Raw genomic sequence first — 55093 nt, 5'->3', positions numbered from 1 at the left:
GAGCGTGGCGGACGTGCTTTTCGTCGACGGTTTCGGTGCGGTCGCGTTCGGCGAGTTCGCCGGCCGTCCGAAGGAGGTCGAGCGCCCGGCGGGCGTCGCCGTGTTCCTGGGCGGCGAAGGCGGCACAGAGGGGGATGACGTCCTCCGAGAGCGTGTCGGATTTGAAGGCGATTTCCGAGCGGTGCTGGAGGATATCGCGGAGTTGGGTGGCGTCGTAGGGCGGGAAGACGATTTCCTCCTCGCCGAGGCTGGATTTGACGCGGGGGTCGAGGAAGTCGGTGAACTTCAGGTCGTTGGAGATGCCCATGATGGAGACCCGGGAGTTGTCGAGTTCCGAGTTCATCCGCGAGAGGTTATAGAGGGTGTCGTCGCCCGATTTCTCGACGAGTTTGTCAATCTCGTCGAGCATGATGACGACCACGCGCTCGTGGTAGTCGACGGCGTCGAAGAAGGTCTGGTAGACGCGGTCGGTCGGCCACCCCGTCATGGGGACGGGTTCGAACTCCTCGAGGTCGTCTTCGAGGTCGCCGATTTCGGCCTCGACCTCGGCGACGTTGTCGAACTCGCTGTCTGCGAGGACCTCGGGGTCCTCGGCGGCCTCGTCTCGAAGGGTGCTGAGGTCGTCGAGGCGCTCTTCGATGTACTCCTTGTTCTTGTCGATGAACTTGTTCGCGAGTTGCGCGAGCACGCGATACTGGGTGTCGGTCACCTCGCAGTTGATGTACTCGACCTCACAGGGGACCTCGTACTTCTGGGAGGTCGTCTCCAGTTCCTCGGAGACGAACTTCGCGCTCGCCGTTTTTCCGGTCCCGGTCTTGCCGTAGATGAGGATGTTCGAGGGGGTATCGCCCCGGAGCGCCGTCACGAGGATGGTCGCCATGTTGTTGATCTGCTCCTCGCGGTGGGGGAGTTTGTGCGGCGTGTAGGACGGGCGAAGAACCTCCTTGTTCTCGAATATCGGCTCGCCTTCGAGGAGGTCGTCGAAGAGGCCCCGAGAGGCCTCATCCGTCTCGCCCTCGGATTCGGTATCGAGGTCGAGGTCCTCGAGGTCGACGTCGCCGGAGAAGCCATCGACGTTGGTACCGGCAGGCGTATCGCTTTCCACGAGCGCGTCGGCGGTTTCGTCCACTTCCGGCGTCTCGGCGGTCGCTATCTCGCGGTCCGACGTCCCCGCTGCCGACGAAGACCCCTCCGTTTCGACTGGAGAATCAGCAGACTGCGAGCCAATATCAGTACTCGTATCACCGGACTGTTCGCCGCCGGAACTCCCCTCGGTGTCCTCGGCTTCGGCCGGGTCTATCGGGGCCGTCGATTCGTCAGTCGACGGCGGGCCATCCGCCTCGTCGCGCTCCGACTCGTCCAGGTCCGAACCGCCGTCCTCGGAGGCGGCGTCGTAGCTGTCGCCGGTGGCGTCCGTACTGGCGTTCGATTCGTCGTTCATATCCGCGGGTGAATTACCGTCCGTCATTCGTTCATATACCCCTCCGTTTCACGTGGAGACCCACCGCGCGACGACCGAACGGGTCGAAGACAGTCGGTAGGGACCCGTTACCTCGAATCCGTTTGAAACCGGTCGTCCAGTTGATGCAGAGGAACCGATGGTGCATTATCGTAATAAGCGTTGCGGTGATAGACAGGAAATCGAAGGATAGCAGCCGGATTACCCGGGTTACTGAGTGTTGAACCGTCCCATGACGGCTGTTCGCTAATGGGTCAGCCACCGCTCGACGAGAGGGTACTGAGCAGTAGATCGAGGGGTCCACTGGCTCGGTCGCGAGGAGCTGCCAGCGATAACCCGAACCAGTCGGCATCACGGGTCCCGAAACTCGTGGGAAGTCGGGTTCCAGTTGATGCACGGGAAGCGGAGGGGAGTACCCCCACACCCCTTCGTTTCGGGTGGAGTGGCGAAAAGGCGGGTGGGGGTGTCGGAGGTGAAAGTGACCGTCTAGTATAGTAACGCTTATACAGTTGGTAGTAAAACCAAAGCCGCACTAGAAGGAAATAGATTTTATTGATTGGTTTTGTTTCTAGTATAACTAGATGTTTCGGCAGTTACCGAACGCTAGTCTAGATATTCCTATATTTCGTGGAGCAATCCCGACGAAACGACCGCCTTCCGCGAACCCCACCACACCCCTCCGACGCGTTCCACTCGAAACGAAGGGGTGGGGGGCATTCCCCCTTCGGTTCGCCTCCCAATTCACCGTCGATTGAGCAGGTCCCATCGAGTCACCCTAACTCAGCGGGTTCAATCCGACGGCTCCTAATTCGTGCCCCGATTCGCACTTTCGCCCAGTTCGTCGATTTGACTGGGTTTGTCGGAACACCAGTCGGGGAACCGAACTCCCGATACGACACCCGACGGTGGAGGGGTACTTCGGAGTTTTGCACCACTATCGTTTCCCGTGGACTCGGTCGTTCGATTCCTAACTGAATCCCCTCCATTCGAGTTCTTCTCCGCTTCTTCATCTAACCGACCACGATGACAGACCTACACGCGCAGGCGCGAGAGTTTACTAATACGTCACCCGCCCAGTTCGGCTGGAACCCGGCGGCACGTGTTCACTCCGTGATGTTTGTCTGACACACAGTTAAGTAAATGCGGTATGGTAGTACGTGCAGAGCGACTCCGATTTCGACTCGAAATCGGGGCCGCGGGAGGATGAGATGGGACTGCTAACCGAACTCAAATCGAGTATCTCGCGCGCGTCGTCGGCCCTCTTCTCGGGGAGCGAGCCGAAGCGAATCGGCATCTACGGCCCCCCGAACGCGGGCAAGACGACGCTCGCCAATCGTATCGCTCGCGACTGGACCGGCGACGCCGTCGGCCCGGAGAGCCACGTGCCACACGAAACGCGGCGGGCACGTCGGAAGGAAAACGTCGAAATAAAGCGCAACGGCAAGTCCGTCACTATCGACGTGGTCGACACGCCGGGGGTTACCACGAAGGTCGACTACAAGGAGTTCCTCGACCACGACATCGAGAAGGAAGACGCCGTCCGGCGCTCCCGTGAGGCGACGGAGGGCGTCGCCGAGGCGATGCACTGGCTCCGCGAGGACGTCGACGGCGTCATCTACGTTCTCGATGCGACCGAGGACCCGTTCACGCAGGTCAACACGATGCTCATCGGCATCATCGAGAGCCAGAACCTGCCGGTCCTCATCTTCGCGAACAAGATCGACCTCGAGGACGCCAACGTTCAGCGCATCAGCAACGCGTTCCCCCAGCACGAAACCGTTCCGCTGTCGGCGCTCGAAGGAGACAACATGGACGAAGTCTACGACAAAATCGCGGAGTACTTCGGGTGATACCATGCCTGAAGTGACCACAAACGGCGACGACGGCGACGACGGACTCGCCGACGGCATCCAGATCGACATGATCAGCGCCGACCGGATGGAGGGGATGCGGACGATGGAGAAGATCCGTCTCATCCTCGATGGCGTCCACGACGGCAACATCGTCATCCTCGAATCGGGTCTCGACCCCGAAGAGGAGTCCAAACTCATCGAGGTGACGATGTCCGAAATCAACCCCGACGGGTTCACGGGCATCGAAATCGAGACCTACCCCGGTGAGGAGACCAGCGATAACGGCTTCCTCGGCCGCATCATGGGCAAGGACGACAGCGACTCGAACAAGCTGACGGTCATCGGTCCGGCCAACCGCATCGAGACGCTCCACAAGGACGAGACGCTCATCAGCACGCTCATCAAGCGCAGATAATCCCGGGCGTACGCCCGTTCACAACCACCATGCCACATCAGTGTACTGGCTGCGGCCACACGTTCGCGGACGGCTCGAAGGAGATGCTCTCGGGCTGTCCCGAGTGTGGCGGCAACAAGTTCCAGTTCCGCCCCTCGGAGGAAGACCTGCCCGACGAGCCTGCGGAATCGGCGGAGTCGGACGCACCGTCGCCGCCGGACCCCGACACCTCGTCGGTCGCCGAGACAGTCGGACGGGCGACGACGAAGATGCGCGACCTCGTCGGCTCCGGCCCCGACACGCCCCCGGAGGAGTCCTCGACGTCGACCGACTCATCCACGGCGACGCCTGCCGACCAGCGCTCGCCCACCGACCCCGAGTCGGCTCCCGACCCGGAGGCCGCCGTTTCGAGTGTGGAAGCCCCCAGCGGTGATACGTCGGCTGCTTCCGACGACGCCGACGCGACAGCCGATACCGGTCCGAACCCGAACGCCGCGTGGCCGAGCGAGTCGGGTGACGATGCCGACCCCGACGGACCCGAAACGGGGGGCCTCGACGACGGCGAGATTATCGACGCCGATGCCCGGCGGTCGTCGATGGAGGAGTCCGACGAGGATCTCGCGCAGGCGAGCGCGCGTAGTGACGTGGTTCCCGAGGAGGAACTCCCCGAAGCCGACGAGACGGCCACCGAGACGGTAGCCGGCTCCTCCGGACTGGAATCGGCCGAAGCCAAAGCGGGCAGTCCCGAACCCGACGTCGACGGCCGCGTCGTCAGCGAACCTGACGACGAGCAGCCGGACATCGCGGAACTGCGCGAGCAGCTCAACGACCAGTTCGAATCCATCAAGATCGTCGAACCCGGCCAGTACGAACTCAACCTGATGGAACTGTACGACCGCGAGGAGTACATCATCGCCCTGCAGGAGAACGGCCGATACGTGATTCAGGTGCCCGAGCAGTGGATGGGCGAGGACCCAAGCGAGCGATAGTCCGAATCCCTCTCTTTCGTCTCCTCCCTCTCTCCACACCCCCTCTCCGTCCCGTTTCTTTCCCGTCTCTCCTTCCCCCACGTTTTCGCGTCGAGCTATCCGTCAAGCCGGTCCAGCACCGCGTCGGAATCGTACGAAAGTGACAGGGTTCGAGACCGACCACGCCCCTCGACGCTGCTGTATTCGGCGTCGATGAGGCCCAACTGTTCGAGTTTGTTGATAATCTCGGAATAGCGGGTGTAGCCGAGGTCTGTCTCCTCGCTGAAGACGTCGAAGACGTCGCCGGCGCGCTTGCCGTCGTGGTCGGCCAAGACGCGGACGAGTGCGGCCTCCGACTCCGACAGGCCACGGAGGTGCCGAGAGAGGTGGACGTACTTGGCCTTCTCGTAGGCTTCGTCGACGTCGTCGGTGTTCACCTCCGTCGCTCCGCGCATCTCGGCGTTGAGGCCGGCCCGCCGGAGCAGGTCGATGCCGACCCGGAGGTCGCCACCGCTGTCGGCGGTGTGTTCGGCCACCCGGTCCAGGACGTGCGGGCCGACGGCCTCCTCGCGGAAACCGCGCTTGACGCGTTCCTGGAGGATGTCGACGATTTCCCGCTCGCCGTAGGCGTCGAAGTAGACCTCCTCGGGTCGGAACACGGACTGGACGCGGCTGTCGAGTTCCTCGATGACGTTCAAATCGAGGTCCGAGGAGACGACGATGACGCCGATTTTCGCCCCCGAATGGGCCTCGTGGGCCCGAAGCAGCGAATAGAGGGTATCCGAGGCTTCGTCCTCGTAGAAGAGGTAGTTCACGTCGTCCAGCGCGACGATGAGGACCTCGTCCTCCTCGACGAGGCGGTCGGTAATCTGGCCGAAGAGCTTCTTGAACGAGATGCCGGAGGTCGGCGGTTCGTATTCGAACAGCCCCTCGAAGAGCCGCGAGAAGACGGCATACCGGGTCGAATCAACCTGACAGTTCACCCGGACCACGTCGACGTCGCTGACGCTGGCCAACTCGTCGAAGAGCTTCTGGACCGCCGTGGTCTTCCCGGTTCCCGGCGGTCCCCGTGCCATCACGTTCAGCGGGCGGGAGCCGCGGACTGCCGGCCGGAGGGCGTATTTGAGCGTCTCCATCTGCTCGTCACGATGGAGGAACGCCTCCGGCAGGTAATCGAGTTCGAGGACGTGCTCGTCGCGGAACACGGATTCGTCCCACGAGAGCATGTCGTCGTCCGCCATTTCACTTTCACCACGCTGGCGCGGGTGTTAAGCCTTCGGGCGAACACGCCGCGGAAGGCCTCGGTATGGCGGCCGCCTAATAAATCAGTCGTCGACGGGCGTGCCGGCGCTCGTGGCCGGGCTATTCGCGGCCGCGTCGGTCGTCGCGGCCTGCCATGCGAGAATGAGCATCGCGACGATGAGACAGGCGCCCCAGAGGAACGCGGTCGGTAGAACGACCATTATCTCTGCGCCCTGTCCGATCCAGACCGTCAGGGGAAGGCCCCACTGTCCGGCGACGAAAAGCGCCGTCACCGACTGTCGAAGCCGGCCGACCACGCTCAGTGCGGGCACGGCGAAGCCGACGACGATGGCCAGTATCGACAGGACGCCGAGGTGGGCGTGACCGCCGACCATCCAGGGTTCGACGGTTCCCCCGGCAACGTGCAAGTAATTCTGATACAGTCCAACTGACATCATGACGGCGAGGCCGATAAAGCCCGACGTCTTGAGGATTCGTGTCATGTCCCCCCGGGTTGCATGCCGTCGGAGTGACACTTAATTCTTCCCCGGTCGGCAACGATTACTCGGCCTGCTGGGTCGCCTCGAACTTCTCCAGTAACTCGTCGTAGAGCGCGTCGCCGTCCTCTTCGGCGAGTTTCTCGACGATGAGTTCCGGCGTCGACCGCGCGAGGTGGTTCTTGACCGGCGACCGGTTGACGCGCAACTCACCGTCCTCCAAGCCGACGGCTTCGATGCCGTCGACGGTCACGTCGGCGTCGGCGGCCTCCCGAATCTCGCCCGCCAGATGGGAGACGAACACCGCCGTCGAGGCGCTTTCCTCCAGTGCCTCCAGAATCCCGGCGATGATTACGGCGCTCGCGCCGGGTTCGGTAATCGATTCCAACTCGTCGACCAACACGAGCCGCGTCCGGTCGCCCTCGACGAGCGACCCGAACTCCCGAAGCGTCGACTCGAAGGCGCCGGCATCCAGCGTCCCCTGTGTCTTCGCCTGATAGTGCAGGGCCTCGAAACGCTCCAGTCGCGCCTCGTCGGCTGGAACGGGCAGTCCCATCTGTCCCAACACGACGACCAGCCCCACCAAATCGAGCGTCGAGGTCTTCCCGCCGCTGTTGACACCGGACAGCAGCGCCACACCCTCGACGCCGTAGTCGACGGGTTCGACGGCCGCGAAATCCACGTCCAAAAGCGGCGACCGCCCACCCCGAATCTCGAAGCCGCGGCCCTCGAAGGTCGGGAACGTGCAGTCGAAATCGCGGGCGAAGCGGGCGATAGCAAGTTCTACGTCCAACTCGAGGGCGGCATCCACCAGTTCGTCCGCGGGGTCGCGCATCTCCCGGAGGTCGTCGGCCAACTCGCGTTTCAGCGCGGCGGCCCGGCGGTCCCGTTCGGCGTTCAACTCCTCGCGCAACTGGCTGACGACGCGCTCGTCGTGTTCGACCGGAAACGTGGGGTCGTCGCCGAAGGCCTGCCGGGCCATCGACTCGTAGTCGTCCAACCCGAGCGCGTCGGCGAGGTGATTCCGTGCGGCGTCGATGGCGTCGGCGTACTCGTCGGCCAGTTCCCGGTCCAGCAGCGAATCGACGCCCGCCCCACGCTCGACCAGCGACAGCAAATCGGCGCCTTCGATGGTCACGTCGCGTTCCTCGATGGCCTCCCGAAGCCGGTCGTTCGCCGTGTTCTCGGCCATCGAGACGGCGGCATCGAGGTCGTCGAGGGCGTCCTCCAGTTTGTCTAGCGTCTCGTCGCCGGCGACGGTGCCGTCCTCGTTGAGTCGCGACAGCGCCTCATCCAGCGCCTCGACGTCACAGGGCGCATCGAGGTCCGCGGCCCGATGGACCGCCGCGGCCGCCCGCAGCCGGTCCCGGTTCCGCGCGAAGAAGGCCAGCGTCCGCTCGGGAACCAGCCGTTCGGGCTCCTCCAGCGCCGCCGGCTCGACCCGGACCTCCCCCTCGACGTCGATGCCCGAGAACTCCTCGTCGAGGACGACGACCGTCGAATACCCTCTCGCGAGGTCCGCAATCCCGCGTGCGTCGTCGACCAACTCGACGCTCATCTCGGGGACGGCCTCGCGAGCGGCCGAATACGCCTCCGCGTCGTTCGTCGCCAGACAGCGGTCCCGAACCCGCACGTCTCGCGGCGGTTCAAGGGGTTCGACGCCCCCGAGGGCCTCCACCACCTCGTCGCTGGGCTCCCGCTCGACCGCCTGCCGGGCGAACGCCCGTACCTCCTCGATGCGGGATTCGGTGGCGCTCGGATAGAAGGTCTCCAGCCGCTTTTCGGCGTATTCGGTCACCGCCCGCTCCTGCAAGAGTCCGAGCGCCGACTCGTAGAGTTCTCGCGCTCGCGGCGTCGACAGGAAATCGCCCGAATCGTCGTGGTCGTGGCGAATCGCCGCCCGAGCGATGCGGGCGGCCCGCCCCTCGCTGATGCCCGGCGCTTTCGCCAAGCCGGCCACGTCGCCGGCCGACAGCAGGGTCTCGGTGTCGTCGAGTTCGGCCAACCGGTCGGCGGTCTTCGCGCCGACGCCCGGGATGGCCTGCAACTCCTCGCGTTCCATCTACCCCCTACTCGGCCGCCATCACTCAAAACTTCTCTGCCCCGAACTTTTTGCACGGGGCGCCGCAGGCGCCCCGGCAAAAACTTCGATGAAAAAGACACGTCGGCCTTCCCTCCGGTCAGGCCTCGGTCCCGCGCTCCCTCCGGTCGGCGCGGCGGAACCGCTCGCGCCTTTCGGGCGCTCGCGGACATCAGCTTATATTTGCTGAGGTAGCCAGCGCAAGAACGCTACTGGAGCGGGGCGACATGGAAACCAGGGTCAGCATCCGCCGAGCGGGGCGTTTGAAAAACGCCCCCGAGGCGGTTCGCCGGACGCGAGCGAAGCGAGCGTCCGGTAGCGCGCACGGACTGGAGCGCGGCGAAGCCGCGCGAAAGGAGTACGCGCGCATATTTTCACCATGTTTTTGCCGAGAACCGGGGTCGCGCCCCGAAGCGGGCGCGACCCGTGTTCTCGTGCAAAAAGTGGTCTCACATGAAATCAGCAATCCCGCTCTGCTTGTTCGTATCGTCCTCGAAGATGGATTCGACGGCGCGGTCCAGTATCTTGAGGCGCTGTTTCGTGTACTCGCGGCAGTCGTACTCCTCGGCGACCATGATGGCGGTGTCGATGTACTTGTTGACCGACCCCTGATGGACGGTGAGGTTGACGCGGCCACCGCACTCCCGGCAGTCGCCGGTCAGCGGCACCCGTCGGAACTTCTCGCCGCAGTCGAGACATCGGGTTTCCTGCCGGGAGAAGGCCCGGAGGTTCCCGATGATGTCCGGCAGGAAATGGTACTCGATGACCCGCTCGGCGACGTCGGTCTCGTCGACCGAGCGGAGTTTGCGGGAGAGTTCCAACTGGGCGTTCATCTTCTCCATCATGTCCCCGAGCGTCTTGTACGCCGAGAGGTCCGGGCCGAGGGCGATATCGCCCGTGTCGTGGGTGTGCTCGAAACCGCGGTACTGGTCTTCGGTGCCGAGGGTGTCCTCGCCGATCTGGATGAGGTCCTCGACCTCGCCGGGGTCGGCCATCTCGCGCGTGACCTCGTAGAACTCCCGTGGATACTCCGAGACGATGTCCATGTTGTGGGCCTCGTCGTCGATTTCCGCAGGGTCGATGCGCGAGGACATGACCAGCGGCGCGTCCATTCGACCACCGCGCTGGTTCGGCAAGAAAGATTTCGAGAAGTTGAGAAGACCGTCCATGAGAAGCATGACGCAATCCTCGTCACCGTCACATTGCCGCGATGCGAGATCGTTCGCGACCAGAGAATGCGTATCCGCGACGGTAAGGCAGTAAACTGTGTCCGTTTCTGCTTGCTTGTATTCGACGGTATCAATGTCTTCGATAAGAGCATCCTCAGCACCACCGTCGAAGACTCTCCGACTTCGGACGGGTACGTCCTCTATCTGCTTGGCGAGGGATTCTTGCTTCCTCGTGAGGTGGAATCCAACTCTCTCGTGGAAGGCGACGGTATCCTCTGAGGAGATAGTGAATACGTATCGTGTCGCAGATTTTGTTCGGTCGTCAGCATCGTAGTAGTCTGGGAATTTTTCGTTGAGGTTGATCGGATCCTGTATATCGACCCGGGCCTTGATTCCGAGTCGAGTGAGTAACGCCAGTAGATCCTCTTTCAGTTCCTTACTCACGGTTGTCGCGTTGACGACCAGGCGGCCGTCTTCGACGCTTCCGTCGCCGCTGAAGTAGCCACTGAGGTACGCACTCACGATGTCGTTTTCGCCCCGAAGTACATGCTGGGGTACTCGCTTATCGGATGCTCCAGTCCCGGCATCGAGGATTTCTTGGAAAAAGACGCGAAGCAGCCGTCCGGATGCCGTGATCTTCGCGTGGTTCTCGACGTAGGGATTCACGCCGAACTCGGATTCGAGAACGTCGAGGTAGAAGTCGCGAACCTCGTCTTCGGTTCCACAGAGAGTCGTCTGCTGAATCGTCCCTTTCCCGGTTTCTTCCTCGCGAACGAAGCCCTCAGCGGCGTAATAACCGAGGAGAGTCGCAACCCGAGCGTTTAGATCGATAGTTCGGTCTATCGACGTAGAATCCCGACGCAGGCCAAGTGAGATATCGTCGGGTAGGGTTTCGAGAAGGTCGTCTACATCGTCGAAAACATCCAATAGGAGCTTGACCGGGATTCGCTCACGATAGAGATAATTACTCAGTGTTTTCTTGCCGAGATCGAGGTAGTCGGCGGTACTTTTGAGGGGATAGAATCGACCCTCCCAGTCGTCAGCGAGTCGTTCCTCGAACGTGTCGTAGAGTTCCTCCTTCGATAGGCCTTCGACCATCAGTCGTTCTGTCGGAACCGACTCCGTATCGAGGAATTCGGCCAACAGGTCGAACGATGTCGACTCGGAAGAGACGACATCCAGATGGCGGGGGGTGACAAGCGAATCTTCGGTGGAGAGGTTGGAGGCGTGTTTTCCGACGAACGAATCGGATTCCGGATCGTATACCTGCATCTCGTGGTCCGGCGTTACCTCGATTTCACGTCCGCTCCGAGTTTCGATTTGGACCAAGTGCTCCGGCGCGACATGCTTCGAGACGGCCTCGACAGGCTTGTAGACGAGTTCGCCGTCTTCGTTCATCGACGGAACGTACACATCTCCGTCGAGTTCCTGTACGAGAGTCCCGAAGTCGTCTGTCTCAGGGTTTTCCAGACGTGGTTCGACGAGGGATTCGATTTCCTCGTAGTGCCAACCGTCTGCGTCCTGATACCAGACCTTCGTTTCGGGGTGGAAGCAATTCCGCCGTTTTGCGGCGTGAAAGTACGGATGAGCGTACCCTACGGCCGCCGAGGTAAAACCTATAATCCTCCCGACAACTGCGGCGGAGGTGTGAGGTGCCATCCCGAAGACCAACTCGCCGACGAGTTCGTCGCGGTCGTCGATATCGTAGTAGCGGTCCATGCCGTAGTACTGCTCCAGGAGGTCGTCGACGAAGTCGGCGGTCCGCATCATGTGCTCGGCGGCGCCGTTCGAGAGGACGACGTCCTGAACCCGCAACTCGACCAGTTGGTCCTCGTGGGTCAGCGGGTCGCCGTGGATGTCCTCATCGTAGCCGAGAGATTTCAACTGGCCGACGGTGATGTCGAGTTCGGAGGCCCGAACCGATGTGACGGGAAGGTCGGTCATGTCGTAGCGGACGGTGCCGTCCTTGAACGACGAGACGCCGTTTTTGGCCCGGAGGACGCCCTTCTCGATGGGTTCGGGGACCTTGTGCTCCGAGGAAAGCCCCTGAACGCCTTTCAGGACGTCGAAGGCGTTCTCGCGTTCGCCGACGTTCTTGAGGGCGTTGCGGTACTCCTCGTGGACGTCGATGGTCTTCGTCTGGACAGCCTCGGCCTCGGATTCACACCGGGGACAGATGGCGCGGCCGGCCTCGTCGGGTTCGACGTCGATGTCGCAACTGAAGCAGACGTAGTGGGGGTCGGTGACGGCGTTGCAGTCGGGACAGCGCGCCCGGTGGGTTTCGGTGTCGCAGTCGGGACAGGTCCGGCGGCCGACCTCCACCTCGACTCGGCCGGGGGTGTCCTGCATGTTCTCGCTGTGTTTCGCGGCGGCGGCGATGTCCCGCTGGGAGCCGCCGGCCTCGCCGATGGGAAAGAGGGTATGGACGGCGGGCGAGAGGTCGCGTTTCTCGGATTTCTCGGGGCGGCCCATCCGACAGCCGATGCGGGTGGGCGCGCGTTCGCGAACCTCGAAGGGTGCGACCTCGTTGACCGCCTTGACGGCGTTGTGGCCGTCGTCCCAGTTGCGGGCCTCCTCGGAGAGGTCGTCGCTGTCCCACGGTTTTTCGAGGTCGTCGGTCAGCCCCAGCGACTGGACGAAGGGGACGGCGTCGGGAACGGTCAGCGTCTCCTCGCCTTGGGTGTGTTCGACGATGAGGACCTCCAGGGCTTCCCGGACGGGTTCGGTCCGTGGGAGGACGAGCGTGCGCTCGGCGGGGGAATCGGTGTCGGCAGGAGCCACAGCAGCACCGTCTGCTTCGGCCCAATACCCGTCGCTTGCGGCCTCCGCCAGTTTCTCGAACCGCTCGATGTCCAAATCGTGCCACAGGTAGGTGTATTCGGGATGCAGCGGCGCGCCGTATTCGTCGACCCATTCAAGCGTCTGTGCGGCGCCGGGGTGTTCGAGGTCGACGCGAGGGGAGTCTTCGAGGGCCTGCACGTCCGCACCCGCCGCATCGAGGTCGCCTTTCCACCACTCCGGCGTGTAGGAGGCCGGGGAGAGCGGGTGGTTGTTCTCGACGTACTCGCCGTAGTTGACGAGATACTCGCCCAAATCCAGAATCTTCTCGACGCCGTTGCGGATTTCGAGGGCCTCCGCGGGGTCGTCGATGCGCCGGACGTCGCCGTTGGCGAGTTTGACCGTCGGGCCCTCCATCGAGTCGACGGGGACGACGCCGCCGGCCTTGCCGGGGCGTTCGGTCTTTATCTGGGTGCCCGTCGCGAGGAAGTCGTCGACGAGATGCATCGTCGCGGGATGGACGCCCGCCGTCGCGAAGCCGTGATTCCGGGACCGGCCGTAGCGAAGGCGGAAGCCGCCCTCCTCGGATGGATGGCCGAAGACGGGGCGGCCGGCGATGAGGTCCCGGAGGAACTTCGTGGCCGGGTCGTGCCGCGGCGGGCCGTCGGGTTCCGACTCCTCCTCGCCTTCGTCATCCGCGTCCTCAGCGTCGGCATCTTCCACCTCGGTTTCGGCCTCGTCGTCCGCCTCGGCCGCCGAATCGCCGCCTTTGTCCTTCTTGTAGGTGCCGTCGATGAGGTCTTGTAACCACGGCCAGTCGACCTCGTCGAGTTGGGAGGTGTACCGCTGAATCTTCGGCGCCTTCTGGGCGATACCCTCACCCAGCACGAGACACATGCCGCCACGGGCGTTATTGGTGTCGACGCGTTCGAGGTCGCGGAAGCCCGAAACCTCCTCGTCGCCGGTCGCCTCGCCGTCGAGCATGATGGGCATGTTCTCGGCGATGAATTTCGTCTCGGCGTCCTTCGGGGAGTACTGCAGGCCCGTCTCGTTGTCGTAGAGGGCCAGCTCCTCGGCGTAGCGTTCGACCTCGTCGCTTCGGGCTTTGAACTCGTCGATACCGATGAGCGTCCGGGTGTAGTCGGCCACCAGCACGGACAGCGCCTGTGCTGTCCCGCCCGCAGAGCGGATGGGACCGGCGTAGTAGATGTTGATGAACTCGGTGCCGTCGTCGTTCTCCAGCAGTTCGACGCGGTCGATACCCTCGATGGGTGCGGCGACGACGCCCTCGGTCAGGAGGGCGACGGCTGTCCGAACCGCGCCTTCGACCTTGCCGGCGCGGGTGTCGTAGTCGCCGACCTTGCCGTCGGCGAAGTCCGCGGCGAGTTCGAGGGCGGCCTCCTCACGCGAGAGGTCGGGGTCTTCCTCCATCTCGCGGACGCGCTCGGCGACTCCGTCGATGCCGAGGATGTTCTCGACACGGTCGGCCATGTCCTTCGCGATGGGAATCTCGACGTCCTCGGTGGGGTCGCCGCCGCGCTGTCGGGCCTCGCGGGCGACGTCCAGTGCCTTGTCGAGGCCGGTTTCCAACCGTTCGAAGTACGCTTCGTCGTCGGGATGCATCTACAGCGGCCAGAGGTCGAGGTCGGTCGTCTCGTCGTGCTCGCGTTCGAGGTGGGCGTCGAACTCCCGGACGTAGAGTTCGCCGGCGAAGGTAGTCGCCGAATCGAGGTGGCCGCCGACCATCGACCCGTCCTCGCGGGAGAGGGTGACGTGGGTGTGTGCGAAGCGGTCGCCCTCCAGATGCGAGATGTTCCCCAGCGCGGTCGTCACCTCGAAGGGTTCGTCGAACTCGACGGGGTAGTATTCCTGTTCGTCCTGGTCGTAGAAGAAGACGGTCGCGTCCTGCACCGCGCCGAGACCGAAGAAGAAGGCCGCATCGATGCCCTCGGCGTCGGCGAAGGCCTCGATCTGCTCGCGCCAATCCCGTCCGTGTTCCAGTCGGGCGACGAACTCCCGGTCGCCCTCGACGCGCTGATAATCCATACTGGGAGGGATGACGGCAGCGGTCAAAAAGGTGTTCTCCCGAGGGCGGTCCCGGGGCAGTCGCTACGTGTTCGAATGGGTCCCCACCCGTCGGCCACGCGGTTATCGCCAGTCGTCTACGTCGACTGTGGCTTCCGTGGACATGGAGAGGTAGGCCTCCTCTCGGCAAAGTTCGGCGATGATGAGCCGCTCGCCGTCGTCGCCGCTGTCCACGGACGCCATGACCTCACAGTCGCAAATCGTCTCCGCAGTGGCCGTGTCCTGTGCCATGCATGTGCATAGTTCACAGTAGGTATATAACGCTGACGATGTGACACCGTGTCATACCGTGATTTGCCGCATCATTTATGGTGTATTTATATGTGTTGAGTAACATGATGCTGGAGAATCATTTCTGGACAACTGTCGAGTATGGTGAACATACTACGCGGAACGCTTCCCGAACGACCGAAATGAGTCGCGTGCGGACCTGTGAGCGGTGAGTGGGCGGCTGCAGGTCAGCGCGTTCGAAAGGCAGGCGTCAGACGAGCACTTCGACCTCGTATCCGGCGGCCTCCATCGCGTCCAGCAGTTCCAGCGCGTGTTCGTGACCGCGGGTTTCGAGGTCGAGTTCGACCTCGGCGGCGTTCATGGCGATGTCCTTGGAGGCGCGGTCGTGCTCGATGGCGTAGATGTTGGTGCGGTTCTCCGCGAGCAGTTCCACTAGGTCCTGCAGCGCGCCGGGGCGGTCCTTGAGGACGGTCCGGACCCGGAGGAAGCGACCGCGTTCGACGAGGCCGCGGCGGATGACGGTGGTGAGGACGTTGAGGTCGATGTTGCCGCCGCAGAGCGCGGGGACGATGGTTTCGCCCTCCTCGTACTCGAAGCGCTCCTCGAGGACGGCCGCCAGCGGAACGCCCCCGGCGCCCTCGACCAGCGTTTTCGAGCGTTCCAGAAGCGAGACGACGGCGTTGGCGATTTCGGGGTCGGTGACGGTGACGACCTCGTCGACGCGCTCCTTGATGACCTCGAAGGTCTGGTCGCCGACCCTGCGGGTGGCGATGCCGTCGGCGATGGTATCGACCGAATCGCGTTCGACGACCTCGCCCTTCTCGAGGGAGGCGGCGACGCTGGAGGCGCCCTCCGCCTGCACGCCGATAACGCGGGTGTCCGTCTGGGCCTTGACGGCGGTGGCGATGCCGGAGATGAGGCCGCCGCCGCCGATGGGGACGACGACGGTGTCGACGTCGGGACACTGGTCGACGATTTCGAGGCCGATGGTGCCCTGACCCGCCATGACGGCGGGGTCGTCGAAGGCGTGGACGTAGGTGCGGTCCTCCTCGCGTTCGATTTCGTGGGCCCTCTCGGCCGCGGCGTCGTAGTCGACGCCGTGGAGGACGACCTCCGCGCCGTACTCGCGGGTGGCGTTTATCTTCGAGATGGGGGCGTACTCGGGCATGACGATGGTCGAATCGACGCCCGCCCGCGTCGCCGCGAGAGCGACGCCCTGTGCGTGGTTGCCGGCGCTGGCGGTGACGACGCCGCGGTCGCGTTCGGCCTCGCTCAACTGGGCGATCTTGTTCGTCGCGCCGCGAATCTTGAAGGAGCCGGTGCGCTGGAAGTTCTCCAGTTTCAGGTGCACGTCGGCACCGGTCCGCTTCGAGAACGTGTTGGAGTGTTCGAGGGGAGTCTCCCGGGCGGTCTCCGCGACGACGTCGCGGGCCGCTTCCACGTCGGCGAACTCGAGCATACCCACGGCTACTCGTGGCTGAATGGTAGGCCTTCCGGGCCGCCGGCACCGTCGTCGGCGGTGGTGGGCCAAAGGGGAAGGAGCGTGTGCATCAGATTAGGGGGACGGGACCCTCATAAAACCCCTCCATGCGGAGTGAAAGTGTAATCGCACGACTGCGGCGCGATAGCCGACTCGTCAGACGGTCGTTCGACGGTCGACAGACGGTCCTTCGGAGCGGTGATGTTTATAAAAGAGGAACGGGGGTATCGGCCGAGGGACGCGTATCAGTTGATGGGGATGTCGTGGCCCGAGTCGCCCCCGGCCTCCTTCGGGAGCGTGACCGTCAGGACGCCGTTGCGGTATGCGGCCTCGGTGGCGCCCTCGTCGACGGGTTCGGGCAGTCGAACCGACCGACTGACCGACTGCTGGCGGCGCTCCCGTCGGAGGTAGTGGCCCCCGTCGTCGCTCTCTCCCTCCTCGCGTTCGGTCTCGGTGGTGTGGGTCGCCGAGAGCGTCAGGCGGTCGCCCGCCAGTTCGACGTCGATGTCGTCGCGGTCGAAGCCCGGCAGGTCCGCGGTGACGGTGTAGGCGTCGTCGGTCTCCTTGACGTCGACGGCGACCGACCCCTGAAAGGCGCCCTCGTCGAACGGTTCGAGGCGGTTGCTCATCCGGTCGAACATCCGCTCGATTTCGTCGAATGGGTTTCGGGACATATCGAGTTAATACAGGGCACCTAGGGAAAAGAAGATTACTCGGATTCCCGCCGAGCGGGAAAGACGACGCGGCTTCGAGGGTGAACGCCGAGCGGAACGGCGGTCAGAGGTCCGCGGATTCGAACCGGTAGTAGCCGATAGCCAGCGGGACGATAATCCACACCGCCATCACGACGAAGCCGAACCACGGTTCGAGGTAGAACGCGGCGGCGTCCTCGACTTCCTGGTTTTCGGCGAGCAGTCGCACCGTCCAGTTGGTCGCCTGCTGGTAGGCGGCCGTCGGGTCGACGATGGTCAGCACCTGGAAGAGTTCGGAGAGGGCGTCTCCCTGCTCGATACCCTCGAAGGAGAAGCCGTTGAGCGCGTAGATGATTCCTTGCGTCAGGATGCCCCAGAGGAACTGGAAGACGACGAAGATGCCGAAGGAGCCGTAGGCGGCCCGCGAGGTAGACGAGGTGAAGGCGGAGACGCCAACGGCGATGGAGACGAAGACGAACGCGAACAGCAGCGAGGTGCCGACGAAGACGATGTATTCGAGCGCGGAGAAGGCTTCGGCGAGCGCGGCCGTGGCGACGAGGCCGAGCGCGAAGCCGACCAAGAGGGCGACGGTAACGACGCCCGATCGGCCGACGAACTTCCCGAAGACCACGTCGGCGCGGCTGTTCGGCAGCGAGAGCAGGACCTTCAGGCTCCCGCTCTGTCGTTCGCCGGCCAGCGCCCGGTAGGCCACCGCGATGGCGACGATGGGGATGAACACCGCCGTCGCCTGCACGAGGCCGACGATGAGCAGGACGGTGGTCACCTCGCCGGTCAGCGCCGCCTGCTGGGGCGGCTGGATTTCGGAGACTACGTAGGAGGCACCGACCGCAAAGAGCGCGAACAGCGCCGTCAGCGCGATGAGCAGCCGCGAGCGGATGGCGTCCCGAAAGTCCTTCTCGGCGACGGCCAGCCAGCTCATGCTCGTCCCTCCGTGTAGGCGGTGAAGAGTTCCTCCAGCGACGCTTCCTCCGTCGAGAAGTCCAGCACGTCGGCGCCGGCGTCTTCGAGTTCGGCGACCACGTCGGTTTTGACGTCGTCGTCGCAGGTGACCGTCAGGCGGGTGCCGTCGACCGACACGTCGGAGACGCCGTCCATCGACTTCACGCGGTGGACCGCGCCGTCGGGAACCGCGTCGACTTCGACGACGAGCGTGGTGCCGTCGGCGACGTTCTCGCGGAGGCCCTCGATGGTGTCGACGGCGACGACCTCGCCCTCTCGGATGATGCCGACGCGGTCACAGACCGCCTCGACCTGTCCGAGGATGTGGCTGGAGAAGAAGACGGTCGTGCCGTTTGCGGCCTCCTCCTCGACGATTTCGCGGAGCTGGCGGGCGCCGTTGGGGTCGAGTCCCGAGGTCGGTTCGTCGAGGATGAGCAGGTCGGGGTCGCCGACCAGCGCCATCGCCAGCGCGAGGCGCTGACGCATCCCCGTCGAGAAGCCCTCGGCCTTCCGGTCGGCGGCGTCTTCGAGGCCGACCCGCTCCAGAAGCGGGTAGGGGTCGTCGTCGGCTTCCTTCGAATCGATGGCGAACTGGAGGTGTTCGCGGGCGCTCAGGCGGTCGTAGAGGTCGAAGCCCTCCGGGAGGACGCCGGTGCGCTCCCGGACGGCGACGCTGTCCTCGCGGGCGCTGTAATCCAGCACCCGGACGTCGCCGGCGTCCGGGCGGACGAAATCCAGCAGGATGTTGATGGTCGTCGACTTCCCGGCGCCGTTGGGGCCGAGAAAGCCGAATATCTCTCCGTCATCGACTTCGAGGTCGACGCCGCGGAGCGCCTGTACGTCGCCGAACGACTTTTGCACCCCGGACAACTCGATAGCGGTCATCTCACCCCCGGCTTCTTACCGGCGAAACATAGGCCTTGAGGCTCTCTTGCCGTGTGGTAACCCGTCTAAATGGGGTCTTCGGGGTCGTGGTCGGCCCGCACTCGCTCGACCTCGGTGGCGTAGCGTTCGCGGGTCTCCTCGTCGTCGACCGGTTCGAGGTCCGCGGGGTCGGCCTCGATGGCTGCCGTCACCGTCGTCCGCTGGAGCATCGTCGAGGCCAGTTCCTTCCGGAGTCGCCGCTCGCCGTCGGGCGTCGCGTAGATGAGCACGACGAGGTCGCGGTCGGTGTAGGTCCGTTCGACGAGCCAGAGGCGCTCGGAATCGCTCATTGTCGGCCGTAGGGCCGGCCGGTGTTTGTACGTGCCGCTCTCCGGAGTCGACGCGTCATGCTGATACGGCCGCGCGACTAGTTCCTCGTAAGCGACGATGGATGCCGACGCGGTCCGAGCGCGCGCGAACGACCTCCCGAAAGAGCCCGGCGTCTACCAGTTCGAGGCCGGCGAGACGGTGCTGTACGTCGGCAAGGCCGTCGACCTGCGCGACCGGGTGCGCTCGTATGCCGACCCTCGGGGCGAGCGCATCCGGCAGATGGTCGACCGCGCCGAACGCGTCGACTTCGCCGTCACGGACACCGAGACGCAGGCGCTGTTGCTGGAGGCCAACCTCATCAAGCGCCACCAGCCGCGGTACAACGTCCGCCTGAAGGACGACAAATCCTACCCCCTCGTCCAGTTGACCGACCACGAGTTCCCCCGAATCGAGGTGACCCGCGACCCCGAGGACGGGTCGACGGTGTTCGGGCCGTTCACGAACAAGGGCCGAGTGGAAACCGTCGTCAAGGCGCTGCGGGAGACCTACGGCATCCGTGGCTGTTCGGACCACAAATACGCCAACCGCGACCGACCGTGTCTCGACTACGAGATGGGCCTCTGTACGGCCCCCTGCACGGACGAAATCGGCGCCGAGGCCTACCGCGAAGACGTCGAGTCGGCCGTCCGCTTCTTCGAGGGCGAGACGGGCGCCCTCGCCGAACCCCTCCGCCGGGAGATGGAGGCCGCCGCACAGGAGCAGGCCTTCGAGCGCGCCGCCTCGCTGCGCGACAGACTCGACGCCGTCGAATCGTTCCACGAGGGCGGCGGCGAGGCCGTCGTCAACCGCGAGGAGGACCGGGTCGACGTCCTCGGCGTGGCCGTCGAGGGCGATTCCGGAACGGTCGCCCGCCTCCACAGCGAAGACGGCAAACTGGTCGACCGGGAGCGCCACCACGTCGACGCGCCCGAGGGCGAGGAACGCGTCGCGAGCGTCCTCGCCGCGTTCATCCCGCAGTTCTACGCCGACCGGACCCTGCCGGACGCCCTTCTCTTGCCCGAACGCCACGGCGACGAGGAGGTCGCCCGGTGGCTCGAAGCCGAAGGCGTCGCCGTCCGGGTGCCCGGCGCCGGCCGCGAGGCGACGCTGGTCGACCTCGCCCTTAAAAATGCCCGGCGGAAAGCCGGCGAAGCCGACGGCACCACGGCGCTCGGCCGAAAGCTCCGCATCGACCGCCCCGAGCGCATCGAGGGCTTCGACGTGAGCCACGCCCAGGGCAAGGCCGTCGTCGGGAGCAACGTCGCCTTCGTCGACGGTTCCCCCGAGAAGAGCGACTACCGGCGGAAGAAACTCGACGAGACCAACGACGACTACGCCAACATGCGCGAACTCGTCCGCTGGCGTTCGCTGCGGGCCGTCGAGGGCCGGGACGACCGACCGGACCCCGACCTGCTGCTCATCGACGGCGGTGAGGGACAACTGGGCGCCGCCCGCGACGCGCTCTCGGAGGTCGGTTGGGACGTACCCGCCATCGCGCTGGCGAAAGACGAGGAACTGGTGATTACGCCCGGCGGGGTCCACGACTGGGACGACGAGGACCCGGCCCTCCATCTCGTCCAGCGCGTGCGCGACGAGGCCCACCGCTTTGCCGTCCAGTACCATCAGACGCTCCGGGACGAGGTGTCGACGCCGCTGGACGACGTCTCGGGTGTCGGCCCCGAGTTACGGAAACGACTCCTCCGGCGGTTCGGAAGCGTCGACGGCGTCCGGGCGGCCTCCCGCGAGGAACTGGCCGGCGTCGAGGGCGTCGGCGAGGCGACGGCCGACGCCATCGAGCGAGCTTTATAATGCGACTACTCCGGCAGTTCCGCTCGAATCGCCGTCGCTATCTCGCTGGCCTCGCTTTCGGTGAGTTCGCCGGCGGGCCAGCGCACCTGCACGTCGTCGTCCTCGTAGCGCGGCAGGATATGGACGTGCGCGTGGAACACCTCCTGTCCGGCCGCTTCGCCGTTGGCCTGCAGGATGTTCAGGCCGTCGGGGTCGAAGGCGGCTTCGACCGCCCCGGCGACGATTCGGACGCGCTCGAAGAGGTCGCCGACCGTCTCGGGCGGTATGTCGGTCAGCGTCTCGTAGTGGCCCTTCGGAACGACGAGGGTGTGGCCCCTGACGACCGGCGCGATATCGAGGAAGGCGACGGTGGTCTCGTCCTCGTACAGTCGGGTCGCGGGCGCCTCGCCGGCGGCGATGTCGCAGAACTGGCAGTCGGACATACGCGGACATACGGCCGAATCGGCAAAGTATCTCCCTCTGAACAGGCACACGCTCTCGTTGTAAACTGCCTCCTCTCGGGGGCGAGTATGCTCTGCAATCATACCTCGGCGACGGTTCGCCGGTGGAGCAAGATCGCCGCGAGCAGCGCCATCGCCGCCACGGCCGTCGCCAGTCCGAAGGCGACCTGATAGCCGAACTCGGTGTAGACGCGGGCGCCGCCGATGGTGTCGCCGGTCCAGTAGGCGTCGAGCACGTAGCCCATCAGCGTCGGCATGACGGCGGCGCCGGTGAAGGCCATCGTGTTGATGGTGCCCGTCGAAACCCCGGAGGCCGCGGCCTCGTGGCGCTCCTTGATGACGGCGTAGGTGAGTGCGTAGGCGCCAGCGAGGGCGCCCGTCGCGAAGAGGACGGCGGCGACGACGGCCCGCGGCGGCGCGCCGGTAATCGCCAGCAGGGCGAATGCGCCGGTGTAGATGGCCATCCCGACGACGATGAGGCGGGTGCGGCCGGCGGTGCTGGCGGTGCCATCGTCGGACTCCGAGAGGCGGTCCGAGAGGGCACCGACCGCCGGCGGCCCGACCAGCAGGCCGGCGCTGCCGAGCAGGGTGTACGTGGAGGCGGCCGTCACCGACAGGCCGTAGGTCTGGACGAGATACGGGATGCCCCACAGGCCGACGACGGTGATGTTGACGCCGGTGCCGGCGAAGAGGACGGCCCCACAGAGCCACGTCTCGCGCTCGGCGAGCACCTTCCGGGCGTTCGAGCCGATGGCCCGAAGCGAGGGCGCCCCCGGCGCTTCGGCCCCGGCCATCGGCGCGAAGCCGGCGGCGGTTGGGGTATCGCGTGCGATGAGGTAGGCCGTCGCGGCGAGGCCGAGGCCGATGACCGACAGGCCCGCGAGGGCCGACCGCCAGCCGAACGCGGAGACGGCGAGCGCCAGCGGCGTCGTCGCCAGCACGCCACCGAAGCCGGAGACGGCGAGCGTGATGCCGCTCATCCGGGCGAACTCGGTCGGCCGGAACCAGTTGGCACAGAAGCGGAGGATGGCGATGAAGAGGACGCTCCCGCCGAAGCCGACGAGCGCGCGGCCCGCGAAGGCCAGCGCGTAGCTGTCGGCGCCGGCGAAGACGAACCCGCCGAGGCTCATCACGAGCGTTCCGCCGGTGACCGTCCGGCGGGCGCCGAGGCGGTCCGCGAAGACGCCCGCGGGCAGTTGCATCGCCGCGTAGACGTAGAAGAAGGAGGCATGGAGGGTGCCGAGTTGCGTCCCCGTCACCGAGAAGGCGCGGGTCAACTCGTCGGCGAGGACGGCCGTCGAGAGCCGGTAGACCGACACCAGCGCGTACGTGGCCGCGAGCGCGAAGAAGGCCAGCCAGCGCCGGGTCTCGGGGTCGGTCCACAGCCGGCGGAGTCCGCGTGCTGTCACTACCGGCCGTCCGACCGGTCGGCCCAAAGGCGTATCGAAGCCGGCTACCCGTGCTGTCGTTGTCCGGTTCGGCGCGCCGGGTAAAATCGGCAGGAGCGGCCGGTAACGTGGGAGCGGCTCCCGATAGGTCGTGAGAAAAAGGACAAGAGTTAATCGGGTCCCACCGCCTTTTCCTAACGAGCATGACAAAGGTTAGCGTCATCGGCGCGGCGGGGACAGTCGGCGCGGCCGCGGGGTACAACCTCGCGCTGCGCGATATCGTCGACGAACTCGTCTTCGTCGATATTCCGGACCAGCGGGAGACCACCATCGGACAGGCTGCCGACACCAACCACGGCATCGCCTACGACTCCAACACGACCGTCGTACAGGGCGACTACGAGGACACCGCCGGCTCCGACGTCGTCGTCATCACGGCGGGCATCCCGCGCCAGCCGGGCCAGACCCGCATCGACCTCGCGGGCGACAACGCACCCATCATGGAGGACATCGGCTCGTCCATCGACGAACACAACGACGACTACGTCTCCATCACGACCTCGAACCCGGTCGACCTGCTGAACCGCCATCTCTACGAGTCGGGCGACCGCGACCGCCACAAGGTCATCGGCTTCGGCGGCCGCCTCGATTCGGCGCGGTTCCGCTACGTCCTCTCGGAGCGCTTCGACGCGCCCGTCAAGAACGTCGACGCCACCATCCTCGGCGAGCACGGTGACGCGCAGGTGCCCGTCTTCTCGAAGGTCCGCGTCGACGGCAACGACCCCGAGTTCTCCGCCGACGAGAAGGAGGAAATCCTCGGCGACCTGCAGGAATCCGCGATGGACGTCATCGAGCGGAAGGGCGCGACTCAGTGGGGCCCCGCGACGGGCGTCGCCCACATGGTCGAGGCCGTCCTCAACGACACCGGCGAGGTGCTTCCGGGCTCGCTCGTGCTGGACGGCGAGTTCGGCTACGAGGACACCGCCTTCGGCGTGCCCGTCAAACTCGGCGCCGACGGCATCGAGGAGGTCGTCGAGTGGGACCTCGACGACTACGAAGAAGAGCTGATGGACGAGGCTGCCGAGAAGCTCTCCGACCAGTACGACAAGATCGCCTGACGGTTCGTCGCTATCCGTCCTTTTCGGGGCTACACGGCCCGTACTCTTCCGGTAGGTCGTCACCGGTGAGCGATGCCCACTCACAGAGCCGCTGTCGGTCGCGGCCAGTCGTGCGACTGTTCATGGTACTCCCTCACGCACAACTCTCTACACGACCCGCCATAAGGGTTTTGTCAGGCGGAATTACAGGCCTGCGACGGGTCGCGGTCGACCGACGGTCTCATACGGAGTATTGTAGTCCGTTACTGGCCATCGCCGACCCGCACTGTCGGTGGCCGGTACATCGTTACAATACTCCGTATCACACGAGTTGTTCGCCGTCCTCGTCGTAGATTTCGATGGCGTCGACCGGGCACGCGCGGGCGGCGAACTTCGCGTCGAGTTCGGCACCCTCCGGCACCTCCCGTTCGAAAATCCCGTCCTCGACCTCCTCGCTGTCTTCGAGGACGGCCTTTCCGGCGTCCTCGTCCTTTTTAAATGCGTCCCACTCGGCGACACACTGGAACATCCCGATGCAGGTATCCCGGTCGTAGCGAACTCTCATATCCGGGCTTGGGGGGACTCCCTCAAAGGCGTAGCGGGGCGCGGTCCGCTCGTCCATCGACGGCGGCACAACTGTTTTTAAATGTACGGTGGTGTGTCCCTGTATGCCAGACGACACGACGCGCCGGGCGTTCCTCGGCGCGCTGCTGGGTGGGGGCGTCGGGGCGGCCGCGCTGTCGCCCGCGGACGGCCTCCTCGATTCCTTCGCGCCGCTGAGCGGTCGAACGTGGGAAAGCACGCGCGGGGCGGTCCCCGATACGGTTGCCAGCCAGTACGGCGAGGCGACCGTCACCTACGACGACTACCACGTCCCGCACGTCGAGGCCGACAGCGAGGCCGCCGCCTACTTCGCGGTCGGGTACGTCCAGGCGGCCGACCGCCTCTTCGGGATGGACCTCGTCCGGCGCCTGATGGACGGTCGCCTCTCGGCCGCGGTGGGCGAACAGACCGTCGAATCCGATATCTTCCACGCGAAGATGGACTTTCGGGGGGCCGCAGAAGCCTCCGCCGAGGCCCTCGAAGGCACCCGAACCGAAGCCATGACCGAAGCGTTCGCCGACGGGGTCAACGCCTACATCGAGGACGGGCCCGAACCGCTGGAGGCCGCGCTGGCGGGCTACGACATCGACGAGTGGGCCGTCGTCGACAGCCTGCTCGTCGGGGCGCAGATATCGTGGGGGCTGACCGGCAGTTTCGAGACGCTCCGGCGCGCCGTCCTGCGCGACCGACTCGACACCGACGACTACCGCCAACTCTACGAGGCGCCGTTTGACCACGGCGCGCCCATCATCCGCAAGGGGACCACCGGCGAGGTACAGGGCGTCGACGGCTTCCCCGCGAGTCCAGCCGCCGAGCGGGTCGATTCGTCCTTCGTCGACTGGCTGGCCGCCCACGAACCGCCGGCGTGGTGGGGGTCGAACCACTGGGCGGTCGGCGGCGACCACACCGAAAGCGGGTCGCCGGTCCTCGCCTACGACCCCCACCTGACGCTCATGGTGCCGCCCGTCTGGTACGAACAGCGCATCACGGTCGCAAACGAGGACGTCGACGTTCGCGGCGCCGGCTTTCCCGGCATCCCCTTCGTCATCGTCGGCGAGAACCAGCACGGCGCGTGGGGCTTCACCAACGTCGGCGCGGACGTCGTCGACCACTACACCTACGAGACCGACGGCGACCAGTACCGCTACGACGGCGAGTGGCGCGACTTCGAGACCGAAACCCGAACCATCGAGGTCTCGGGCGGCGAGGACCGCGACATCGAGGTCCGCAAGACCGTCCACGGCGCCTTCGTCGACCGCGAAATCGACGGCGAGACGCGCCACGTCGGCGTCGCCTGGACCGGCATGTCCGGCACCCGCGAATCCGAGGCCATCTACGAGTTCAGCAAGACGGAGGGCGTCGACGACTACCGCGAGGCCCTGCAGAAGATGGACGTACCGACCCAGAACGCCCTCTACGTCGACGACGAGCAGGTCTACTACAAGACGACCGGGAAGATTCCGATTCGACGCGAGGACGGTGAGGTCATCGACGGCAACCGCGTCTTCGACGGGTCGGCGGGCGAAGGCGGGTGGGAGGGTTTCGAGCCGTTCGGCCAGAGCGACTGGGAGGGCGGGGAGTTCATCCCCTTCGAGGAGAAATCCGGCGTCGTCGACCCCGACTACATCGGTACCGCGAACCAGCGGGTCGTCGACGACCCGACCTATCCCATCGGCTTCGAGTACGCCTCCGGGTTCCGCGGGATGCGGGTCTACGAGCGGTTGGACGACCGAATCGAGAGCGGCGAACCCGTCGACACCGACTTCATGGCGTCGGTCCAGCGGGATACCCTCGACATCCGAGCGCGCAAGCTGGTGCCCGCGATTCTCGACGCTCGCGACCGCATCGACGGCGCCGACCAATGGCTCGACGCGCTGGCCGACTGGGACTACCGCATGGAGCGGGATTCGGCCGCGGCCCTCGCCTTCCACCGCTTCTACGATGCCTTCCGGGAGGCGACGTGGGCCGACGACTTCGAGGAGTTGGGTCTCGACGACGGCTGGTGGCCACAGGAGTGGGTCCTCACCGAACTACCGCCCGACGACGACTTCTTCGACGGCGACCGCGCGGCCGTCATCGCCGAGGCGATGGCGACGGCCGTCGAGGAAATCGAAGCCGAGGGCTGGTCGGTCTACGGCGACTACCACCGGACCACCATCGACCACCAGTTCAGCGGGCAGGTGCCGTCGCTGAACTACCCGCGGTATCCGACCGACGGCAGCGGTTTCACGCTGTTCAACACCCGCGACGGCCTCTCGGCCGGCAGCAGTTGGCGACAGATATCCTCGGTCGACGAGCCCTCGCGGTCGATACTCCCCGGCGGACAGAGCGGCTCCGTCTTCTCCGAACACTACGACGACCAACTCCGGATGTGGGCCGACGGTGAGTACAAGGCGATGAGCTTCGAGACGCCCGACGATGGCGATACCATCGAGTTCGGGGGTGACGAGGAATGAGTGAGAAAGCGGTTTCCGAGGAGAGGCCCGACGATGACCCCATCCGCCCCGCCTTTCTGACGACGGTGCGGACCGAGCCACGGAAGCGCTACGTTGCCCTCGCGGTCGCCCTCGTCGTCGGACTCGCCGTGGCGTGGGTCCACTGGCTCGGCCTCGTCGTCGCCGGCGCGCTCGTGGGACTGGTGAGTCGAACGCTCCCCCGCGCGGTCGTCGCCGGCCTCGTCGTCGGCGTCGCCGTGCTGGCGCTCAACATTCTCGCGAGTCCGACGATGGGGCCCGGCGAGTTCCTCGCGCTGACGCCGCCCGCCTACGTGGCTATCGGGGCGGGGCTGGTCCTGCCCGTGTGGGGGTCGCTCGTCCGCGGCGTCGTCTGATAGGGATTATCGTAGGAGTTCATAGGTTTCCGACGAAGAACCGAGGGACGCCATCCAAGAACGGGTTTCGAACCCCCTGGCTGGCTACGATAATCCCTATGAGCACGTTATTTAAAAGCGGTGACGCACAAGACCACGGTAATGGACGTTGTCGACGTTTCCGGCGTGCCGCAATGGTTCGCCGACCACCTCCGCGAGGAGGGCATCGAGTCGCTGTACCCGCCGCAGGCCGAGGCCGTCGAGGCGGGCGTCACCGAGGGCGACAGTCTCGTCGCCTCGATTCCGACCGCCAGCGGCAAGACCCTCATCGCCCAGTTGGCGATGCTGTCGGCCGTACAGCGCGGCGGCAAGGCACTCTACATTGTACCCCTGCGCGCGCTCGCGAGCGAGAAGCGCGAGGAGTTTTCGGCCTTCGAGGAATACGGCGTCGAAATCGGCGTCTCGACCGGCAACTACGAGGACACCGGCGAATGGCTCGCCGAGAAGGACATCATCGTCGCCACCAGCGAGAAGGTCGACTCGCTGGTCCGGAACGGCGCGCCGTGGATCGACGACCTCGACTGTGTCGTCAGCGACGAGGTCCACCTCGTCGACGACCCCCAGCGCGGCCCGACGCTGGAGGTCACGCTGGCGAAACTCCGCCGCGTCAATCCGAATCTGCAGGTCGTCGCGCTGTCGGCGACGGTCGGCAACGCCGACGAGATGGCCGAATGGCTGGACGCCGACCTCGTGGATTCGGATTGGCGTCCCATCGAACTCAAGAAGGGCGTCCACTACGGACAGGCGCTGCACTTCGGCGACGGCTCCCAGCAGGAACTCAGGGTCAAATCCAGCGAGAAGCCGACATCGGCCATCGTCCGGGATACGCTCGCGGACGAGGGGTCGACGCTGGTGTTCGTCAACTCCCGAAGAAACGCCGAGGGCGCCGCGAAACGACTGGCCAACACCACCCGCGACCACCTCGAACCCGAGGAACGCCAGCGCCTCGCAGAGTTGGCCGAGGAGTTGCGCGGCGTCTCCGATACCGAGACGAGCGACGACCTCGCCGACTGCGTCGAGAAGGGCGCGGCCTTCCACCACGCCGGCTGTGCGAGCGAACACCGCTCTATCGTCGAGGACGCCTTCCGCGAACGCCTCATCAAGTGCGTCTGTGCGACGCCGACGCTGGCGGCGGGCGTCAACACCCCCTCCCGCCGCGTCGTCGTCCGCGACTGGCGCCGCTACTCGGGCGAAGCCGGCGGCATGCAACCCCTCTCCGTGCTGGAAGTCCACCAGATGATGGGCCGTGCTGGCCGTCCGGGCCGGGACCCCTACGGCGAGGCCCTGCTGCTCGCGAACAGCCACGACGAACTCGACGAACTGCTGGACCGGTACGTCTGGGCCGACCCGGAACCGGTCGACTCGAAACTGGCCCGTGAGCCCTCAATGCGAACCCACCTGCTGGCGACGGTCGCCAGCGGCTTTGCCGACTCCCGTGAGGCCCTTCTGGAGTTCCTCGACCAGACGCTGTATGCCACCCAGTACGGACAGGAGGACGCCGAACTGGAGCGCATCGTCGATTCGACGCTGGAGTACCTGGAGCGCAACGACTTCATCGAGGGCGTTGGGCGGGACGCCCAACGGGATGAGCGAGCGGCGGAGCCGCGAGCAGACGGCGACCGCATCGAGGCGACCAACCTCGGCCACACAGTCTCGCGACTCTACCTCGACCCGATGAGCGCCGCAACGGTCCTCGACGGCCTGAAGGACGCCTCGGACCCCACCGCGCTCGGCCTCTACCACCTCGTCTCCCGGACGCCCGACATGTACGAACTCTACCTCCGGTCGGGCGACCGCGAGGAGTACACGATGCTGGCCTACGAGCGCGAATCCGAGTTCTGCGGTGAGATGCCCAGCGAGTTCGAGGAGGGCCGCTTCGAGGACTGGCTGTCGGCGCTCAAGACCGCGCGAATGTTAGAAGACTGGGCCGGCGAGGTCGACGAGGACGAAATCGCCGAACGCTACGGCGTCGGGCCGGGCGACATCCGTGGCAAGGTCGACACCGCCGAATGGCTGCTCGGCGCCGCCGAATCGCTGGCGAGCGAACTCGGCCTCGAAACCGTGCCGGCCGTTCGGGAGGCCCGCAAGCGCGTCCAGCACGGCGTCGGCGAGGAACTCATCGACCTCGCGGGGGTTCGCGGCGTCGGTCGCAAGCGCGCCCGACGGCTGTTCGATGCCGGCATCGAGACGCGCGCTGACCTCCGGGAAGCCGACAAATCGGTCGTCCTCGGGGCGCTGAAGGGCCGTGAGAAGACGGCGCAGAACGTGCTGGAGGCGGCAGGACACCAGAACCCGGAGATGGACGGCGTGACGCCGGACGCCGAGGCGACACCCGACGACACCGACGAGGGAGCGAGCGACGACGGCGAGGGGCAGGCAAGCCTCGGTGATTTCTGATGAGACTGGTCGAAGGAACCGTCGAAATCGGGGGCGAAGCGTTCCCGGACGTGGAGACGTTCGTCGCGGCACTGGACGACATCGGCGACGAGCACGACGTGACGGTCCAGGCCTTCGATAGCCGATATATCGTCTCTCGCCGGCATCTGGAACGCGCCGTGGAGTTGGCCGACCGCGAGCGCGAGCGCGGCGAGGCCATCGCCCGCGACCGGGGTGTCGAAATCATGCTCTATGCGGCCGGACGGCGGCAGATACAGCGCGCGCTGGAACTCGGTATCGGCGAGGGCGAGACGGAGGCAGTCGTGCTGGTCGACGGCGAGGGCGACGAAGACGCCGCGGCGATGGCCGTCGAGGACCTACTCGAACCGATTCCGACCCTCGGCAACTACGACGAACCGGCGGTGCGGGAGTTCTACGATATCGGCGCCGCGGAACTGGGTGCGACCGAACGCGGCATTGAGGACCTCGTTCTCGAACGGGTCGCCCTGCTGGTCGTCGAACGGTAGGGCGGGCGCGTGGCCTGCTACCTGCGCTCTGCCGTTCGAGCTATTCGATCAGGACAGTCGCCTCGCCGCGGATAACCGTCTCGCCGCCTGCTTCGGCGGTGGTATCGAACCGATAGCGGTCGCCGCCGAGGTCTTCGACGACTTCGATTTCGGCGGAGACGTGGTCGTCGGGCCGGACCGGCGCGCGGAACTCGAGGTCCTGTGAGAGGTAGACGGCGGTCCCGGGCAGGCGGGCGACGGCGGAACTGATGAGGCCGGCGGTGAGGATGCCGTGGGCGATGCGGCCGCCGAACCGGGTTTCGCCGGCAACCTCGTCGTCGAGGTGGAGCGGGTTGGTGTCGCCCGAGGCGAGCGCGAACCGCTCGAGGTCCTCGTCGGAGAGGGTCTTGGCAAATCGGATGCTGTCGCCGACGGCGAGGGGGGCGTCGTCGGTGCCGTCGACGTCGATTTCAACGTCCCAGTCCGGCAGGTCCGCGCCGGGTTCGATTTCTGGCATGGCATCGCCTACGGCGGGGGGTCCCTAAACCGTGGTGCCGAATGGCAGGAATCCAACACCATTGACTGCCCTCTGGTGGTATCTCCCGGAACCCTTATTGGCTGGAAAAGCGACCTTTCGGACATCGGATGACCGACAACGACGACGAGGAAACCCAGAGTATCATGCGCCCGCCGAACCTGCTGAAGGCGCTGGCGGACGCCTCCGAACAGGCGACGAAACCACAGCAGGAGGCCCTCCAGCAGCTGCTCACCGGGGCGACGGGCGCTACGACGAGTGCGACCCCGGACTTGGGGAACCTCTCGGAGCAACTCGGCACGATGAGCCAGATGGCGACGTTCAAAACGCGCGTCCAGAGCGGCGGCCGCATCTCCATCCCGGACGCCGAACGCGAGGCCCTCGACATCGAGGACGGCGACATCGTCCAGACGGTCGTGGTGCCGGTCAAGCGGAAGCGAGACGAGGACGACGAGTAGAACGAGGGGCAGTCGCGGCGGGTTCTCTTTTAAATCGCCGGCCGAGTGTGGCCGGTCGTCGCGGTTGCGTTCGTCTGGGAACCGGCCGTTATCGTGGTGTTCTCGGGGCCGTCGACGCTCGCGGACTGCCCGTCGGCGGCGGCCGGTTGGGCCGGAACCGACGACGAGGACAGTTCCGAGAAGAACAGACGGACGTTCCCGAGGTAGGGCACCTTCACTTCGGCGGTGCCGATGATCCACTCGGGTTTGACCGGCGCGGACAGCCCCCGGTGCTGGTCGTAGGCCGGATTCGCGTCCCCGAGGGTGATGAAGCCGGCGTGCGGCGCGGGACAGTGGTTCAGTTGCTCGCAGTTCGAGGCGCTGCCCATGTAGGCGGGGTTGGCGCGGTCGTACCAGTTCTCGCCGTCCTCGACCCACAGTACGGCCCGGTGAATGACCGGCGTCAGGTCGCGTCTGCCGTCCCGCTGGAAGACGATGACGTCGCCGTACCCGTTGAACTTCGTGTAGCCGGCCTCGGCCGCCCGGTCGGTGGGGAGGACCCCCGTCGACTGGCCGTCGTGGACCGGCGCGTTCTCGGGGGTAAAGCGGTCGTTGTCGACGACGAAGACGAGGTCGCCGCGTTCCATGTTCGGTTCCATGCTCCCGGACTCGACGGCGACCATCGGCGGCCAGATGCCGCTGATGGCAAAGAGCAACAGGCCGATAACCAGCACCGCGGTGACGCTCGTGGTCACGTCCCGAAGGTAGATGACCCAGCCACGGTCGGCCGTCCAGAACCACTTCAGCCAGCCGACGACGCCGGACGGGGGCTCCTCGCCCCGGTCGGTTCGGCCGTTCGAGGGCTCCCGGGTCCCTTCGGCCTCGTCGGGAGCGTCGGTGCCCGACACGTCGGACGGCCCGTCGCGCCGACGGTCGCCGCCCTCTGAATCCGTCATTGCACCGTCGTAGCGTCCCGGCGGGTTTGAACGTTCTGGGTCCGCTATGCTTTTGGCCGGTGGCGGCGACGTCTCCGACGTGCCTCAGGAGGAGCCGGCTCGCATCGCACGGGAACTGGCGAGCCACGGCTACACCGCCGACCGCGAGGCGATTACGCTCCTCGCGAGCGCCGAGCGCCCCGAACAGGCGCTCGTCCTCGCCGTTGAGGCGACGCCCGACGACGCACTGAAACTCACCGCGGCCGACATCGAGGACGCCCTCGACGGCGAACCGCGCGGTCGCCGGGACCCGATTTCATCCGACGACACCGCCGCTGCCGCGCCAGCGGAAACAGGGGCCGGCGGCGGTGCAGTCGCCGACTCCTCGCCCGCATCAGACCCCTCTATTTCGACTGGAGGCGAGTCGACTGAATCAGGTGACATGGCGGCGGGAGCTCCAGTCGAAACGAAGGGGTCTTCGGGCGGTCGGGACGTCGACCCCTCCAAGCGCGACCTCGACATCGCCAACGACATGACCGGTCGCTCGACCGGGACCGGCGAGTACGACGACTTCGTCGCGACGTTCCGGGACCGCTACGAACGCCTCGCCGGGAAGTTGCGCGGTCGGGTCAACCACCGCAACGCCTCCCAACTGGAAGCCAGCCCCGGCGGCGGCGACGCCGGCATGGTCGGCATGGTCTCGGACATCCGCTCGACTGCCTCCGGCCACTGGCTCATCGAACTGGAGGACACCACCGGCGTCTACCCCTGTCTCGTCATGAAGGACAAGGCGATTGCCGGCCTCGTCGACGAACTCCTCTACGACGAGGTCATCGCCGTCGACGGGACGCTCTCCGACGACGGCTCCATCATGTTCGTCGACGACCTCTACTTCCCCGACATCCCCCGGACCTACGAGCCCTCGACGGCCGACCGCCACGTCCAAGCCGCCCTCATCAGCGACGTCCACGTCGGCTCACAGGAGTTCATGGCCGACGCGTGGACCCGCTTTACCGACTGGCTCCACACGCCCGAAGCCGAACGCATCGAGTACCTCCTCATCGCCGGCGACATGGTCGAGGGCGTCGGCGTCTACCCCGACCAGGACGAGGAACTCGACATCGTCGACATCTTCGACCAGTACGAACGCTTCTCGGAGTACCTCAAGGAGGTCCCCGGCGACATGGAGATCGTCATGATTCCCGGCAACCACGATGCCGTCCGCCTCGCGGAGCCCCAACCCGGCTTCGACGAGGAGTTGCGCGATATCATGACCGCCCACGACGCCCGTATCGTCTCGAACCCCTCCGTCGTCACGCTGGAAGGCGTCTCGGTCATGATGTACCACGGCGTCTCGCTGGACGAGGTCATCGCCGAACTCCCCGAGGACAAAGCCAGCTACGACGACCCTCACAAGGCGATGTACCAGCTCCTCAAGAAGCGCCACGTCGCCCCGCAGTTCGGCGGCCACACCCGACTGGCCCCCGAGGAGAAGGACTACCTCGTCATGGACGAGGTCCCCGATGTCTTCCATACCGGCCACGTCCACAAACTCGGCTGGGGGAAATACCGGAACGTGCTGGCGGTCAACTCCGGCTGCTGGCAGGCCCAGACCGACTTTCAGAAATCCGTCAACATCGACCCCGACGCCGGCTTCGCGCCCGTCCTCGACCTCGATACGCTGGATATGACGGTTCATAAATTCAGTTAGCCACTTTTTGTACGCTCCGGCGGTCCGGCGCGCGTAGGCGCCGGACCCGCCTCCGCGACAAAAACGTGGGGAAAATATGCGCGCGCTCCTCCGTGCCGCGAAACCTCGCTTCGCTCGGTTTCGCGTTAGTCGTCGCGCGCTACGGCGCCTCCCTCCGGTCGGCGCCGGGAACCGCCTCGGGGGCGACCTTCGGACGCCCCGCTCGGCGGATGCTATCTTCAGCCTTTTTTAAGGTTACCTACGCCCACAGACCTCAGTCCTCGTTCCCTGCGCTCGCCTCTGCCTGCGGAAGCCAGTCGATGAACGTCCCTTCGATGAGCGTGTCGGACTGTTTGTCGATGTATTCGGCCTGCATCCCCCAGACGGCCTGTGCGAAGGGTTCGCCGCGGCCGACCGCCTCGGCGACCAGTCGGTGCTTCCAACTCGCGGGCGTCACACGGCGGTCGACCCGCTCGCGGAGCGGCTGGATGTAGCGGTTGGCCTCCTCGGCGTCCAGTCCGCGCAGTTCGAGGCCGTCGCGTGCGATCTCGAACAGTTCGGCGTATATCTCCTCGGTGTCGGTCGTCTCCTCGCCGGCGGCGGTAATCCAGCGGAAGTCGGCGTCGAGCCCATCGCGAACGGCCGCATAGAAGTTCTCCTCGGCGGCTTCCCACGGGAGGTCGTAGAGGGGGTGCTCGCGGCGCGGCAGGCTCTCGAGCAGGCCCGCGAAGACCGCCAGCAGGGAGACGGTGTCCCGAACCGTCGGCTGGCCGGGCAGGGGGCGGAACTCGATGCGCGCGTTGGCGCTCTGCCGCGTCGGCCCGTCGAAGACCGGCCGGACCCACCGCCAGAAGGTGCCGTGTTTGTGCCGGAAGTGGGCGAACTGGTCGTCGAAGCGGTGGCCCGTCTCCATCACGGTGGGCACGACCGTCTCATCGGCGGCAATGCGCTCCAGTGCTTCGTCGACGTCCTCGATGTCCTCGGGGAAGGTCACCTTCTCGCTGTCGGCGGGGTTGAGCACCGACTCGAAGACGGGGACGCGGTTCTCCATCCACGTCTCCTCGAGGACCGCCTCGGGTTCGGCGTCGTAGAGGTCCGGCGGGAAGAAGGGGCTGTTGACCGCGACGCCGAGCAGGGGGCCGGCGATGCGGAGCGCATAGCGGAACCGCTCGGGCAGGTCGTGGGCGTGAGCCATCTGGTAGTGCGGCTGGATGGAGGTGATGAGGCTCTCGGGCATCACCGTATCCGCCGCAAGCGAGACGTGCGGGGCGTCGAGCTGGAGTTCGGCGGCGTACTCGGTGTTCGCCATCGCGTGGTACCGCGTGGAGGCCGACATGTTCGTCGCCATCCGGATGCCGTCCTCCTCGATGCTGTCGGTCAGGTACTCGCCGGCCGTCTCGCCGATGGGCGGTACCGTCCACATCCCGTCGCTGACTAAGGCGATGCCCTCGCGTTTGACCTCGGTTTCGGCGGCGTCGAGTTTGGCCTGCACCTCCGCTTCCTGTGCGCGGAGGCCGTACCGAGAGAGTGGCTGGGGCGCCGTCGACAGTTCGGCGTTGTGGAGGCCGAGTTCCTTCTCGAAGCCGATGTACTCCAGCAGGCGACGGGGGACGCGCATGAGGGCGTCCGTCTCGTCGTCGACCGCGTAGAACTCGTATTCGAGGCCGACGATGGCTTGGGGGTTGTCGAAGGTTCCGTCCTCGATTTCCTCGCGCAACGCCTCGACCTCGCTGTCGACCCGCGACGCGAACTTCTCGCGGTCGACCTCCAGTGCCGCCCTGACCTGCGCCGCGAGTTCTGAGGCAGACATATCGCTCCCTGAGTGCGGCTAGGGTTTGAAACGTGTGGCTTCCGCGAGCAACGCCATCGGGGCGAAAGGCCTTGCCGTCCGAGTTCCAACTCGAACCGTGACCGAGACGACCGACGAACTGGTCGACTACTGCAAGACCCAGGCGGGCCTGTTGTCGGGCCGCGCCGAAACTATCGGTGCGGAGGCCGACGAGCTACTGGACGAAATCGACGAGGACATCGAGGACCTCCGAGAGCGCCTCGAAGACGCCCCCGAGGATATCGGCGATATCGAAACCGAAGGCGACTCTCTCGAAGAGAAGCAGGCCATCGTCGAGGCCAAGCGAGCGCGGATGGCCGCCTTTCAGGACCTCGCCGCGGACTACCTCGACCTCGCGGCCGACATCGAGGGCGCCGACCCCGAAAGCGCCCTCGCCCGCATCGTCGACTTCGAGTCCGAACGGGACGCACCCGCCTACTTCGATGAACGGACGACCGTGCTGGAGACCGTCGCCGAGGACGGCTGAACTAGTATTCCGCGACGCCGGCCGCCAGTCGGTCCAGCCCCTCTTCGAGGCGGTCCATCGAGTTGGCAAAGGACAGTCGGAGCCGCCCCTCGCCCGCCTTTCCGAAGCCGCTTCCGGGCGCCAGCACGACGCCGTGTTCTTTTAAAAGGTACTTCGCGAACGGCAGCGCCTCCGCGTCGGCGTCGTAGTCGAGAAACGCGTAGAAGGCCCCCTCGGGTCGCGGTGCCGAGACGCCGTCCATCGAACCGAGGCGGTCGGCGACGTAATCCCGCCGGCGCTCGAAGGCCTCGTACATCTCCTCGAAGGGTTCCTGCGGTCCGGTCAGCGCCGCGATGGCGGCGTGTTGTGAGATGCTCGATGCACAGGCCGTCGTCGATTCGCGGACCTTGGTCACCTCATCGATGACCGGCCGGTCGCCGGCCAGCCAGCCGAGGCGCCACCCCGTCATCGCGTAGGTCTTCGAACAGGACCCGACCGTCAGCACGTGGTCGGGATGGTCCGTCAGTGCCGCGATGCCACGGGGTTCCCGGTCGTAGGTCAACCCCGCGTACACCTCGTCGGCGATGACGTAGGTTCCGTAGTCCGCCGCGGCCTCCACGACGGCCCGAATCGGTTCGGGGTCGAAGACCCGCCCCGTCGGGTTCGAGGGCGTGGTCAGAATTACGGCGCCCGTCTCCGGGCCCATCGCTTCGATGAGGCGGTCCGCGTCGAGGTCGTAGCCCTCCTCGACGGCCATCGTGACCTCGACCGGTTCGCCTTCAGCGAGGAATGCCTGCGTCTCGTAGTTCGGCCACGCCGGCCCGGGATACAGCAACTCCTCCCCCGGTCCGACCGTCGAAAGCACTGCCAGATGCAGCGCCTCCATCCCGCCGACGGTGACGACGATTTCGTCGATGTCGTGTTCGACGCCGTAGTCGCTGGCCATCGCGTCGCTGATAGCCCGGCGACACTCCGGCAGGCCCGCGTTCGACGTGTAGTGGGTCGCGCCCTCGCGGGCCGCCTCCGCGGCCGCTTCGACGACGTGGTCCGGCGTGTCGAAATCCGGTTCGCCGACTTCGAGGCGGACGAGGTCGCGGTCGACGGACTCCGCGAGGTCGAACATCACCCGTATCTGCGAGCGGTTCGCTCGCCTGACGCGGGCCGTTGGTTCGTGCATGACCGAGGCTACGGCGCGTGAGGGTAAGGCTACTCGGATACGCGAGTTGGGTGGTCCCGACACAACGCATAAGGGACTGTGTCAGGATATCGCAGACGACCATGATGAGTGTACAGTTAACGCTTGACAATGTCCTCGAACGAGCGGTCGACCTCTTTCCCGACCGGGAACTGGTGACGAAGATGCCCGACGGGAGCGTCCACCGGTACACGTACGCCGACGCCTACGACCGGATTTGCCAACTCGCCGGCGCACTCGACGAGTTCGGGCTCGACGACGGCGACCGGGTCGGCGTCGTGGCGACGAACCACTATCGACACTTCGAACTCTACTTCGGACCGGCGTGTTCGGGGCGGTCGATTCACATGTGCAACATGCGGCTGCCCGACCACCACTTCGTTCACACGGTCGACGACGCCGAAGACCGAATCGTCTTCGTCGACCCCGGACTCGTCGGGAAGGTCGAAGCGAACGCCGCCGACCTCGACACCGTCGAACAGTACGTCGTCCTCGACGACGAGGTGCCGGAGACGAGTCTCGACCCGGTGACCGATTACGAGTCGTTCATCGGCGACCAGCCGACGACCTACGAGTGGCCAGATATCGACGAGGACGCCGAATACGGCATGTGTCACACCTCGGGGACGACGGGGCTCCCGAAGGGCGTCCCCTACTCCCACCGGGGGATGTACCTCCACAGCATCATGTGCGGCCACGTCGACGCCAACGGCATCGGCGAGCGCGACGTCGTCCTGCCGGTCGTGCCGATGTTCCACGCCAACGGCTGGGGGCTGCCCTACGCGGCGACGTTCGCCGGCGCGAAACAGGTCTTCCCCTCGGTCCACACCGACCCCGAGTCCATCGCCCGCCTGATAGCCGACGAAGGGGTGACCATCTCGGCGGCGGTCCCGACCATCTGGCTGGAGATGGCCGAGTTCCTCGACGAGAACCCCGAGGTCGACATTTCCAACATCGACCGGTTGACGGTCGGCGGGTCGGCACCGCCGGAGTCGCTCATCCGGAAGTACGACGAGGAGTACGACGCGCCCATCATCCAGGGGTGGGGGATGACCGAAACCTCGCCGCTGGGCACGCTCAGTACGCTCCGGAAGGAGGCCATGGACCTGCCGCCCGACGAGCAGTACGCCTACCGCGCGAAGGCGGGCCTGCCCGTCCCCGGGATGAAAACCCGCGTCGTCGACGACGACGGCGAGGAGGTCACCCACGACGGCGAGACGATGGGCGAACTCCAGGTCCGAAGCCCGTGGGTGACCGACCACTACCACGACCGCCCCGAGGAGAACGCGGAGAGTTTCACCGACGACGGCTACCTGCGAACCGGCGACATCGCCACCCGCGACGAGATGGGGTACATCGACGTCGTCGACCGCGACAAGGACGTCATCAAGTCCGGCGGGGAGTGGATTTCCTCGGTGCAACTCGAAAACGACCTCATCGCCCACGAGGGCGTCAGCGAGGCATCGGTCATCGCGGTCGACCACGAGCGCTGGCAGGAACGGCCGATGGCCGTCGTGGTTCCGAAGGGGGACGCCGACCTCACCGAGGACGAACTCAACGACCATCTCGCCGAAACGTTCCCCTCGTGGTGGCTTCCCGACGTCTACGAGTTCGTCGACGAGATTCCGAAGACTTCGACCGGGAAGTTCGACAAGAAGACGCTTCGCGAGCGGTTCGACGTGGTCCTCGAAGCCGACGAGGGCGCCCAGCAGTAGCGGAAGGACCGGCGGGGCCGACAGTGCCAGCGGGGCCGCGGACGACACGCCGGTTCCGGGACACGAGTTTTTAACCCGGATACCGAGGATTGGGAACTATGAGCACAGAATATCTGAAATCGGCGGCGGACGCGTCCCTCGAGATTCCACAGGACGTCACGGAGTCCGTTCGCGACATCGTCGACACGGTCCGGGAGCGCGGCGACGAGGGCGTACGCGAACTCACAGAAAAGTTCGACGGCGTGGAACGGGACGCCCTCCGGGTCAGCGACGACGAGATAGACGCGGCCGCGGAGTCGCTCACGGACGCGGAGCGGCGAGCGATAGACAACACCATCGAGAACGTCCGCGAGTTCCACGAAGCGCAGTTCTCGCATCTCGACGGTTTCGAGCAGGAGTTCGGAGAGGGCACCACCCTCGGGACGCGACTGGTGCCGGTCGAACGCGCCGGCGTGTACGTCCCCGGCGGCCGGAAGCCGCTGGTCGCGGCGCCGGCGATGACCATCGTCCCGGCGACCGTCGTCGGCGTGGACACCGTCGTCGCGTGTGCGCCGCCCCAACCGGACGGCTCCGTCCAGGCCGCCCAACTGTACGCGATGGACGCCGCCGGCGCCGACGAGATATACGTTGCCGGCGGGGCACAGGCCATCGCATCGATGGCCTACGGGACCGAGACCATCCCCAGCGTCGACGAGATAACCGGGCCGGGCAACGTCTACGTCATCGAGGCCAAGCGGCAGGTGTTCGGCCACGTCGGCATCGACTTCCTCGCGGGGCCGACCGAGGTGCTGATACTCGCCGACGAAACGGCCGACCCCGAACTCGTCGCGACGGACCTGCTCGCACAGGCCGAACACGACCCGCGCTCGCGGGCCATCCTCGTCGCGACGGACCGGGATATCGCCGAGGCGGCCGTCGAGGCGGTCCACGACCAACTCCCGGCCCTCCGCACCGAGGAGGTCGCAGGGGAATGCTGGGAGGAAAACGGCGAGGTCATCCTCGCCGACGACCTCGATGCCGCGGCCGCCGTCGCGAACGACTACGCCCCCGAACACTTGCAGGTGATGACCGACGAACCGCGGGCGCTGTTGGAGGACCTCCACAACTACGGGTCGCTGTTCCTCGGCCACCACGCGCCGGTCGTCTTCGGCGACAAGGCCGTCGGCACCAATCACACCCTCCCGACGCTGGAGGTCGCCAAATACAGCGGCGGCATCAACGTCACCACCTACCTGAAGGTGCTGACCCATCAGGAACTGACTGCCGAAGGCGCCGACGACATCGCGCCGTGGGCCGCGAAAATCTGCGAAATCGAGGGGACCCACGCCCACCAGATATCCGCCGAGAAACGCATCCGGTCGGAGGACTCGCGGGACCTCGCTCGTGACCTCGACCTCGAATCAGGTGGCGGCGTCGACCTCGCGGAGGACAGGGAGGAAGAACGATGACGCTCGAAGACACCACCGCATTCGTCACCGGCGCGAGTCAGGGCCTCGGCCGGGCCATCGCGCTGCAACTCGCCGACGAGGGCGCCAACGTCGCGCTGGCGGCCCGCAGCGACGGCATCCACGACACGGCCGCCGAATTCGACGACGAGTCCCGCGCCCTGCCCGTCGAAACCGACGTGACCGACGAGGAGTCGGTCAAGGCGGCCATCGACGAGACCGTCGAGGAGTTCGGCGGCCTCGACTGTCTCGTGAACAACGCGGGCATCGCTGGTCCGACGGCCCCCGTCGAGGACGTCTCGGTCGACGAGTGGGAGCACACGATGGACGTCAACGTGACCGGCATCCTCCGGTGTGTCAAGCACGCGTCGCCGCACCTCCGAGAAAGCGACCGCGGCAGCGTCGTCAACATCTCCTCTATCACCGGCAAACGGCCGCTGGAGGGCCGGACACCCTACGCGGCCTCGAAGATGGCCGTCATCGGCGTCACGCGGACGCTCGCGTTCGAACTCGGCGAGGACGACGTGACCGTCAACGCCATCTGTCCGGGTGGGGTCCGTGGGGACCGCATCGACCGCGTCATCGAAAAGCAGGCCGAACAGCGGGGGCTCTCCTTCGAGGAGGCCAAACGGGAGGCCTTGACCGGCGACACCGCCCTCGGGCGCCTGACTGAACCCGAAGACGTCTCCGAGATGGTCTCCTATCTCGCGAGCGACAAGGCGCGTAACGTGACCGCCCAGGATATCAACGTCGACGCCGGCACCATCTGGTATTGATACGGATTGTTGTAACAAATTACCGGCGAACGCCGAACCGCACGGGCGTTCGCCGGTAAACGACTACAACAATCCGTATGAGCGCGGAACCGGAAACTACGATTCCGGACCCAGACAGTAGGCGTGGCCGGGCGTCTCGACGACGGTTTCGGCGTCGTCGCTCCAGTAGCCGCTGAGGTCGGCGCGTTCCGCGTAATAAATCCGGCCGTCGTGGGGCACCGCTTCGCTGGTCACGTGGCCGTTGTTCGGGACCCGCCAGCGAACGGCACCGGTGTCCTTCTCCAGTGCGTACAGGTGGGTATCGTAGGAGCCGACCAGCACGGCGTCGGACGTCACCGACAGCGACCCGATGACGTGGCCGTGGACGTCTCGGGACCACAACTCCTCGCCGGTGTCCGTATCCAGCGCGTGGACGTGGCGGTCGTCACTGCCGACGTAGATGACGTCCGAATCCGGGTCGATGCCGGGATTCGACATGATGATTTCCCCCGTCTCGAAGGACCACTCCTCGCTGCCATCCTCGAGGTTCAGACAGTAGAAGTGGCCGTCCCACGACCCGACGAAGGCCTTGCCCTCGTAGGTCGGGATGGTGCCCTTGATTTCGGCGCCCGTCTGGAACTCCCAGGCGAAATCCAGCGAGGGGAACTCCCAGCAATAACAGACGCCGTCGTTCGACCCGGTGATGATGCGCTCGGTCGCGGGGTCGATGGCGAAGGAGGGGTGTGGCATCCCCCACAGGCGGTCGTCGTGCCACAGCGGCCGGCCCGTCTCGGCGTCCAGCGCCCACGCCGTCCCCGAGGGCTCCTGCCACGGGTAGTTGTACTCGGCGACGACGTAGATGACGCCGTCCCAGTAGACCGGACTCGAGCCGATGGCGATGGCGCCGTGGAGCCGCCAGTTGGACGTCTTCCAGACCCGCTCGCCCGTCGCCACGTCGAAGGCGTACATCGCGCCGTCGTAGCCGCTTATGTAGGCCGTTCCGTCGACGATGAGCGGCGTCCCGTGGATACCGAGACTCCTCGCTGCGCCGGTCTCGACGGTCCACAACTGTTCGCCGTCGGGCCGCACCGCGTGGACCTTCCCGGTATCGGACGGGATGATCAGCGTCTCGCCGTCCGGCGTCGGCCGCGGACTCGCCTTCGCCGCCGTGTGGCCGATTTCGTTGATTGGCATCGACCACTCCCTCTCGACGGATTCGGGGACGACCGCGTCCGGATAGTAGCCGAGTCGTCGCGTCCCCTCCCGGAACATCGTCACGCCGTCGTCGTCCGGATACGTCTCGTCATAGGGCAGCGATTTCGGGTCGAACGCCTCTTGCTCCCGGTCGTAGCCGCGGCCGGGCAGGCTGGTACAGCCGGCGAGGCCGACGGTCGCTGCGGCGCCGAGGTGCCGCAGCAGTCGGCGCCTGCTCGTCGTGCGACCCATTCGCCTGCCGTCGTTCGACCCGGACATTGACCACTCGTACAGACGCGGCGGATATATGTATCGTGGTCGGCGAGGCGGTTCGCGAAGCGCGTGGCTACGTGGTGAACGTTCGGAAGAATAGTCCCGGCTGGATTCGAACCAGCGTTGTGGGCCCCAGAAGCCCACGTGATTGGCCACTACACTACGGGACTGCGTGCACACGAAGGAAAGCCACGGGACTATTTATGATTGTCGTGTTCGCCCGACGCTACTCCCCACCTGGCGGCACGAAATGCACCCGCCGATGGCAGTTCGCACACAGTAGCTCGCACTTGTCCATCTCCGCTTCGATGACCTCTCGCGGGCGGTCATCCGCAACCAACCGTGCGATGGTGTCGGCCTTCTCGCCGACGTGATGGAAATCGAGGCAAGCAGGGTCGGTCTCGCCGCAGATCACACACCCGCCCCGGTTCCGTTTCCGTTCGAACACCCAGGTTCGCGGTTCCTCGGTCGGTGGCGTGTGATGCGCCAGCCGATGACAGTTCGCACAGAGCACATCGCAGCCCTCGATTTCGTCCCGAAGCGCCGCTTTGCCGTATCCGTGCGTTACCATCGTCCCCACGTCCATCTCCTTTTCCGAGGGCTGTCTGTGGTGGAAGTCGAGACACGCGGGGTCGCTTTCGTCACACCGAACACAGCCGCGTTCCGCCTTGTATTCGTTGAGCCACTGGCGGAGCTTCGCCCGCCGCCTTCGAGTCCGCTCGGCGTTCCACTCGCAGTTCCGGTAGTGCCACCGCTGGTCGACCGAGAGGTCCGACCAGTCCGTCCCGTCTGGAATCTCGACATCGTCAGGTTTCCCACCCACTCGTGCCCCGTCGAGGGCTCGATGTTCAGTCCGGCAGCCTCCTTCGCCGCGTTCCAGCCACCGAGTTGGCGGATGATGGTCGCCGAGGCAGGCGTCAGTCCCAACGCTTCGTATTCGGCTTTCGTCGGCGACTTCTCCAGACGTTCGGTAGCCTCCCGAAGGGCGTCAATGCATTCGGGTTTCGGCGTCGCCATACCCTCGCTGGGCGGCCCCTAATATAAAAACCGAGCCGCGTAGCGGAAGTGTCGTTCGGGTATCACACCACTCAGCCAGGAACCGACACCGACATACGGAATCCGCCGAGAGTGACGCGCATGTACGTCGGACGTTTCATCGTCGTCGCACCGGACCGCGCGGCCTATCGCGTCTCCTCGCGGTCGTTCCCGAACCGGCAGGTCATCCAGCGGGACGAGGCCCTGACCGTCGCGCCGACGCCGGACGCGCCAGAGACGGACAACCCCTACATCTCGTACAACTGCCTGCGAACGACCGAAGACGGCGAGCAGGCGGTCATCGGCAACGGCACGCAGGTCGACCCCATCACCGAAAAGCTAGAACTCGGCTATCCGGCCCGTGACGCCTTGGTCGAACCCCTGCTCGCGCTGGATTACGAGAAGGACGACTACGACACGCCCCGCATCGCTGGCGTCGTCGGCGACGAGGAGAGCTACATCGGCATCGTCCGCCGGGACGCCATGCTCGTCCACGCCGTCGAAGAGCCGACGCTGGTCGCCACCTACGAGAAGGACCGCCCGGAGGCGACCGACCTCGATGCGACCGACCCCGGAGCGATGGCCCGCGAACTCTACGACCGGGACCTCGAACACCCGGTCTGCGCGGCGGCGGTCGCCCGCGCGGACGACGGCTTCGAGACGGGCTTTTATAACGGCGAGTAGGCGAAATTCGGCAGTCGAGCCTACTCACGCTGGAGTCGGATGCGGACGCTGTTGCCGCCTAACTCGCTGTCCTCGAAGGCGAGTTCGCCGCCCGAGCGGTCGACGATCCACTTGACGAGCCAGAGGCCGAGGCCGCTGCCGTGGTGTTTCGGCGTCACGTCGGCGTCGCCGGTGACGACGTTGCGCTCCATCGGCGGAATCGGCGGCGCGTCGTCGTCGACGATGATGTCGGCCCACCGGCCGCTCTCGCTGGGTTCGATGCGGACGCGGACGGTCGGTTCGTCCGCGGGGTTGTGCTCGATGGCGTTCTCGACGACGTTCTCGATGGCCAACTGGAGGCGCGGAATCGCCGAGACGGTCATCGAATCGGGGAGGTCGACGTCGAGCGTCGTGTCGGGATACTCGGTGCGGAACTGTTCGACGGCGGCGCGGACGAGGGGTACACTGTCCAGCGGCGCGGCGTCCGAACGGGGCGATTGTAACACGTCGTCGATCTGGGCGGCATCGCTTGCCAAGCCGAGGAGTCGCTCGGCGCGCCCTTCGATGACCGTCGCCGTCCGGACGGCGTCCTCGTGTTCGCCGTCGAGGGATTCCAGCAACTGCGTGGCGTTGCCCTCGATGGTGTTGGCCTCGGTCCGCAGGTTGTGCCGCAGGACGCGGGTGACGACCTGCAGTTGGCGTTCCTTCCGGTTGAGTTCGGTCAGGTCGGTGTAGACCGCGAAGCCGTCCAGTCGCGAGGATTCGGAGGGATAGGGAATCCCGCGATAGAGGAACTCCCGGAGGCCGTCGGCCGTGCGGCGTTGGACCCGCCGGTAGTTGATGGTGCCCGAGGCGGTCCGGGAATCGAGCGTGTCGGCCTCGTCGGCGAGCCACTCGGGGACGATGTGGTCGTTGAGCGGCGTATCGACCACCTCGCTGCGCTCGTAGCCGAACAGTTCTACGAACGATTCGTTGACGCTCCTGACGACCGGTTCGTCGTCGACGAGTTCGAAGGCGACGACGGCGTCCTGAATGTGTCCGAGGAGATGCCGCAATCCCTCGGGTTCGTCGACCGGGAACAACTCCGTCTCGCTGTCGTGTTCGTTGATGTGCATTTGTTCTTCTGAACTCACTTTCGGTGTCTGTCTGAATGCTTATCTACACACAAATAAAAAGGATAGTGTACATACTCCTTTAGAAGTTTAATCTATATGTAGACGAATGTCCGGTCTGTCGTGGGATGGCGGTGACATTTATCCCCGGTCGGGTCGAACTGTCGGACGATGCGAGTCGGGGTCATCTCTGATATCCACGCCAACCGAATCGCTCTCCGTGAGGTACTCGACGATATGCCCGACGTGGATGCCGTGGTCTGTGCGGGCGACGTGGTGGGGTACAATCCGTGGCCGAGCGATTGCGTCGAGGCGATGCGCGACCGCGACATCCCGACGATAATGGGCAATCACGACCGTGCGGTCGTCAACGGGGTCGGCTACCCCGGCAATCGGATGGCCGACGCCGGCGTCCACCACGCCATCGACGAACTGGACGACGACCAGCTGTCGTGGCTCGGCTCGCTGCCCGAGGAGCGCACCTGTTTCGACGGCCGGCTGAAGCTCGTACACGGCCATCCCGACGACCCCGACCGCTACACGTATCCGGGGCTGTTTTCCGAGGACCTGCTCGCCGACGAGGACGTGCTGGTGATGGGCCACACCCACGTTCAGGGCCACGAGACCTACGACGAGGGCGTCGTCATGAATCCGGGAAGCGTCGGCCAACCGCGGGATAGCGACCCCCGCGCGGCCTATGCGGTCGTCGACCTTGACGAGTTGACCGTCGAGGAACGCCGCGTCGAGTACGATATCGAGGGCGTAATCGAGGCTATCCAGGATGCCGGTCTCCCGAAGGATACGGGGAAGCGTCTGCGGAAAGGGCGGTAGCGGAGAGAAAAGAGCGAGCATACGCCGAGCGGAGCGAGGCGTTTTGGTTCGAAAGACGGCCTATGGCCGTCTTTCGTCATCACGAAAGGCGCGTAGCGCCTTTCGAACGACACCGCGCCGACCGCAGGGAGGCGCGGGACCAAGGGCCGACCGTAGGGAGAGTCGACGTGTCTTTTTCATCGAAGTTTTTGCCGGCGCGGCGAAGCCGCGCCGTGCAAAAAGTTCGGTTCGAAGCCCTTTTGCCCGATACCACCGCAAACCCGAGCATGGACCGGGATGCGGCCGTCGAAGCCGCCGTCGCGTTCGTGGGCGTCGCGTTGCTCGCGGGCGTCATCATGTGGATCGGGACCGCCTATACGAACGACGGGCTGACCGGCAGCGGCGGCCTCGCCCTCGTCGGCGGCATCGCCTTCTTCATCGTCTTCATGTCGGTCGTCGGCCTCGGCCTCTCGCGGCGCTACTAGGCTCGCCAGTCGGTGACCCGGTCGTCGGGCGCCTGTTGGAGCCGCTTTCCGTAGTAGGACAGCGGATGCTGAATCGTCTCGCAGGTCTCGTCCGTGTCGACGCAGTCGCCGTACTCGTCCATCACGGCACAGGAGGGTGGGGTCAGGGCGCTTCCCTCCTCGTCGTCGAGCCGTTCGACCTGCTCGCGAACGGTCCCGGCAGCCTCGTCGGTAACGTCACACAACTCGACGACCTCCTCGCCGTCGAGGCCGACGCTGACGAGGAAGGATACGAGCGCGAACCGCGAGTGGTCCGGCAGCGCCTCACCCTCTCGGGCCCGGGTCAACAGCGCGCGCATGCAGGGCGGAAAGAGGCCGGGAACGACCGCCTCGAAGCCCATCGGCGGGTCGATATCGGAGATGCTGCGCCGAATCGCGCCGAGTTCGTCGCTCAGCGGGTCGCCGATGGGTTCGGGCACCGACAGCGGTAGGCCCTCGACGACTCGGTGGTGAATCGCCTCCCGGAGCAGGGTGTACAGTTCCGCGCGGGCGACGGGGACGCGGCCGTCGTCGAGCGGGCGGCCGGCGAGGCGCCAGCGGTCGTCGTCGAGGTCGCCGGCGAGTTCGAGATAGGCCGTCACTTCGACGCTGAACCGGCCGTTTCCGGTCGGTTCGACGCGCCCCGAGAGGCCGAAATCGGCGAGCAGGCGCTCCAGCGTCAGCCGCTGGTCGGCGGTGCTTTTGAGTTCGATGTCGGCCTCGAAGTCCTCGACGAACCGCTCGCGGGCCGTCGCGGCCTCGGCGGCGGCGTACTTCTCGGTCGCACCCGGCACGTCGAGCAGCGAGACGAGGACACGCGCGACCGGATAGGAGAGCAGTTCCGCGCGGTCGCTCCAGAGTTGCGGCTCCTCGGCTTCCGTGGTTCCCTCCAACAGCGCGCGCTGGACGCGCTCGTGGCCGCGTTCGACCGCCGGCCCGCCGCGCTGGACGAGCGCGGCGAGGTCGACGTCGGCGGCCTCAACCGCATCGCGAGAGGCGTCGAGGAAGGGATAGCGAGCGTGGAGCCGCTCCATACCCACGCGTATCCGGGCGGTGCCGATAAACGCACCGACCCGGACTTTCTCGCGTGTTTGTTGTTTTATAAGTGGTTCTTGGCGACTTCCCAACCGCAAACAGCCGGAAAGCCCTCGGCCCGCTGGCGGTCGCTGAGCGGGATACTCTCCCTTCGGTCGAGTAGTGCCCGCTCAGCGACTATATAAACGCCAGCGGGCTCACGGGTCGCTTCGCTCCCCGTTCGCCATGTCGAGACGCTCACTCCGTTCGCGTCTCGCGGGCCTCGCCCTTTCAGTCCGCCGAGGACCGCAACCGCAGCCACGAACCTCCCCAACCGACTCCCTCCTTCGCTTCGCTCAGTCGGTCGTCCCTCGCGCGGCTCCGTCCGACCGCCGCTCACGAGATGTTCGCGGCGGTCGGCCAGCGCGCGCCATTTATAAATAAACACCCGGCCGGGAGGAGGGGTCGGCCGCAAGGCCGGCCCTCCGACCCGGGGAAGGGCAGGCGTGGTGCTGTCCTGGCGGAATCGAAGGGCGAGGCTGGGTGGCGCTTGCGTGGTCGTCTCAGCGGCCTCTATCTGACGCAACTACGTCCGTCAGATATGTCGCTGAGCGACCGCCAGCCAGCCGAGGGCTTCGGAGGTCATTGCGGCTCCTTTCGAGTAGTTGTCAGAGCGCCGGCCGAGGGCTTCGGAGGTCGCGGTTCCTTTTAAACAGCAGTTATCCAAACCGGAGAGTCGACACGTCTATACTCAGGCGGGTCCAGCGAACCAACATCCGTGCGTCTCAGGTATCGCTGTCCGGGGTGTCGGACGACGAGCAACCTCCACGACCCGGGGTGTGAGTTCGAGGGCACCGACCGAACCCACATCGAGAAGGCCTACACCGACATCCTGGGCCCGCTCTCGGCCCGGAGCTACGACGACGAGGACGCCCTGCGCGAGGACGTCCCGGGCCGCTGGAGCGGCCTGCACGCCCGCGTCCTCTCGCGTCTCGAAAGCGACCAGCGCGTCGTCGACGAGGACGGCGAACTCCAGTTGCTGCCGCCCGAGGAGTACAAGGAACGCGTCTCGAAGCCGACCTTCGAGCCGCTGAAGACCATCTACGAGAAGGGTAGTGTTCCCGGCGCGCACGATAACTCTGTCTTCGCGATAATCGCGTTCTATGAAATGGTCGGCCTCTCGTGGGAGGAAGCCCGGGAGAACACCGTCGATTGGCTCCACGAGTCGGGGACGTGGGACCGCGGCGGCTTCGAGGAGGGCTCGCCCGAGGAGTTGGTCGACTCGAAGAAGCACGTCTACGAGCAGGGCTACGGCTGGAAGGAGAAGGCTCAGGCCGCCAAGGCGGTCATCGACCGGCACCTGTAGCCGGAGCCGGCGTCCGCGTCCGACCCCGTGAGAATCGGCCCAGCACCTATTAGTCGACTGGTCGTAGTTTCACGTGATGTACGACCGAATACTGTTACCGACGGACATGAGCGCCGGCGTCGACCGCGCGGTCGAACACGCCATCGACGCTGCGGAGCGCTACGGTGCCGAGTTGCACGTCCTCTACGTCGTCGACGCGGAGGCGTACAGTTCCTACCCCGGCGACGAGTACGTCCACGAGTTCGAGGGACTGGAGTCCGCGCTCGAACAGGCGGGCGAGGAGTCCGTCATCGCTATCGCCGAACAGGCCGAGGCGGCGGGCATCGACACCGAGACGGTCATCACTCACGGTGTCCCCCACGAAGAAATCCTGAAATACATCGATGAGGCCGACATCGGCCTCACAGTCGTCGGGTCGAAGAACCGCTCCGACGAGTACCGGCGCCTGCTCGGCAGCGTCGCCGAGCGGGTCGCACAGATGTCCGAGCAGCCGGTTACCGTCGTCAAGACGCCCGTCGAAGAGTAGAAGGGCCGCCGCGGTGGTCGCGGTGGCGGCCGCGGCTTATTCCGCGTCCTCTTTCAGCCGCTGTATCCGGGTTTCGTATTCGTCGTCGCTCAATTCACCGCGGGCGTAGGCCTGCCGGAGTTCCTCGATGGCTCGGTCGGTTTCCTCGCCGCCGGCGAGTACCCGATAGCCGGCGTAGGCCAGCACCGCGACGACGACCAGCGGCAGGAGACCCGACACCAGCCACCAGCCGCCGGTGCCCATCATCCCGCCGTCCCACGCTCCCGTGTGCATCCCGCCGAACGTCGGCATCATGACCAGCATCAGCACGACCGGTAGCAGCAACAGCGCTGCACCGATGACGAGGACGAGTCGTAGCAGTTGGTCGTCGTTGCTCATACACGATGTTACGAGGGGGATACTGATGCCTGTTTCCCCTACGAATCCGTCGTAACCGTCGGCCTGTGGTTGCTATACGAAATCGAAACTCGGCTTTTCGTTCGGAGAACGAAGTTCGTCGAGGTTCGTCCGCTTGAGACGCCGTTACCGGTCCGGTTGCCACCGGTATCGGGTCGTCTGCGTGCCGTCGAACCGCGGGCCGGGGCCGTATTCGTCGAAGTCGGCGTCTTCGAGGGCCGTCTTCGTCGTCTCGTCGTGGTTCGGGACCAGCAGTTCGACGTCCATGCCCTCGCGGTCGGCGAAACGGGTCGGCTCCTCCAGCAGGCGCCGACAGACGTCCGGTTCGCCCTCCAGTTGGGTGACGTGAACGGTCGTCTCCCGCGCATCGTAGCTGACGAACCCCTCGACTACCCCCTCACCGTCGGCGACCCGAACCGTCCGGTCGTGGATGAGGTTCCGCATCACGTCGGTCGGTGCGCCGGTAAGGGTCGCCAGTCGCTCGGCGTCGGCCTCGACGGCGTCCCGTATGTCCATGCGGGTTGGTATCACTTTCTCACGGATTAATGTTCCCGTGGACTCGATGCCGGCCGTTTTCCGGGGTGGCTTCCGTCGGTTGCAAAAATCGCCGGAGAACGGCGGCGTGGCAACGTTGCCACAGATGGACAGGGTTATCTCCCGGGACTGGTTAACCGACGGGTATGAGCTACCACACCGTACAGCGGGTGATTGCATGCGCGTAGTCGCCAAGTTCGGCGGCACCAGCCTCGGCAACGGCGACCGGGTCAACCGTGCTGCCGACTCCATCGCCGACGCGGTCAACGACGGCCACGAGGTCGCCATCGTCGCGAGCGCGATGGGCTCGACCACCGACTTCCTGCTCGACGCCATTACCTTCGAGGCCGACGAATCCGACGAGGCCGAAATCGTCTCGATGGGCGAACGCACCTCCGTCCGGATGCTGAAAGCCGCCCTCGGGGCCCGCGGCATCGACGCCAAGTTCCTCGAACCCGGCACCGACGAGTGGCCGGTCATCACCGACGAACACGGCGAGGTCGACGTCGAGGAGACCCAGCGCCGCGCCAAGCAACTCGCCGCCGACATGGCGGCCGAAGGCTACGTCCCCGTCATCACCGGCTTCCTCGCACAGGACCACGCCGGCAACGTCACGACGCTGGGCCGCGGCGGCTCGGATACGACGGCGGTCATGCTCGGCAACTACATGAACGCCGACGAGGTCGTCATCGTCACCGATGTCGAGGGCGTCATGACCGGCGACCCCCGCGTCGTCGAGGGCGCGCGAAACGTCGGCGAGATTACCGTCGACGAACTCCGCAACCTCTCCTTCCGCGGCGCCGAGGTCGTCGCTCCCTCCGCCCTCTCGTACAAGACCGCCGAGATGGGCGTCCGGGTCGTCCACTACCAGCACGGCGACCTGCTGGCCGGCGGCACCTCCATCGAGGGCCAGTTCGAGAACCTCATCGACCTCCGGGAGACGCCGCTGGCCTGCCTGACCGTCGCCGGCCGCGCCATCCGCAACACGCCCGGCGTCCTCTCGGACCTCTCGGATGCCATGGCCGACTCCGACCTCAACATCGACGCCGTCTCCAGCGGCATGGACTCGGTCACCTTCTACGTCGACGAGGAGGTCGCCGAACGCGCCGAGAACGTCCTCCATCAGGCCGTCATCGACGTCGACGAACTCTCCAGTGTCACCGTCGACGACGACGTCGCCGTCATCCGCATCACCGGCGGCGAACTCCCTACCCAGTCCGGCATCCTCCAAGACATCGTCGTCGCGCTCAGCGAGGAACACATCACTATTCAGGACCTCATCACCAGCGCCACCTCCGTGTCCGTCTTCGTCGACTGGGACGACCGCGAAGCGGCGCTCAAGCAGATTCAGAAGGTTACGTGATATACTTCGGCTGATGGGGTCGATTTCCCCGTCAGTTCCCGCCGCGGATGTTCTTCAGGCGCTTGACCCGCCCGACCGTCTTGTCCGTCAGGCGCGTGTAGACGTACTCGCTGACGGCGACCAACCCGACGGCGGCCCCGAGGAAGAAGGCGGCCTGCGGATAGAGGCCGTCCAGCAGGTTGAACACGCCGACCATCGCTATCGGCCCGGCGACGACCAGGGTGCCGATGAGTTGCAGCGAGCGGATGATGCCGAGGGTCATTCGTAGTTCTCCGGAACGTCATCGTCGTCGGCCGGTCCCTCCTCTTCCTCGATGACGACGGCGTCGACCGCCGTCCCGAGGACGCGCTCTTTGATGTCGAAGACCCCGCCGATGTAGTGTTGGCCGACGACCAGCGCGCCGGCGATGGCGATGAAGCCGACGCCCATCGCCGTTCGGCCGCCGACGAGGAACTCCACGCCGAGCATGCCGATGGGCAGCGCCAGGACGAGCGTCCCGGCCAGCGAGATGATGTCGATGAGGCCCATTGGATGCCCATAGACCGGTAACGGGGAAAAGCCCGCCGCTCCGGACGCGTGACGACAGCCTTTCGACGGGGGCGACCCTACGGCGGGTATGTTCACCGGTATCGTCGAGGAGACCGGCGAGATCGTCGCCGTCGAGGACGGCCCCGAAGGCCGCCGACTCCGCGTGTCCGCGTCGTTCACCCACGACCTCGAACACGGCCAGTCCATCGCCGTCAGCGGTGCCTGCCTCACGGTCGAGGACTGGGACGAGGAGAGCTTCGAATTGTTCTGCTCCGAGGAGACGCTGGAACGCACCTATCTCGACGCCGTCGAGGTCGGCGACCCCGTCAACCTCGAACGCGCGCTGCCCGCCGACGGCCGCTTCGACGGCCACTTCGTGCAGGGCCACGTCGACGGCGTCGGCGAGGTGACCGAAATCGAGCAGCTCGGGGACGACTGGACGTTCGCCTTCTCGCTGCCCGAGGACCTCCAGCGGTACGTCGTCGAGAAAGGCTCTATCTCGGTCGACGGCATCTCGCTGACCGTCGCCGACCTCGGCGACGAGGACTTCGCCGTCGCCATCATCCCCGCGACCTACGAGTTGACGACGCTGGCCGACAAGAAGGTCGGCGACCCCGTCCACCTCGAGGTCGACGTCGTGGCGAAGTACGTCGAGAGCCTCACCGAGGGCTACCGCGAGTAATCCGCCCGACTGCCGTCGGCCCATTTAAGACCGGCCATCCCCGAGTGTCCGCCAATGTCGAACTCGAACGCGAAGGGGGACCGCCGCGAGCGCGAACTCGTCAACAAACTCGACGAGGCCGGTTTCGCGGTGATGCGCGCGCCCGCCTCCGGCAGCGCGACCGAACGGGAACTCCCGGACGTGCTGGCCGGCGACGGCGATACCTTCTACGCCATCGAAGCCAAGTCCTCCAGCGGCGACCCCATCTATCTGACCGGCGAGGAGATCGAGGCGCTGGTCTACTTCTCGCAGAACTTCGGCGCCAAGCCCCGCGTCGCCGCCCGCTTCGACCGCGAGGACTGGTATTTCTTCCATCCCGGCGACCTCTACACGACCGACGGCGGCAACTACCGCGTCAAGAAGGAAACCGCCCTCGCGGAGGGCACCGACTTCCCGGAGTTCGTCGGCGACTCCGAGAAGGTCACCCTCGACGAGGTGGCCGTCGAATCCGACGACGGCCCCGACCGGGACGTGCTGGAGGCGCTCTCGCGCGGCGACCTCTCGGTCGACGAGGCCGCCGAGATGCTGTAATCCGGCGAGTGCGTCCCCGAGACGCGCGGGCGTCGACCCTACCCCTCGGCGAGTTCGGTCAGAATCGCATCGACCGTCTCGGCGTCGTCGGTCCAGAACCCGCTGTAGCCGTCCGACTCCTCCCGGGCGACGAGTCCACAGGGCTGTGTTCGTCCGTCGCCACCGTCGAAGGCGAGAGCCCAGTACCGTTTCAGGGGGCTCTCCGAGTACTCGTGGTAGGTGATTCCCGGTATCGCCGGGGGCGACCAGTCCGCCAGCCCGTGGATGTGCACGTCGACGTCCGTCTCGGCCGCGAGTCGCCGGTACGGTTCGAGTTGGGATTCGAACGTCGAGAGGGTCTGAAAGCTCACGTGGAAGGTTCCCGCCCCGGTGCGGTAGACGCGGTCCTCGATTTCGCGGCTGACCGCCAGTAGCTGGCGGCGCTCCATCGCGGTGTACACCGTCTCGTCGAGCAACTCGAAGAGCACGCGATACCCCTCGGAGAGCCCCTCGCGATCGCCGGGACGGGCGATGGGCGGTTCGGTCAGCCATGTCAGTTCGGCGACCCCGAGCGCGCCCACGAACTCGCCGCCCTCCTTTATAACGACGAACGGGTCCGGGCCGGTCGCCGGGAGCGGTCGGTACTCGACCTCGACGCCGTGATTGGCGAACCACTCGCCGAGGTCCGTCCCCTCGTCCCGCCGGTAGACGACCAACTGGCGGTTCGACGCTTCGGCCTCGGCGATGAGTGCGTCGAGCATCTTCAGGCCGAGGGCGGCTGGTCGGGGTCGACGCTTTCGCGGATGAGCTCGGAAACGTCCGGCACGAGCGGCTCGATGTCGACGGTGCCGCTCTTCCGGTCGTAGTTCACCAGTCCGACGTCGGTGAGGAGCGGCAGATGGACGTGTCGGAGCGCCATGACCAACTGCTCGCGGTCCTCCTCGGTCCCCATCGTCCCCCGCTCGGACGCCGTCCAGCCGGTGAGAACGGTCGCGAGTTCATCGACCGTGGTCTCGTCGGTATCCAGCAGAAAACACAGCAGGCGACGGCGCTGTGTGGAGGCGAGCGCTCGATAGAGTCGGTCGTCGGACAGCCGTGGCGTGCCTTCACTCCTCGCCGCTTGACGGCTCCCCCGCACGTTGTCGTTCCCCGCCATCTATCTATTAAAATTACCAATTTAAACTCTTAAATGTTTTTACCAGCTGTTTGGCGCTGTTAAGTTAAGAGTGAGGCGGCCGGTGTTTCGAGTGATCTATGGTCGAAATCGACCGCCTCGACGGTGATACCGGTTGGATTGACTTAGAGTTTGTTGAGCGCGAGCGGACACCCGAGGAG

Annotated in this window: 52 protein-coding genes, 1 tRNA gene and 2 pseudogenes (1 of these 55 cut by a window edge); 24 read left to right on the top strand and 31 right to left on the bottom strand. The window is 65.8% G+C overall.

Going from position 1 to position 55093, the window contains the following annotated elements:
- On the bottom strand, positions 1-1441 hold the 5' portion of the coding sequence (locus tag U5914_RS14815) for a Cdc6/Cdc18 family protein (RefSeq protein ID WP_336136526.1). The gene continues 383 nt to the left of window position 1, outside the view; 1441 of the gene's 1824 nt are visible here — the first part of the coding sequence; the start codon lies at positions 1439-1441; its stop codon lies beyond the left edge, outside the window.
- Positions 1442-2667: 1226 nt separating this feature from the next.
- On the opposite strand from U5914_RS14815, the gene U5914_RS14810 reads away from it, so the two are divergent.
- From U5914_RS14810 to U5914_RS14800, 3 genes are read left to right on the top strand one after another with little or no spacing between them, the layout of a single operon-like run.
- Positions 2668-3309, top strand: a complete 642-nt coding sequence (locus U5914_RS14810) for an Era-like GTP-binding protein (protein ID WP_336136525.1) — start codon at positions 2668-2670, stop codon at positions 3307-3309.
- 4 nt (positions 3310-3313) lie between these two features.
- Positions 3314-3727 carry a DUF2073 domain-containing protein gene (locus U5914_RS14805; protein WP_336136524.1) on the top strand — a complete coding sequence of 138 codons (414 nt, stop codon included), beginning with the start codon at positions 3314-3316 and terminating at the stop codon, positions 3725-3727.
- Positions 3728-3756: 29 nt separating this feature from the next.
- The gene (locus tag U5914_RS14800) at positions 3757-4695 is read left to right on the top strand and encodes an OapC/ArvC family zinc-ribbon domain-containing protein (RefSeq protein WP_336136523.1); all 939 of its coding nucleotides are present in this window, start codon (positions 3757-3759) and stop codon (positions 4693-4695) included.
- A 95-nt stretch (positions 4696-4790) separates the two neighbouring features.
- On the opposite strand, the gene U5914_RS14795 is transcribed toward U5914_RS14800, so the two are convergent.
- The 11 genes from U5914_RS14795 to U5914_RS14745 all read right to left on the bottom strand — a co-directional run bounded on the left by U5914_RS14795 (position 4791) and on the right by U5914_RS14745 (position 19102).
- Positions 4791-5915, bottom strand: a complete 1125-nt coding sequence (locus tag U5914_RS14795) for an ORC1-type DNA replication protein (protein ID WP_336136522.1) — start codon at positions 5913-5915, stop codon at positions 4791-4793.
- An 84-nt stretch (positions 5916-5999) separates the two neighbouring features.
- Positions 6000-6419, bottom strand: a complete 420-nt coding sequence (locus U5914_RS14790; protein ID WP_336136521.1) for a DUF8059 family membrane protein — start codon at positions 6417-6419, stop codon at positions 6000-6002.
- Between the two features lie 58 nt (positions 6420-6477).
- Positions 6478-8475, bottom strand: a complete 1998-nt coding sequence (locus tag U5914_RS14785) for a helix-hairpin-helix domain-containing protein (RefSeq protein ID WP_336136520.1) — start codon at positions 8473-8475, stop codon at positions 6478-6480.
- 467 nt (positions 8476-8942) lie between these two features.
- Positions 8943-14063 (bottom strand): DNA polymerase II large subunit, encoded by a 5121-nt coding sequence (gene polC / locus U5914_RS14780; protein WP_336136519.1) that lies wholly within the window; start codon positions 14061-14063, stop codon positions 8943-8945.
- Positions 14064-14486, bottom strand: coding sequence for a PPC domain-containing DNA-binding protein (locus tag U5914_RS14775; protein WP_336136518.1), 423 nt, complete (start codon positions 14484-14486; stop codon positions 14064-14066). It abuts the gene before it with no gap.
- 102 nt (positions 14487-14588) lie between these two features.
- Positions 14589-14756 carry a DUF7556 family protein gene (locus U5914_RS14770; RefSeq protein ID WP_336136517.1) on the bottom strand — a complete coding sequence of 56 codons (168 nt, stop codon included), beginning with the start codon at positions 14754-14756 and terminating at the stop codon, positions 14589-14591.
- A gap of 250 nt (positions 14757-15006) precedes the next feature.
- A complete protein-coding gene (gene ilvA, locus U5914_RS14765) occupies positions 15007-16215 on the bottom strand; it encodes a threonine ammonia-lyase (protein WP_336136516.1) in 1209 nt (402 codons plus the stop codon).
- A gap of 266 nt (positions 16216-16481) precedes the next feature.
- A complete protein-coding gene (locus U5914_RS14760) occupies positions 16482-16910 on the bottom strand; it encodes an Hsp20/alpha crystallin family protein (RefSeq protein ID WP_336136515.1) in 429 nt (142 codons plus the stop codon).
- 103 nt (positions 16911-17013) lie between these two features.
- Positions 17014-17868: an ABC transporter permease gene (locus U5914_RS14755; protein ID WP_336136514.1), complete on the bottom strand. Its 855-nt coding sequence runs from the start codon at positions 17866-17868 to the stop codon at positions 17014-17016.
- Positions 17865-18773: an ABC transporter ATP-binding protein gene (locus tag U5914_RS14750; RefSeq protein WP_336136513.1), complete on the bottom strand. Its 909-nt coding sequence runs from the start codon at positions 18771-18773 to the stop codon at positions 17865-17867. Before U5914_RS14750 ends, U5914_RS14755 begins: the two co-directional genes overlap by 4 nt.
- A gap of 65 nt (positions 18774-18838) precedes the next feature.
- Entirely contained in the window at positions 18839-19102 is a 264-nt protein-coding gene (locus tag U5914_RS14745; RefSeq protein ID WP_336136512.1) for a DUF7967 family protein, read from the bottom strand.
- 97 nt (positions 19103-19199) lie between these two features.
- Between U5914_RS14745 and U5914_RS14740 the strand changes: the two genes are divergently transcribed.
- Positions 19200-20930 carry an excinuclease ABC subunit C gene (locus U5914_RS14740; RefSeq protein WP_336136511.1) on the top strand — a complete coding sequence of 577 codons (1731 nt, stop codon included), beginning with the start codon at positions 19200-19202 and terminating at the stop codon, positions 20928-20930.
- Between the two features lie 5 nt (positions 20931-20935).
- Here U5914_RS14740 and U5914_RS14735 read toward each other — a convergent pair whose 3' ends face one another.
- Both U5914_RS14735 and U5914_RS14730 read right to left on the bottom strand, forming a co-directional pair.
- Positions 20936-21352, bottom strand: a complete 417-nt coding sequence (locus U5914_RS14735; RefSeq protein WP_336136510.1) for an HIT family protein — start codon at positions 21350-21352, stop codon at positions 20936-20938.
- 98 nt (positions 21353-21450) lie between these two features.
- The gene (locus U5914_RS14730; protein ID WP_336136509.1) at positions 21451-22779 is read right to left on the bottom strand and encodes an MFS transporter; all 1329 of its coding nucleotides are present in this window, start codon (positions 22777-22779) and stop codon (positions 21451-21453) included.
- A gap of 182 nt (positions 22780-22961) precedes the next feature.
- Here U5914_RS14730 and mdh point away from each other — a divergent pair, with 182 nt between their 5' ends.
- Positions 22962-23876 carry a malate dehydrogenase gene (gene mdh / locus U5914_RS14725; RefSeq protein ID WP_336136508.1) on the top strand — a complete coding sequence of 305 codons (915 nt, stop codon included), beginning with the start codon at positions 22962-22964 and terminating at the stop codon, positions 23874-23876.
- Between the two features lie 301 nt (positions 23877-24177).
- On the opposite strand, the gene U5914_RS14720 is transcribed toward mdh, so the two are convergent.
- Positions 24178-24420, bottom strand: a complete 243-nt coding sequence (locus U5914_RS14720) for a ferredoxin (RefSeq protein ID WP_336136507.1) — start codon at positions 24418-24420, stop codon at positions 24178-24180.
- Positions 24421-24523: 103 nt separating this feature from the next.
- Between U5914_RS14720 and U5914_RS14715 the strand changes: the two genes are divergently transcribed.
- The 4 genes from U5914_RS14715 to cgi121 all read left to right on the top strand — a co-directional run bounded on the left by U5914_RS14715 (position 24524) and on the right by cgi121 (position 30230).
- Complete coding sequence (locus tag U5914_RS14715) at positions 24524-26914, top strand: penicillin acylase family protein (RefSeq protein WP_336136506.1); 2391 nt, start codon at positions 24524-24526, stop codon at positions 26912-26914.
- Positions 26911-27288: a hypothetical protein gene (locus U5914_RS14710; RefSeq protein WP_336136505.1), complete on the top strand. Its 378-nt coding sequence runs from the start codon at positions 26911-26913 to the stop codon at positions 27286-27288. Before U5914_RS14715 ends, U5914_RS14710 begins: the two co-directional genes overlap by 4 nt.
- 141 nt (positions 27289-27429) lie before the next feature.
- A complete protein-coding gene (locus U5914_RS14705) occupies positions 27430-29724 on the top strand; it encodes an ATP-dependent DNA helicase (RefSeq protein ID WP_336136504.1) in 2295 nt (764 codons plus the stop codon).
- Entirely contained in the window at positions 29724-30230 is a 507-nt protein-coding gene (gene cgi121, locus U5914_RS14700; protein WP_336136503.1) for a KEOPS complex subunit Cgi121, read from the top strand. Before U5914_RS14705 ends, cgi121 begins: the two co-directional genes overlap by 1 nt.
- 40 nt (positions 30231-30270) lie before the next feature.
- On the opposite strand, the gene U5914_RS14695 is transcribed toward cgi121, so the two are convergent.
- On the bottom strand, positions 30271-30726 hold the full coding sequence (locus U5914_RS14695) for a MaoC family dehydratase (protein WP_336136502.1): 456 nt from the start codon (positions 30724-30726) through the stop codon (positions 30271-30273).
- A 128-nt stretch (positions 30727-30854) separates the two neighbouring features.
- Here U5914_RS14695 and U5914_RS14690 point away from each other — a divergent pair, with 128 nt between their 5' ends.
- A complete protein-coding gene (locus U5914_RS14690; protein WP_418766774.1) occupies positions 30855-31202 on the top strand; it encodes an AbrB/MazE/SpoVT family DNA-binding domain-containing protein in 348 nt (115 codons plus the stop codon).
- Positions 31203-31231: 29 nt separating this feature from the next.
- On the opposite strand, the gene U5914_RS14685 is transcribed toward U5914_RS14690, so the two are convergent.
- Positions 31232-32137 (bottom strand): S26 family signal peptidase, encoded by a 906-nt coding sequence (locus U5914_RS14685; protein ID WP_336136501.1) that lies wholly within the window; start codon positions 32135-32137, stop codon positions 31232-31234.
- A 79-nt stretch (positions 32138-32216) separates the two neighbouring features.
- Between U5914_RS14685 and U5914_RS14680 the strand changes: the two genes are divergently transcribed.
- The gene (locus U5914_RS14680) at positions 32217-33827 is read left to right on the top strand and encodes a DNA-directed DNA polymerase II small subunit (RefSeq protein ID WP_336136500.1); all 1611 of its coding nucleotides are present in this window, start codon (positions 32217-32219) and stop codon (positions 33825-33827) included.
- Positions 33828-34080: 253 nt separating this feature from the next.
- On the opposite strand, the gene U5914_RS14675 is transcribed toward U5914_RS14680, so the two are convergent.
- The gene (locus U5914_RS14675; protein WP_336136499.1) at positions 34081-35616 is read right to left on the bottom strand and encodes a glutamate-cysteine ligase family protein; all 1536 of its coding nucleotides are present in this window, start codon (positions 35614-35616) and stop codon (positions 34081-34083) included.
- Positions 35617-35713: 97 nt separating this feature from the next.
- On the opposite strand from U5914_RS14675, the gene U5914_RS14670 reads away from it, so the two are divergent.
- Positions 35714-36121 carry a hypothetical protein gene (locus U5914_RS14670; RefSeq protein WP_336136498.1) on the top strand — a complete coding sequence of 136 codons (408 nt, stop codon included), beginning with the start codon at positions 35714-35716 and terminating at the stop codon, positions 36119-36121.
- A gap of 1 nt (position 36122) precedes the next feature.
- Here the strand turns inward: U5914_RS14670 and U5914_RS14665 are convergent, their stop codons facing one another.
- Complete coding sequence (locus U5914_RS14665) at positions 36123-37277, bottom strand: pyridoxal phosphate-dependent aminotransferase (protein WP_336136497.1); 1155 nt, start codon at positions 37275-37277, stop codon at positions 36123-36125.
- A gap of 104 nt (positions 37278-37381) precedes the next feature.
- On the opposite strand from U5914_RS14665, the gene U5914_RS14660 reads away from it, so the two are divergent.
- The 3 genes from U5914_RS14660 to U5914_RS14650 all read left to right on the top strand — a co-directional run bounded on the left by U5914_RS14660 (position 37382) and on the right by U5914_RS14650 (position 41231).
- Positions 37382-39010, top strand: a complete 1629-nt coding sequence (locus U5914_RS14660; protein WP_336136496.1) for a long-chain fatty acid--CoA ligase — start codon at positions 37382-37384, stop codon at positions 39008-39010.
- A gap of 98 nt (positions 39011-39108) precedes the next feature.
- Positions 39109-40458: a histidinol dehydrogenase gene (gene hisD / locus U5914_RS14655; protein WP_336136495.1), complete on the top strand. Its 1350-nt coding sequence runs from the start codon at positions 39109-39111 to the stop codon at positions 40456-40458.
- A complete protein-coding gene (locus tag U5914_RS14650; protein ID WP_336136494.1) occupies positions 40455-41231 on the top strand; it encodes an SDR family NAD(P)-dependent oxidoreductase in 777 nt (258 codons plus the stop codon). Before hisD ends, U5914_RS14650 begins: the two co-directional genes overlap by 4 nt.
- 96 nt (positions 41232-41327) lie before the next feature.
- Here the strand turns inward: U5914_RS14650 and U5914_RS14645 are convergent, their stop codons facing one another.
- The 4 genes and pseudogenes from U5914_RS14645 to U5914_RS14630 form a co-directional block, all read right to left on the bottom strand.
- Positions 41328-42683: an outer membrane protein assembly factor BamB family protein gene (locus tag U5914_RS14645; protein WP_336136493.1), complete on the bottom strand. Its 1356-nt coding sequence runs from the start codon at positions 42681-42683 to the stop codon at positions 41328-41330.
- A 91-nt stretch (positions 42684-42774) separates the two neighbouring features.
- Positions 42775-42847 (bottom strand) — tRNA-Gln (locus U5914_RS14640).
- A 56-nt stretch (positions 42848-42903) separates the two neighbouring features.
- Positions 42904-43500, bottom strand: a complete 597-nt coding sequence (locus tag U5914_RS14635; RefSeq protein ID WP_336136601.1) for a hypothetical protein — start codon at positions 43498-43500, stop codon at positions 42904-42906.
- A gap of 86 nt (positions 43501-43586) precedes the next feature.
- A pseudogene (locus U5914_RS14630) lies at positions 43587-43694 on the bottom strand (hypothetical protein); the annotation flags it as partial.
- Between the two features lie 120 nt (positions 43695-43814).
- Here U5914_RS14630 and U5914_RS14625 point away from each other — a divergent pair.
- Positions 43815-44396, top strand: coding sequence for an IMP cyclohydrolase (locus tag U5914_RS14625; protein WP_336136492.1), 582 nt, complete (start codon positions 43815-43817; stop codon positions 44394-44396).
- Between the two features lie 20 nt (positions 44397-44416).
- Here U5914_RS14625 and U5914_RS14620 read toward each other — a convergent pair whose 3' ends face one another.
- Positions 44417-45490 (bottom strand): PAS domain-containing sensor histidine kinase, encoded by a 1074-nt coding sequence (locus tag U5914_RS14620; protein WP_336136491.1) that lies wholly within the window; start codon positions 45488-45490, stop codon positions 44417-44419.
- 168 nt (positions 45491-45658) lie between these two features.
- On the opposite strand from U5914_RS14620, the gene U5914_RS14615 reads away from it, so the two are divergent.
- Together U5914_RS14615 and U5914_RS14610 are read left to right on the top strand one after the other, a co-directional pair.
- Positions 45659-46318: a metallophosphoesterase family protein gene (locus U5914_RS14615; RefSeq protein ID WP_336136490.1), complete on the top strand. Its 660-nt coding sequence runs from the start codon at positions 45659-45661 to the stop codon at positions 46316-46318.
- 266 nt (positions 46319-46584) lie between these two features.
- Positions 46585-46782, top strand: coding sequence for a DUF7472 family protein (locus U5914_RS14610; RefSeq protein WP_336136489.1), 198 nt, complete (start codon positions 46585-46587; stop codon positions 46780-46782).
- Here U5914_RS14610 and priL read toward each other — a convergent pair.
- Positions 46779-47834: a DNA primase regulatory subunit PriL gene (priL, locus tag U5914_RS14605; protein ID WP_336136488.1), complete on the bottom strand. Its 1056-nt coding sequence runs from the start codon at positions 47832-47834 to the stop codon at positions 46779-46781. The two genes, U5914_RS14610 and priL, sit on opposite strands and share 4 nt — an antisense overlap.
- A 758-nt stretch (positions 47835-48592) precedes the next feature.
- Between priL and U5914_RS14600 the strand changes: the two genes are divergently transcribed.
- Both U5914_RS14600 and U5914_RS14595 read left to right on the top strand, forming a co-directional pair.
- Complete coding sequence (locus tag U5914_RS14600; RefSeq protein ID WP_336136487.1) at positions 48593-49180, top strand: DUF7474 family protein; 588 nt, start codon at positions 48593-48595, stop codon at positions 49178-49180.
- Between the two features lie 76 nt (positions 49181-49256).
- Positions 49257-49706: a universal stress protein gene (locus U5914_RS14595; RefSeq protein ID WP_336136486.1), complete on the top strand. Its 450-nt coding sequence runs from the start codon at positions 49257-49259 to the stop codon at positions 49704-49706.
- 36 nt (positions 49707-49742) lie between these two features.
- Here U5914_RS14595 and U5914_RS14590 read toward each other — a convergent pair whose 3' ends face one another.
- Positions 49743-50084, bottom strand: a complete 342-nt coding sequence (locus tag U5914_RS14590) for an SHOCT domain-containing protein (protein ID WP_336136485.1) — start codon at positions 50082-50084, stop codon at positions 49743-49745.
- Between the two features lie 144 nt (positions 50085-50228).
- Positions 50229-50618: a hypothetical protein gene (locus U5914_RS14585; RefSeq protein WP_336136484.1), complete on the bottom strand. Its 390-nt coding sequence runs from the start codon at positions 50616-50618 to the stop codon at positions 50229-50231.
- 196 nt (positions 50619-50814) lie between these two features.
- Between U5914_RS14585 and U5914_RS14580 the strand changes: the two genes are divergently transcribed.
- A complete protein-coding gene (locus U5914_RS14580; RefSeq protein ID WP_336136483.1) occupies positions 50815-51999 on the top strand; it encodes an aspartate kinase in 1185 nt (394 codons plus the stop codon).
- Positions 52000-52030: 31 nt separating this feature from the next.
- On the opposite strand, the gene U5914_RS14575 is transcribed toward U5914_RS14580, so the two are convergent.
- Both U5914_RS14575 and U5914_RS14570 read right to left on the bottom strand, forming a co-directional pair.
- Complete coding sequence (locus U5914_RS14575; RefSeq protein WP_336136482.1) at positions 52031-52261, bottom strand: DUF7533 family protein; 231 nt, start codon at positions 52259-52261, stop codon at positions 52031-52033.
- The gene (locus U5914_RS14570) at positions 52258-52527 is read right to left on the bottom strand and encodes a DUF7533 family protein (protein WP_336136481.1); all 270 of its coding nucleotides are present in this window, start codon (positions 52525-52527) and stop codon (positions 52258-52260) included. Before U5914_RS14570 ends, U5914_RS14575 begins: the two co-directional genes overlap by 4 nt.
- A gap of 88 nt (positions 52528-52615) precedes the next feature.
- Between U5914_RS14570 and U5914_RS14565 the strand changes: the two genes are divergently transcribed.
- Complete coding sequence (locus U5914_RS14565; protein ID WP_336136480.1) at positions 52616-53209, top strand: riboflavin synthase; 594 nt, start codon at positions 52616-52618, stop codon at positions 53207-53209.
- A 54-nt stretch (positions 53210-53263) separates the two neighbouring features.
- Entirely contained in the window at positions 53264-53779 is a 516-nt protein-coding gene (gene hjc / locus U5914_RS14560; RefSeq protein WP_336136479.1) for a Holliday junction resolvase Hjc, read from the top strand.
- Positions 53780-53817: 38 nt separating this feature from the next.
- Here the strand turns inward: hjc and U5914_RS14555 are convergent, their stop codons facing one another.
- The gene (locus tag U5914_RS14555) at positions 53818-54519 is read right to left on the bottom strand and encodes a DICT sensory domain-containing protein (RefSeq protein WP_336136478.1); all 702 of its coding nucleotides are present in this window, start codon (positions 54517-54519) and stop codon (positions 53818-53820) included.
- Positions 54520-54521: 2 nt separating this feature from the next.
- Positions 54522-54914 (bottom strand): DUF7344 domain-containing protein, encoded by a 393-nt coding sequence (locus U5914_RS14550; protein WP_336136477.1) that lies wholly within the window; start codon positions 54912-54914, stop codon positions 54522-54524.
- A 98-nt stretch (positions 54915-55012) separates the two neighbouring features.
- Here U5914_RS14550 and U5914_RS16900 point away from each other — a divergent pair.
- Positions 55013-55093 (top strand): annotated as a pseudogene (locus U5914_RS16900) (IS6 family transposase); the annotation flags it as partial.

The organism is Natronomonas amylolytica, from assembly GCF_037031205.1.
In the GTDB taxonomy this organism is placed as follows: Archaea; Halobacteriota; Halobacteria; order Halobacteriales; family Haloarculaceae; genus Natronomonas; species Natronomonas amylolytica.
Note: the sequence above shows the minus strand (reverse complement) of the source record. Positions and strands in the feature narration are given on the sequence as shown.

What these genes read in the sequence shown, in the direction of transcription:
- U5914_RS14810 (WP_336136525.1), top strand. Translation starts at nt 2,668, where the DNA reads ATGGGACTGCTAACCGAACTCAAATCGAGTATCTCGCGCGCGTCGTCG.
- U5914_RS14805 (WP_336136524.1), top strand. Translation starts at nt 3,314, where the DNA reads ATGCCTGAAGTGACCACAAACGGCGACGACGGCGACGACGGACTCGCC.
- U5914_RS14800 (WP_336136523.1), top strand. Translation starts at nt 3,757, where the DNA reads ATGCCACATCAGTGTACTGGCTGCGGCCACACGTTCGCGGACGGCTCG.
- U5914_RS14795 (WP_336136522.1), bottom strand. Translation starts at nt 5,915, where the DNA reads ATGGCGGACGACGACATGCTCTCGTGGGACGAATCCGTGTTCCGCGAC.
- U5914_RS14790 (WP_336136521.1), bottom strand. Translation starts at nt 6,419, where the DNA reads ATGACACGAATCCTCAAGACGTCGGGCTTTATCGGCCTCGCCGTCATG.
- U5914_RS14785 (WP_336136520.1), bottom strand. Translation starts at nt 8,475, where the DNA reads ATGGAACGCGAGGAGTTGCAGGCCATCCCGGGCGTCGGCGCGAAGACC.
- polC (WP_336136519.1), bottom strand. Translation starts at nt 14,063, where the DNA reads ATGCATCCCGACGACGAAGCGTACTTCGAACGGTTGGAAACCGGCCTC.
- U5914_RS14775 (WP_336136518.1), bottom strand. Translation starts at nt 14,486, where the DNA reads ATGGATTATCAGCGCGTCGAGGGCGACCGGGAGTTCGTCGCCCGACTG.
- U5914_RS14770 (WP_336136517.1), bottom strand. Translation starts at nt 14,756, where the DNA reads ATGGCACAGGACACGGCCACTGCGGAGACGATTTGCGACTGTGAGGTC.
- ilvA (WP_336136516.1), bottom strand. Translation starts at nt 16,215, where the DNA reads ATGCTCGAGTTCGCCGACGTGGAAGCGGCCCGCGACGTCGTCGCGGAG.
- U5914_RS14760 (WP_336136515.1), bottom strand. Translation starts at nt 16,910, where the DNA reads ATGTCCCGAAACCCATTCGACGAAATCGAGCGGATGTTCGACCGGATG.
- U5914_RS14755 (WP_336136514.1), bottom strand. Translation starts at nt 17,868, where the DNA reads ATGAGCTGGCTGGCCGTCGCCGAGAAGGACTTTCGGGACGCCATCCGC.
- U5914_RS14750 (WP_336136513.1), bottom strand. Translation starts at nt 18,773, where the DNA reads ATGACCGCTATCGAGTTGTCCGGGGTGCAAAAGTCGTTCGGCGACGTA.
- U5914_RS14745 (WP_336136512.1), bottom strand. Translation starts at nt 19,102, where the DNA reads ATGAGCGATTCCGAGCGCCTCTGGCTCGTCGAACGGACCTACACCGAC.
- U5914_RS14740 (WP_336136511.1), top strand. Translation starts at nt 19,200, where the DNA reads ATGGATGCCGACGCGGTCCGAGCGCGCGCGAACGACCTCCCGAAAGAG.
- U5914_RS14735 (WP_336136510.1), bottom strand. Translation starts at nt 21,352, where the DNA reads ATGTCCGACTGCCAGTTCTGCGACATCGCCGCCGGCGAGGCGCCCGCG.
- mdh (WP_336136508.1), top strand. Translation starts at nt 22,962, where the DNA reads ATGACAAAGGTTAGCGTCATCGGCGCGGCGGGGACAGTCGGCGCGGCC.
- U5914_RS14720 (WP_336136507.1), bottom strand. Translation starts at nt 24,420, where the DNA reads ATGAGAGTTCGCTACGACCGGGATACCTGCATCGGGATGTTCCAGTGT.
- U5914_RS14715 (WP_336136506.1), top strand. Translation starts at nt 24,524, where the DNA reads ATGCCAGACGACACGACGCGCCGGGCGTTCCTCGGCGCGCTGCTGGGT.
- U5914_RS14710 (WP_336136505.1), top strand. Translation starts at nt 26,911, where the DNA reads ATGAGTGAGAAAGCGGTTTCCGAGGAGAGGCCCGACGATGACCCCATC.
- U5914_RS14705 (WP_336136504.1), top strand. Translation starts at nt 27,430, where the DNA reads ATGGACGTTGTCGACGTTTCCGGCGTGCCGCAATGGTTCGCCGACCAC.
- cgi121 (WP_336136503.1), top strand. Translation starts at nt 29,724, where the DNA reads ATGAGACTGGTCGAAGGAACCGTCGAAATCGGGGGCGAAGCGTTCCCG.
- U5914_RS14695 (WP_336136502.1), bottom strand. Translation starts at nt 30,726, where the DNA reads ATGCCAGAAATCGAACCCGGCGCGGACCTGCCGGACTGGGACGTTGAA.
- U5914_RS14690 (WP_418766774.1), top strand. Translation starts at nt 30,855, where the DNA reads ATGACCGACAACGACGACGAGGAAACCCAGAGTATCATGCGCCCGCCG.
- U5914_RS14685 (WP_336136501.1), bottom strand. Translation starts at nt 32,137, where the DNA reads ATGACGGATTCAGAGGGCGGCGACCGTCGGCGCGACGGGCCGTCCGAC.
- U5914_RS14675 (WP_336136499.1), bottom strand. Translation starts at nt 35,616, where the DNA reads ATGTCTGCCTCAGAACTCGCGGCGCAGGTCAGGGCGGCACTGGAGGTC.
- U5914_RS14665 (WP_336136497.1), bottom strand. Translation starts at nt 37,277, where the DNA reads ATGCACGAACCAACGGCCCGCGTCAGGCGAGCGAACCGCTCGCAGATA.
- U5914_RS14660 (WP_336136496.1), top strand. Translation starts at nt 37,382, where the DNA reads ATGAGTGTACAGTTAACGCTTGACAATGTCCTCGAACGAGCGGTCGAC.
- hisD (WP_336136495.1), top strand. Translation starts at nt 39,109, where the DNA reads ATGAGCACAGAATATCTGAAATCGGCGGCGGACGCGTCCCTCGAGATT.
- U5914_RS14650 (WP_336136494.1), top strand. Translation starts at nt 40,455, where the DNA reads ATGACGCTCGAAGACACCACCGCATTCGTCACCGGCGCGAGTCAGGGC.
- U5914_RS14645 (WP_336136493.1), bottom strand. Translation starts at nt 42,683, where the DNA reads ATGTCCGGGTCGAACGACGGCAGGCGAATGGGTCGCACGACGAGCAGG.
- U5914_RS14625 (WP_336136492.1), top strand. Translation starts at nt 43,815, where the DNA reads ATGTACGTCGGACGTTTCATCGTCGTCGCACCGGACCGCGCGGCCTAT.
- U5914_RS14620 (WP_336136491.1), bottom strand. Translation starts at nt 45,490, where the DNA reads ATGCACATCAACGAACACGACAGCGAGACGGAGTTGTTCCCGGTCGAC.
- U5914_RS14615 (WP_336136490.1), top strand. Translation starts at nt 45,659, where the DNA reads ATGCGAGTCGGGGTCATCTCTGATATCCACGCCAACCGAATCGCTCTC.
- U5914_RS14610 (WP_336136489.1), top strand. Translation starts at nt 46,585, where the DNA reads ATGGACCGGGATGCGGCCGTCGAAGCCGCCGTCGCGTTCGTGGGCGTC.
- priL (WP_336136488.1), bottom strand. Translation starts at nt 47,834, where the DNA reads ATGGAGCGGCTCCACGCTCGCTATCCCTTCCTCGACGCCTCTCGCGAT.
- U5914_RS14595 (WP_336136486.1), top strand. Translation starts at nt 49,257, where the DNA reads ATGTACGACCGAATACTGTTACCGACGGACATGAGCGCCGGCGTCGAC.
- U5914_RS14590 (WP_336136485.1), bottom strand. Translation starts at nt 50,084, where the DNA reads ATGAGCAACGACGACCAACTGCTACGACTCGTCCTCGTCATCGGTGCA.
- U5914_RS14585 (WP_336136484.1), bottom strand. Translation starts at nt 50,618, where the DNA reads ATGGACATACGGGACGCCGTCGAGGCCGACGCCGAGCGACTGGCGACC.
- U5914_RS14580 (WP_336136483.1), top strand. Translation starts at nt 50,815, where the DNA reads ATGCGCGTAGTCGCCAAGTTCGGCGGCACCAGCCTCGGCAACGGCGAC.
- U5914_RS14575 (WP_336136482.1), bottom strand. Translation starts at nt 52,261, where the DNA reads ATGACCCTCGGCATCATCCGCTCGCTGCAACTCATCGGCACCCTGGTC.
- U5914_RS14570 (WP_336136481.1), bottom strand. Translation starts at nt 52,527, where the DNA reads ATGGGCCTCATCGACATCATCTCGCTGGCCGGGACGCTCGTCCTGGCG.
- U5914_RS14565 (WP_336136480.1), top strand. Translation starts at nt 52,616, where the DNA reads ATGTTCACCGGTATCGTCGAGGAGACCGGCGAGATCGTCGCCGTCGAG.
- hjc (WP_336136479.1), top strand. Translation starts at nt 53,264, where the DNA reads ATGTCGAACTCGAACGCGAAGGGGGACCGCCGCGAGCGCGAACTCGTC.
- U5914_RS14555 (WP_336136478.1), bottom strand. Translation starts at nt 54,519, where the DNA reads ATGCTCGACGCACTCATCGCCGAGGCCGAAGCGTCGAACCGCCAGTTG.
- U5914_RS14550 (WP_336136477.1), bottom strand. Translation starts at nt 54,914, where the DNA reads ATGGCGGGGAACGACAACGTGCGGGGGAGCCGTCAAGCGGCGAGGAGT.